63 protein-coding genes, 5 pseudogenes and 1 riboswitch (2 of these 69 only partly in view) are annotated in these 56,677 nt (G+C 37.9%); of the genes and pseudogenes, 56 read left to right on the top strand and 12 right to left on the bottom strand.

Annotation, left to right across the window (positions count from 1 at the left end; translation table 11 throughout):
- The 26 genes and pseudogenes from rpsH to JCM14932_RS04430 form a co-directional block, all read left to right on the top strand.
- Positions 1 to 80, top strand: the 3' end of a protein-coding gene (gene rpsH / locus JCM14932_RS04555) for a 30S ribosomal protein S8 (protein ID WP_025023843.1). The gene continues 319 nt to the left of window position 1, outside the view; the window shows 80 of its 399 coding nt (coding positions 320-399); its start codon lies off the left edge, out of view; its stop codon occupies positions 78 to 80.
- Positions 81 to 111: 31 nt separating this feature from the next.
- Positions 112 to 642: a 50S ribosomal protein L6 gene (gene rplF / locus JCM14932_RS04550; protein ID WP_025023842.1), complete on the top strand. Its 531-nt coding sequence runs from the start codon at positions 112 to 114 to the stop codon at positions 640 to 642.
- 19 nt (positions 643 to 661) lie between these two features.
- Positions 662 to 1,027: a 50S ribosomal protein L18 gene (gene rplR, locus JCM14932_RS04545; RefSeq protein WP_034542556.1), complete on the top strand. Its 366-nt coding sequence runs from the start codon at positions 662 to 664 to the stop codon at positions 1,025 to 1,027.
- Positions 1,028 to 1,045: 18 nt separating this feature from the next.
- On the top strand, positions 1,046 to 1,546 hold the full coding sequence (rpsE, locus tag JCM14932_RS04540; RefSeq protein ID WP_025023840.1) for a 30S ribosomal protein S5: 501 nt from the start codon (positions 1,046 to 1,048) through the stop codon (positions 1,544 to 1,546).
- Positions 1,547 to 1,563: 17 nt separating this feature from the next.
- Positions 1,564 to 1,749 carry a 50S ribosomal protein L30 gene (gene rpmD / locus JCM14932_RS04535; RefSeq protein ID WP_025023839.1) on the top strand — a complete coding sequence of 62 codons (186 nt, stop codon included), beginning with the start codon at positions 1,564 to 1,566 and terminating at the stop codon, positions 1,747 to 1,749.
- A gap of 28 nt (positions 1,750 to 1,777) precedes the next feature.
- Positions 1,778 to 2,218 carry a 50S ribosomal protein L15 gene (gene rplO / locus JCM14932_RS04530; protein WP_025023838.1) on the top strand — a complete coding sequence of 147 codons (441 nt, stop codon included), beginning with the start codon at positions 1,778 to 1,780 and terminating at the stop codon, positions 2,216 to 2,218.
- Positions 2,218 to 3,513 (top strand): preprotein translocase subunit SecY, encoded by a 1,296-nt coding sequence (secY, locus tag JCM14932_RS04525; protein WP_025023837.1) that lies wholly within the window; start codon positions 2,218 to 2,220, stop codon positions 3,511 to 3,513. The genes rplO and secY overlap by 1 nt, the downstream gene beginning before the upstream one ends.
- A gap of 14 nt (positions 3,514 to 3,527) precedes the next feature.
- Positions 3,528 to 4,181 (top strand): adenylate kinase, encoded by a 654-nt coding sequence (locus JCM14932_RS04520; protein WP_025023836.1) that lies wholly within the window; start codon positions 3,528 to 3,530, stop codon positions 4,179 to 4,181.
- Between the two features lie 94 nt (positions 4,182 to 4,275).
- Positions 4,276 to 4,494, top strand: a complete 219-nt coding sequence (gene infA / locus JCM14932_RS04515; protein ID WP_010018544.1) for a translation initiation factor IF-1 — start codon at positions 4,276 to 4,278, stop codon at positions 4,492 to 4,494.
- A gap of 29 nt (positions 4,495 to 4,523) precedes the next feature.
- Positions 4,524 to 4,640, top strand: coding sequence for a 50S ribosomal protein L36 (gene rpmJ, locus JCM14932_RS04510; protein ID WP_010018546.1), 117 nt, complete (start codon positions 4,524 to 4,526; stop codon positions 4,638 to 4,640).
- Between the two features lie 23 nt (positions 4,641 to 4,663).
- On the top strand, positions 4,664 to 5,029 hold the full coding sequence (gene rpsM / locus JCM14932_RS04505; protein WP_025023835.1) for a 30S ribosomal protein S13: 366 nt from the start codon (positions 4,664 to 4,666) through the stop codon (positions 5,027 to 5,029).
- Positions 5,030 to 5,051: 22 nt separating this feature from the next.
- The gene (gene rpsK / locus JCM14932_RS04500; protein ID WP_025023834.1) at positions 5,052 to 5,438 is read left to right on the top strand and encodes a 30S ribosomal protein S11; all 387 of its coding nucleotides are present in this window, start codon (positions 5,052 to 5,054) and stop codon (positions 5,436 to 5,438) included.
- A gap of 63 nt (positions 5,439 to 5,501) precedes the next feature.
- On the top strand, positions 5,502 to 6,440 hold the full coding sequence (locus JCM14932_RS04495; RefSeq protein WP_025023833.1) for a DNA-directed RNA polymerase subunit alpha: 939 nt from the start codon (positions 5,502 to 5,504) through the stop codon (positions 6,438 to 6,440).
- A gap of 30 nt (positions 6,441 to 6,470) precedes the next feature.
- A complete protein-coding gene (rplQ, locus tag JCM14932_RS04490; protein ID WP_025023832.1) occupies positions 6,471 to 6,851 on the top strand; it encodes a 50S ribosomal protein L17 in 381 nt (126 codons plus the stop codon).
- 186 nt (positions 6,852 to 7,037) lie between these two features.
- Positions 7,038 to 7,870, top strand: a pseudogene (locus tag JCM14932_RS14500) (energy-coupling factor transporter ATPase).
- Positions 7,846 to 8,700, top strand: a complete 855-nt coding sequence (locus JCM14932_RS04480) for an energy-coupling factor ABC transporter ATP-binding protein (protein ID WP_025023831.1) — start codon at positions 7,846 to 7,848, stop codon at positions 8,698 to 8,700. Before JCM14932_RS14500 ends, JCM14932_RS04480 begins: the two are co-directional and overlap by 25 nt.
- Positions 8,701 to 9,498 (top strand): energy-coupling factor transporter transmembrane component T family protein, encoded by a 798-nt coding sequence (locus tag JCM14932_RS04475; protein ID WP_025023830.1) that lies wholly within the window; start codon positions 8,701 to 8,703, stop codon positions 9,496 to 9,498.
- A 2-nt stretch (positions 9,499 to 9,500) separates the two neighbouring features.
- Positions 9,501 to 10,247 (top strand): tRNA pseudouridine(38-40) synthase TruA, encoded by a 747-nt coding sequence (gene truA, locus JCM14932_RS04470; RefSeq protein ID WP_025023829.1) that lies wholly within the window; start codon positions 9,501 to 9,503, stop codon positions 10,245 to 10,247.
- Positions 10,248 to 10,373: 126 nt separating this feature from the next.
- Entirely contained in the window at positions 10,374 to 10,817 is a 444-nt protein-coding gene (gene rplM / locus JCM14932_RS04465) for a 50S ribosomal protein L13 (protein ID WP_025023828.1), read from the top strand.
- Between the two features lie 13 nt (positions 10,818 to 10,830).
- The gene (gene rpsI, locus JCM14932_RS04460; protein ID WP_025023827.1) at positions 10,831 to 11,223 is read left to right on the top strand and encodes a 30S ribosomal protein S9; all 393 of its coding nucleotides are present in this window, start codon (positions 10,831 to 10,833) and stop codon (positions 11,221 to 11,223) included.
- Positions 11,224 to 11,333: 110 nt separating this feature from the next.
- A complete protein-coding gene (locus JCM14932_RS04455) occupies positions 11,334 to 11,732 on the top strand; it encodes a hypothetical protein (protein WP_025023826.1) in 399 nt (132 codons plus the stop codon).
- 16 nt (positions 11,733 to 11,748) lie between these two features.
- Positions 11,749 to 12,318 (top strand): SOS response-associated peptidase, encoded by a 570-nt coding sequence (locus JCM14932_RS04450; protein ID WP_025023825.1) that lies wholly within the window; start codon positions 11,749 to 11,751, stop codon positions 12,316 to 12,318.
- 191 nt (positions 12,319 to 12,509) lie between these two features.
- A riboswitch (TPP riboswitch) is annotated at positions 12,510 to 12,607 on the top strand.
- A gap of 67 nt (positions 12,608 to 12,674) precedes the next feature.
- Positions 12,675 to 12,971, top strand: a complete 297-nt coding sequence (locus JCM14932_RS04445) for a thiamine-binding protein (protein ID WP_025023824.1) — start codon at positions 12,675 to 12,677, stop codon at positions 12,969 to 12,971.
- Positions 12,940 to 13,701: an ABC transporter permease gene (locus JCM14932_RS04440; RefSeq protein WP_025023823.1), complete on the top strand. Its 762-nt coding sequence runs from the start codon at positions 12,940 to 12,942 to the stop codon at positions 13,699 to 13,701. The genes JCM14932_RS04445 and JCM14932_RS04440 overlap by 32 nt, the downstream gene beginning before the upstream one ends.
- Before the next feature lie 17 nt (positions 13,702 to 13,718).
- Complete coding sequence (locus JCM14932_RS04435; protein ID WP_025023822.1) at positions 13,719 to 14,720, top strand: ABC transporter substrate-binding protein; 1,002 nt, start codon at positions 13,719 to 13,721, stop codon at positions 14,718 to 14,720.
- A 4-nt stretch (positions 14,721 to 14,724) separates the two neighbouring features.
- A complete protein-coding gene (locus JCM14932_RS04430; RefSeq protein WP_025023821.1) occupies positions 14,725 to 15,465 on the top strand; it encodes an ABC transporter ATP-binding protein in 741 nt (246 codons plus the stop codon).
- Positions 15,466 to 15,493: 28 nt separating this feature from the next.
- Here the strand turns inward: JCM14932_RS04430 and JCM14932_RS04425 are convergent, their stop codons facing one another.
- From JCM14932_RS04425 to JCM14932_RS04415, 3 genes are all read right to left on the bottom strand, one after another.
- A complete protein-coding gene (locus tag JCM14932_RS04425) occupies positions 15,494 to 17,257 on the bottom strand; it encodes an ABC transporter ATP-binding protein (protein ID WP_025023820.1) in 1,764 nt (587 codons plus the stop codon).
- Between the two features lie 27 nt (positions 17,258 to 17,284).
- Positions 17,285 to 17,983: a MarR family winged helix-turn-helix transcriptional regulator gene (locus JCM14932_RS04420; protein ID WP_025023819.1), complete on the bottom strand. Its 699-nt coding sequence runs from the start codon at positions 17,981 to 17,983 to the stop codon at positions 17,285 to 17,287.
- Positions 17,984 to 18,123: 140 nt separating this feature from the next.
- Positions 18,124 to 19,191, bottom strand: a complete 1,068-nt coding sequence (locus JCM14932_RS04415) for a baeRF8 domain-containing protein (RefSeq protein WP_025023818.1) — start codon at positions 19,189 to 19,191, stop codon at positions 18,124 to 18,126.
- 166 nt (positions 19,192 to 19,357) lie between these two features.
- Between JCM14932_RS04415 and JCM14932_RS04410 the strand changes: the two genes are divergently transcribed.
- From JCM14932_RS04410 to JCM14932_RS14495, 8 genes are all read left to right on the top strand, one after another.
- Complete coding sequence (locus JCM14932_RS04410; protein WP_025023817.1) at positions 19,358 to 19,738, top strand: VOC family protein; 381 nt, start codon at positions 19,358 to 19,360, stop codon at positions 19,736 to 19,738.
- Between the two features lie 113 nt (positions 19,739 to 19,851).
- Positions 19,852 to 20,760 carry an ATP-binding cassette domain-containing protein gene (locus JCM14932_RS04405; protein ID WP_025023816.1) on the top strand — a complete coding sequence of 303 codons (909 nt, stop codon included), beginning with the start codon at positions 19,852 to 19,854 and terminating at the stop codon, positions 20,758 to 20,760.
- On the top strand, positions 20,760 to 21,539 hold the full coding sequence (locus JCM14932_RS04400; RefSeq protein ID WP_025023815.1) for an ABC transporter permease: 780 nt from the start codon (positions 20,760 to 20,762) through the stop codon (positions 21,537 to 21,539). Before JCM14932_RS04405 ends, JCM14932_RS04400 begins: the two co-directional genes overlap by 1 nt.
- Positions 21,540 to 21,554: 15 nt before the next feature.
- Positions 21,555 to 22,247, top strand: coding sequence for a response regulator transcription factor (locus tag JCM14932_RS04395; RefSeq protein WP_025023814.1), 693 nt, complete (start codon positions 21,555 to 21,557; stop codon positions 22,245 to 22,247).
- The gene (locus JCM14932_RS04390) at positions 22,234 to 23,148 is read left to right on the top strand and encodes a sensor histidine kinase (RefSeq protein ID WP_025023813.1); all 915 of its coding nucleotides are present in this window, start codon (positions 22,234 to 22,236) and stop codon (positions 23,146 to 23,148) included. Before JCM14932_RS04395 ends, JCM14932_RS04390 begins: the two co-directional genes overlap by 14 nt.
- The gene (locus JCM14932_RS04385; protein WP_025023812.1) at positions 23,145 to 23,933 is read left to right on the top strand and encodes a DUF2238 domain-containing protein; all 789 of its coding nucleotides are present in this window, start codon (positions 23,145 to 23,147) and stop codon (positions 23,931 to 23,933) included. Before JCM14932_RS04390 ends, JCM14932_RS04385 begins: the two co-directional genes overlap by 4 nt.
- 96 nt (positions 23,934 to 24,029) lie before the next feature.
- A complete protein-coding gene (locus tag JCM14932_RS04380) occupies positions 24,030 to 25,559 on the top strand; it encodes a YfcC family protein (RefSeq protein ID WP_025023811.1) in 1,530 nt (509 codons plus the stop codon).
- Between the two features lie 80 nt (positions 25,560 to 25,639).
- Complete coding sequence (locus JCM14932_RS14495) at positions 25,640 to 26,260, top strand: helix-turn-helix domain-containing protein (RefSeq protein ID WP_025023810.1); 621 nt, start codon at positions 25,640 to 25,642, stop codon at positions 26,258 to 26,260.
- Positions 26,261 to 26,299: 39 nt separating this feature from the next.
- Here JCM14932_RS14495 and JCM14932_RS04370 read toward each other — a convergent pair whose 3' ends face one another.
- On the bottom strand, positions 26,300 to 27,703 hold the full coding sequence (locus JCM14932_RS04370; RefSeq protein WP_025023809.1) for an NAD-dependent succinate-semialdehyde dehydrogenase: 1,404 nt from the start codon (positions 27,701 to 27,703) through the stop codon (positions 26,300 to 26,302).
- Between the two features lie 314 nt (positions 27,704 to 28,017).
- Here JCM14932_RS04370 and JCM14932_RS04365 point away from each other — a divergent pair, with 314 nt between their 5' ends.
- The 6 genes and pseudogenes from JCM14932_RS04365 (at position 28,018) to phnW (ending at position 33,371) form a co-directional block, all read left to right on the top strand.
- Entirely contained in the window at positions 28,018 to 29,052 is a 1,035-nt protein-coding gene (locus tag JCM14932_RS04365) for a phosphate/phosphite/phosphonate ABC transporter substrate-binding protein (RefSeq protein ID WP_025023808.1), read from the top strand.
- Between the two features lie 11 nt (positions 29,053 to 29,063).
- The gene (gene phnC / locus JCM14932_RS04360) at positions 29,064 to 29,819 is read left to right on the top strand and encodes a phosphonate ABC transporter ATP-binding protein (protein ID WP_025023807.1); all 756 of its coding nucleotides are present in this window, start codon (positions 29,064 to 29,066) and stop codon (positions 29,817 to 29,819) included.
- The gene (locus tag JCM14932_RS04355; protein ID WP_025023806.1) at positions 29,819 to 30,610 is read left to right on the top strand and encodes a PhnE/PtxC family ABC transporter permease; all 792 of its coding nucleotides are present in this window, start codon (positions 29,819 to 29,821) and stop codon (positions 30,608 to 30,610) included. Before phnC ends, JCM14932_RS04355 begins: the two co-directional genes overlap by 1 nt.
- Entirely contained in the window at positions 30,607 to 31,461 is an 855-nt protein-coding gene (locus JCM14932_RS04350; RefSeq protein ID WP_025023805.1) for a PhnE/PtxC family ABC transporter permease, read from the top strand. Before JCM14932_RS04355 ends, JCM14932_RS04350 begins: the two co-directional genes overlap by 4 nt.
- Positions 31,462 to 31,478: 17 nt before the next feature.
- Complete coding sequence (gene phnX, locus JCM14932_RS04345) at positions 31,479 to 32,276, top strand: phosphonoacetaldehyde hydrolase (RefSeq protein WP_025023804.1); 798 nt, start codon at positions 31,479 to 31,481, stop codon at positions 32,274 to 32,276.
- A pseudogene (phnW, locus tag JCM14932_RS14490) lies at positions 32,269 to 33,371 on the top strand (2-aminoethylphosphonate--pyruvate transaminase). Before phnX ends, phnW begins: the two are co-directional and overlap by 8 nt.
- A gap of 58 nt (positions 33,372 to 33,429) precedes the next feature.
- Here the strand turns inward: phnW and JCM14932_RS04335 are convergent.
- Entirely contained in the window at positions 33,430 to 34,410 is a 981-nt protein-coding gene (locus tag JCM14932_RS04335; RefSeq protein ID WP_025023803.1) for a zinc-binding dehydrogenase, read from the bottom strand.
- A gap of 161 nt (positions 34,411 to 34,571) precedes the next feature.
- Between JCM14932_RS04335 and JCM14932_RS04330 the strand changes: the two genes are divergently transcribed.
- From JCM14932_RS04330 to JCM14932_RS04310, 5 genes are all read left to right on the top strand, one after another.
- Positions 34,572 to 35,162 carry a phosphatase PAP2 family protein gene (locus JCM14932_RS04330; protein ID WP_051528060.1) on the top strand — a complete coding sequence of 197 codons (591 nt, stop codon included), beginning with the start codon at positions 34,572 to 34,574 and terminating at the stop codon, positions 35,160 to 35,162.
- Between the two features lie 54 nt (positions 35,163 to 35,216).
- Entirely contained in the window at positions 35,217 to 35,531 is a 315-nt protein-coding gene (locus JCM14932_RS04325; RefSeq protein ID WP_025023801.1) for a PadR family transcriptional regulator, read from the top strand.
- Between the two features lie 10 nt (positions 35,532 to 35,541).
- Positions 35,542 to 36,150: a hypothetical protein gene (locus tag JCM14932_RS04320; protein ID WP_025023800.1), complete on the top strand. Its 609-nt coding sequence runs from the start codon at positions 35,542 to 35,544 to the stop codon at positions 36,148 to 36,150.
- A gap of 63 nt (positions 36,151 to 36,213) precedes the next feature.
- A complete protein-coding gene (locus tag JCM14932_RS04315) occupies positions 36,214 to 36,459 on the top strand; it encodes a hypothetical protein (RefSeq protein WP_025023799.1) in 246 nt (81 codons plus the stop codon).
- A 151-nt stretch (positions 36,460 to 36,610) separates the two neighbouring features.
- Entirely contained in the window at positions 36,611 to 36,832 is a 222-nt protein-coding gene (locus tag JCM14932_RS04310) for a hypothetical protein (protein ID WP_025023798.1), read from the top strand.
- Here JCM14932_RS04310 and JCM14932_RS04305 read toward each other — a convergent pair.
- The gene (locus JCM14932_RS04305; protein WP_025023797.1) at positions 36,827 to 37,138 is read right to left on the bottom strand and encodes a helix-turn-helix domain-containing protein; all 312 of its coding nucleotides are present in this window, start codon (positions 37,136 to 37,138) and stop codon (positions 36,827 to 36,829) included. The genes JCM14932_RS04310 and JCM14932_RS04305 overlap by 6 nt on opposite strands.
- 353 nt (positions 37,139 to 37,491) lie before the next feature.
- On the opposite strand from JCM14932_RS04305, the gene JCM14932_RS04300 reads away from it, so the two are divergent.
- The gene (locus JCM14932_RS04300) at positions 37,492 to 38,559 is read left to right on the top strand and encodes a CAP domain-containing protein (protein ID WP_025023796.1); all 1,068 of its coding nucleotides are present in this window, start codon (positions 37,492 to 37,494) and stop codon (positions 38,557 to 38,559) included.
- 244 nt (positions 38,560 to 38,803) lie between these two features.
- Positions 38,804 to 39,424, top strand: a complete 621-nt coding sequence (locus tag JCM14932_RS04290; RefSeq protein WP_025023795.1) for a CAP domain-containing protein — start codon at positions 38,804 to 38,806, stop codon at positions 39,422 to 39,424.
- Between the two features lie 42 nt (positions 39,425 to 39,466).
- On the opposite strand, the pseudogene JCM14932_RS14485 reads toward JCM14932_RS04290, so the two are convergent.
- A pseudogene (locus JCM14932_RS14485) lies at positions 39,467 to 40,875 on the bottom strand (amino acid permease).
- Positions 40,876 to 41,103: 228 nt separating this feature from the next.
- On the opposite strand from JCM14932_RS14485, the gene spxB reads away from it, so the two are divergent.
- Together spxB and JCM14932_RS04275 are read left to right on the top strand one after the other, a co-directional pair.
- Positions 41,104 to 42,864: a pyruvate oxidase gene (gene spxB / locus JCM14932_RS04280; protein ID WP_025023794.1), complete on the top strand. Its 1,761-nt coding sequence runs from the start codon at positions 41,104 to 41,106 to the stop codon at positions 42,862 to 42,864.
- Between the two features lie 57 nt (positions 42,865 to 42,921).
- Positions 42,922 to 43,200 (top strand): hypothetical protein, encoded by a 279-nt coding sequence (locus tag JCM14932_RS04275; RefSeq protein WP_025023793.1) that lies wholly within the window; start codon positions 42,922 to 42,924, stop codon positions 43,198 to 43,200.
- A 38-nt stretch (positions 43,201 to 43,238) separates the two neighbouring features.
- Here JCM14932_RS04275 and pstB read toward each other — a convergent pair whose 3' ends face one another.
- The 4 genes and pseudogenes from pstB to JCM14932_RS04255 form a co-directional block, all read right to left on the bottom strand.
- Positions 43,239 to 43,982, bottom strand: coding sequence for a phosphate ABC transporter ATP-binding protein PstB (gene pstB / locus JCM14932_RS04270; protein ID WP_218016036.1), 744 nt, complete (start codon positions 43,980 to 43,982; stop codon positions 43,239 to 43,241).
- 60 nt (positions 43,983 to 44,042) lie between these two features.
- A pseudogene (gene pstA, locus JCM14932_RS14480) lies at positions 44,043 to 44,929 on the bottom strand (phosphate ABC transporter permease PstA).
- Positions 44,919 to 45,848 carry a phosphate ABC transporter permease subunit PstC gene (gene pstC, locus JCM14932_RS04260; RefSeq protein WP_025023791.1) on the bottom strand — a complete coding sequence of 310 codons (930 nt, stop codon included), beginning with the start codon at positions 45,846 to 45,848 and terminating at the stop codon, positions 44,919 to 44,921. Before pstC ends, pstA begins: the two are co-directional and overlap by 11 nt.
- Positions 45,849 to 45,930: 82 nt before the next feature.
- On the bottom strand, positions 45,931 to 46,824 hold the full coding sequence (locus JCM14932_RS04255; protein ID WP_025023790.1) for a phosphate ABC transporter substrate-binding protein: 894 nt from the start codon (positions 46,822 to 46,824) through the stop codon (positions 45,931 to 45,933).
- 295 nt (positions 46,825 to 47,119) lie between these two features.
- Here JCM14932_RS04255 and JCM14932_RS17545 point away from each other — a divergent pair, with 295 nt between their 5' ends.
- Positions 47,120 to 47,854, top strand: coding sequence for a winged helix-turn-helix transcriptional regulator (locus tag JCM14932_RS17545; RefSeq protein WP_025023789.1), 735 nt, complete (start codon positions 47,120 to 47,122; stop codon positions 47,852 to 47,854).
- 36 nt (positions 47,855 to 47,890) lie between these two features.
- Here JCM14932_RS17545 and JCM14932_RS14475 read toward each other — a convergent pair.
- Positions 47,891 to 50,531, bottom strand: a pseudogene (locus JCM14932_RS14475) (HAD-IC family P-type ATPase).
- A gap of 434 nt (positions 50,532 to 50,965) precedes the next feature.
- On the opposite strand from JCM14932_RS14475, the gene nagE reads away from it, so the two are divergent.
- From nagE to JCM14932_RS04215, 6 genes are all read left to right on the top strand, one after another.
- Positions 50,966 to 52,945, top strand: a complete 1,980-nt coding sequence (nagE, locus tag JCM14932_RS04240; protein ID WP_025023788.1) for an N-acetylglucosamine-specific PTS transporter subunit IIBC — start codon at positions 50,966 to 50,968, stop codon at positions 52,943 to 52,945.
- Between the two features lie 400 nt (positions 52,946 to 53,345).
- Positions 53,346 to 54,191, top strand: a complete 846-nt coding sequence (locus tag JCM14932_RS04235; RefSeq protein ID WP_025023787.1) for a MerR family transcriptional regulator — start codon at positions 53,346 to 53,348, stop codon at positions 54,189 to 54,191.
- A gap of 704 nt (positions 54,192 to 54,895) precedes the next feature.
- Complete coding sequence (locus tag JCM14932_RS04230; protein ID WP_025023786.1) at positions 54,896 to 55,189, top strand: BMC domain-containing protein; 294 nt, start codon at positions 54,896 to 54,898, stop codon at positions 55,187 to 55,189.
- 11 nt (positions 55,190 to 55,200) lie between these two features.
- Positions 55,201 to 56,217, top strand: a complete 1,017-nt coding sequence (locus JCM14932_RS04225; RefSeq protein WP_025023785.1) for a DMT family transporter — start codon at positions 55,201 to 55,203, stop codon at positions 56,215 to 56,217.
- Between the two features lies 1 nt (position 56,218).
- Positions 56,219 to 56,503: a hypothetical protein gene (locus JCM14932_RS04220; protein ID WP_025023784.1), complete on the top strand. Its 285-nt coding sequence runs from the start codon at positions 56,219 to 56,221 to the stop codon at positions 56,501 to 56,503.
- A gap of 12 nt (positions 56,504 to 56,515) precedes the next feature.
- On the top strand, positions 56,516 to 56,677 hold the 5' portion of the coding sequence (locus JCM14932_RS04215) for a BMC domain-containing protein (protein ID WP_025023783.1). It continues 138 nt past the right edge of the window; only the first 162 of its 300 coding nucleotides appear in the window; its start codon is at positions 56,516 to 56,518; its stop codon lies off the right edge, out of view.

Below are 56,677 nucleotides of genomic sequence, written 5' to 3'. Positions count from 1 at the left end.
CAACATCAAAAGGTGTTGTTACTGATAAAGAAGCTCGCGCACAACACGTGGGTGGAGAAGTAATTGCTTACATCTGGTAATAATTTTTAAAAGACAAGGAGGTGCACTAATTTGAGTCGTATTGGCTATAAAGTAATTGAAGTCCCAGAAGGAGTTACAATTACACAAAAAGATGAAGACATCACTGTTAAAGGCCCAAAGGGTGAATTAACAAGACACTTTAATTCAAAAATCAAGTTAACTCTTGAAGGTAACGAAGCTAAGTTTGATCGTGAAAGCGACAATGACAAAGCTCTTCATGGTACTATGCGTGCCAACCTTAACAACATGGTTCTTGGTGTAACAGAAGGTTTCGAAAAGAAGCTTGAACTTAGAGGTGTTGGTTACCGTGCACAAGTTAAAGGTAGCACACTAACACTTTCAGTTGGTTACTCACATCCTGTTATTATGGAAGCACCAGAAGGTATTAAGATCGAATCTCCTTCAAATACTGAAATTAATATTTCAGGAATTAGTAAGCAAAAAGTTGGACAATTTGCTGCTGTAATTCGCGATGTACGTCCCCCAGAACCATATAAGGGTAAAGGTATTCGTTATGTTGACGAATATGTACGTCGTAAAGAAGGTAAGACTGGTAAATAGTTCTAAATAATTCTATGAGGTGAATATTGTGATTTCAAAACCAGATAAAAACAAAGCACGTCAAAAGCGCCAAAAACGTGTTCGTGGTAAAATCTCTGGTACTGCTGAGCGCCCACGCTTAAATGTATTCCGTTCGAATAAAAACATTTACGCTCAAGTAATTGATGACGTAAAGGGTGTAACGCTAGCAAGTGCCTCAACTCTTGATAAAGAAGTCAAAGACGGTTCAAAAGTTGAACAAGCTAAAGCTGTTGGTGCATTAGTTGCACAAAGAGCTAATGAAGCTAAAATCAGTAATGTTGTATTTGATCGTGGAGGATACCTATACCATGGTCGTGTACAAAGTCTTGCTGAAGCAGCTCGTGAAAATGGGCTAAAATTCTAGAAGGAGGAAACCAAATTTATGACATATATCGATCCATCTCAATTCGAACTAGAAGATCGCGTTGTCTCAATCAACCGTGTTACTAAGGTTGTTAAAGGTGGACGCCGTCTACGTTTTGCTGCTATCGTAATCGTTGGTGACAAGAATGGTCACGTCGGTTTCGGTACAGGTAAAGCTCAAGAAGTTCCTGAAGCCATTCGTAAAGCTGTTGAAGATGCCAAAAAGAACTTGATTAACGTTCCTATGGTAGGTTCAACAATTCCTCACGAAGTAATCGGTAAATTCGGTGCTGGTAAGATCATGTTGAAGCCAGCTGTTGAAGGTTCTGGTATCGCCGCTGGTGGTGCTGTTCGTGCCGTTCTCGAATTAGCTGGTGTTGGTGATATTACAAGTAAATCACTTGGTAGAAATACACCAATTAACGTAATTCGTGCTACAATCGAAGGACTAAAAGAAATCAAGACTGCTGAAAGTGTTGCAGAAATGCGCGGAATCTCAGCTCAAAACTTGCTTAACTAGAAGAAAGGTGTGTAACAATGGCTAAACTTAAGATTACTCTTATTAGAAGTGCAGCTCACCGCCTTCCTGCTCAACGCACAATTGTTAAAGAACTAGGACTCGGAAGAGTTAATAGTTCTGTTGTTAAGCCGGATGATCCTGCTATTCGTGGTGCTGTAATTAAAATCGCTCACTTAGTAAGTGTCGAAGAAGTTAAAGATTAATAATTTTTAAAGATTAGGAGGTGCAATAATGGAACTAAACGAACTTAAACCAAGTACAGGCTCAAGACAATCAAGAAAACGTCTAGGTCGTGGTACTTCAAGTGGCCAAGGTAAAACTGCTGGTCGTGGACAAAAAGGTCAATTAGCTAGATCAGGTGGTAAAACACGTATTGGTTTTGAAGGTGGACAAATGCCATTGTTCCGTCGTATGCCAAAACGTGGTTTCTACAATATCAACCGCAAGGAATACGCTATTGTAAACCTTAAAGACCTAAGCAAGTTTAATGACGGTGCTGAAGTTAATATCGATACATTAAAAGAAGCCGGAATCGTTAAGAAAGAATATAACGGTGTCAAATTACTTGCAAATGGTGCAGTTAGTGCTAAGTTAACTGTAAAAGTTGCTAAGAGCTCTGACGCTGCTACTAAAGCAATCGAAGCTGCTGGTGGAACTGTAGAGGTGATCTAATGCTTAGAACTATCAGAGATGCTCTAAAGGTGAAGGAAATCCGTAAGAAGATTCTATTTACCTTGATGTTACTTGTGATATACCGTTTAGGATCACAAATTACGGTCCCTGGTGTTAACGCTGCTGCGATGGACAAGGTTGGTTCCTCAGGGTTAGTTCCCCTACTAGATACCGTAACTGGTGGTGGTCTTTCAAACTACTCTATTTTCTCAATGGGTGTTTCGCCATTCATTACCGCTCAAATTGTCGTTCAACTATTACAGATGGATATTGTTCCTAAGTTTGTTGAATGGAGTAAACAAGGTGAAGTTGGTCGTAGAAAACTAAATCAGGTAACGAGATATTTGACGATTGTTTTAGGTTTTGTTCAATCAATCGGTATCACTGCTGGATTTAACCAATTGAGTGGTTTGGGACTAGTCAAGTCACCAAATATGCGAGCATTTATAACAATTGGTGTCATCTTAACCGGTGGTACTATGTTACTTACTTGGATTGGTGAACAGATTACTGATAAAGGTCTAGGAAATGGTGTTTCAGTAATTATCTTCGCTGGTATTATTGCTAGATTCCCTAATGGAATTTACCAAATTTACCGTGATAACATTACAAATGCTAGTTCTGCAGATCTCGCAAAGAACATTGCATTTATGGTCGGATTGGCCATCGCTATTTTGGTAGTTGTACTGTTTGTTACCTATGTACAACAAGCAAATAGAAGAATTCCAATCCAATATACAAGACGTGCAGCCGGAAGTGGTAGCGAAAGTTTCCTACCATTAAAGGTCAACGTTGCTGGTGTTATTCCAGTTATCTTCGCTAGTTCATTTATTGTTACGCCTCAAACAATTTTGATGGCGTTCCAAGCAAATCACAGTGAAGATACATGGTATCAAGTATTAACTAATATATTCAGTATGCAAACGACAACAGGATCTCTACTATATACATTGTTGATTGTGTTATTCACATTCTTCTATGCATTTGTTCAGGTAAATCCTGAGAAGCTTGCTGAAAACTTGCAAAAGCAGGGAGCTTATATCCCTGGTGTATGGCCCGGTAATGAGACTATCAAGTTCATGTCGAGCGTCCTAATGAAGCTTTCAACTGTTGGTTCAGTGTTCCTAGGACTTGTCTCATTGCTTCCATTATTAGCTGCTAACTTGTTCGACTTACCTCAATCCATCGGATTAGGTGGTACAAGTTTGTTGATCATCGTTGGTGTTGCGCTAGAAATGGATCGTCAATTGAGAGGTCTGTTGATGAAACGTGAATACGTTGGGTTTATTAGATAATTGGAGATGTGACAATGAATATTGTATTGATGGGATTACCTGGTGCTGGTAAGGGTACTCAAGCTGAAAAGATTGTTGAAGATTTTAAGGTTGTTCATATTTCTACTGGAGATATGTTCAGACAAGCCATGTCAGATAAAACCGAAGTTGGTCTCAAGGCCAAAGGCTTTATCGACAAAGGTGCGTTAGTTCCTGATGACGTTACTGAAGCTATCGTTGAAGAACGATTAGCTAAAGAAGACGTTCAAAAGAACGGATATATGCTTGATGGATTTCCGAGAACTCTTGAACAGGCAAATGCTTTACAGACAATTGCAAAGAATGTAAACAAACCTATAGATGCTGTCATCTACATAGATGTAAAGCCTGAGGCATTAGTTGATCGTTTATCTGGAAGATATATTTGTTCAACATGTGGAGCTACGTATCATAAGATCTACAATCCTACTAAGGTTGAAGGAACATGTGACGTCTGTGGCGGACATGATTTCTTCCAACGTGAGGATGACAAGCCAGAAACAGTTAAGAACAGATTAAAAGTTAATATTGAAATGAATACACCATTAATTGATTTTTACGACAAGTTAAACTTGTTGCACAAGGTCAATGGTGAACAAGAAATAGATGAAGTTTATAACGAAGTAAAGAAAGTTTTACAAAGTCTGTAAGACTTTTTACTTTTATTTGTTTACATGTCCGCGAGAATATTGTATAATCTTGCGGTATATGCAGATGAATTTCATCCCATGGAGGTTAATATCTTTGGCAAAAGAAGATGTCATTGAAGTAGAAGGTACAATTTCAGAAACATTGCCTAATGCAATGTTTAAGGTAAAGCTTGAAAATGGGGCAACTGTGTTGGCCCATGTCTCAGGTAAAATCCGTATGCACTACATTAGAATTTTACCCGGTGATAAAGTTACCGTGGAATTATCCCCTTATGATTTAACCAAGGGAAGAATTACATATAGATACAGATAATATGATTTTAATGGAATGGAGGTTCCAACATGAAAGTAAGACCATCCGTTAAACCTATGTGCGAACACTGTAAAGTAATTAAGAGACGCGGTCGCGTTATGGTTATTTGCTCTGCAGATCCAAAGCACAAACAAAGACAAGGATAATAAAAATATAGGAGGTGCAATTAATGGCTCGTATAGCAGGTGTAGATTTACCTCGTGATAAGAGAATCGTTATTGCCTTAACATACATTTTTGGTATTGGTAATACAACAGCCCAAGAAGTGCTAAAAGATGCCGGCGTTTCTGAAGACGTACGTACAAGAGACTTGACTCCTGATCAAGAAGAAAAGATTCGTGCAGAAGTTGACAAGGTACGTGTTGAAGGTGACTTACGTCGTTCAGTAAGCATGGACATTAAGAGACTACAAGAAATTGGTTCATACCGTGGTATGAGACATCGTCGTGGTTTGCCAGTTAGAGGTCAAAACACAAAGAACAATGCAAGAACTCGTAAAGGTAAGAAAGTATCTATCGCGGGTAAGAAGAAGTAATTAACAGATAGGAGGTTAATTCATGGCACAAAGTAAAGGTCGTAAGCGCCGTACTAAGAAGCATATTGAATCTGGTGTTGCACATATCCACTCCACATTCAACAACACACTAGTTATGATCACTGATGTTAACGGTAATGCCGTTTCATGGTCATCAGCTGGTGCATTAGGATTCAAGGGAAGCCGTAAATCAACACCATTTGCCGCACAAATGGCTGGTGAAGCAGCTGCTAAAGAATCAATGGAACATGGTATGAAAACAGTCGAAGTAGCTGTTAAGGGTCCTGGTTCAGGTCGTGAAGCTGCAATTCGTTCATTACAAGCTACTGGATTGGAAATCACAGCTATTCGTGACGTTACACCAGTTCCTCATAATGGCTCACGTCCTCCAAAGCGTCGTCGTGTATAGAATGGTTTTATACCCATATGAACTAAGCTACACACATTTCGTTTTGAAAGGGGAACTAACCGAATGATCGAATTTGAAAAGCCAACTATCACTGCAGTTGAAGAAAGCAATGATTACGGTAAATATATTATCGAACCGTTGGAAAGAGGCTATGGTACAACTTTAGGTAACTCTCTACGTAGAGTACTATTGGCATCATTATCCGGCACAGCGGTTTCCGATATTCAAATAGATGGTGTATTGCATGAATTCTCAGCTATTGATGGCGTGATCGAAGATGTTACACAAATTGTGCTTAATGTTAAAGGTCTAAACCTAAAATCTTATGCTGAAGACAGTTTAAAAGCTGAAATCGACGTCGTTGGTCCTGCTACTGTAACAGCCAAAGATATCAAAGCTGACGATGATTTGGAAATCCTCGATCCAGAACAATTTATTTGTACTGTTGCTGAGGGTGGACACTTCCACATGCAAATGACAATTAAAAATGGTCGTGGATATACTCCTGCAGAACAAAATAAAACAGATGAAACACCTATTGGTGTTTTACCAGTTGACTCTATTTTTACACCAGTAGATAAAGTTAACTATCAAGTTGAAAATACTCGTGTGGGTAAGAGAAACGACTTCGACAAATTAACAATTGATATCTGGACAAATGGTTCAATTGGACCACGAGAAGCTATTAGTTTATCTGCTAAGATCCTTACAGAACACTTAACTAGTTTTGTAAATCTTACAGAAGAAGCTAAGAGCGCTGATATGATGATCGAAAAAGAAGAAACACAAAAAGAGAAGAAGCTTGAAATGACAATTGAAGAATTGGACTTATCTGTTCGTTCATACAATTGTTTGAAGCGTGCCGGTATTAATACTGTGCAAGAGCTTACTGAAAAATCTGAAGCTGACATGATGAGAGTTCGTAATCTTGGACGCAAGTCATTAGTTGAGGTTAAAGAAAAGCTCGCTGATCTTGGATTGTCATTAAGGCAAGAAGACTAATAGTCTGAAATTCAAACAGGAGGTATAGACATGGGCTACCGTAAATTAGGACGTACAAGTTCTCAAAGAAAAGCAATGTTACGCGATTTAACTACTGATTTAATCATTAATGAACGTATTGTTACAACTGAAACTCGTGCTAAGGAAATCAGCCGTACTACTGAAAAGATGATTACCCTTGGTAAGCGTGGAGATCTTCATGCTCGCCGTCAAGCTGCTGCATATGTTAGAAACGAAGTTGCTAACATTTCAGAAGAAGACGATGCAGTTGTTGTTCAATCAGCACTTCAAAAGTTGTTCAGTGATATTGCACCTCGTTACAAAGAACGTAATGGTGGATACACACGTATTTTGAAGACTGCTCCTCGCCGTGGCGACGCAGCTCCAATGGTTATTATTGAATTAGTTTAATAATAAGTTTATTAAAAATCAGTCATTCTGATGAATTAGTGAGTGTTAAGATGATGGTTATGCAAATAGCTAAGTCTATCTCTGAGATTTCGGTAAAACGAAACACTAATTTGTCGAATGATTTTTTTTTACCCAAAAACACTTTTTTTCGCTATGATATAACTAGCAGATATCGAGGAGAAACAATTGGAGAATATAATTTCTATAAAAGATGTAACATATACATATCCGGATTCAGAAGCTCCTGCAATCAATAATCTTTCGTTGGATATCCATTCGAATGAATGGCTGTCGATAGTTGGTAAGAATGGTAGTGGTAAATCTACGCTTACTAAACTTATTGATGGTCTTATTGAGTGTGACTCAGGTACGATTGAAATAGCCGGTCAAATTATAGATGAAGATAACATTTGGGAAGCTAGAGAAAAAATCGGTATAGTATTTCAAAATCCAGATCATCAATTTGTTGGGGCAACAGTCGAAGAGATGTGGCTTTCGGTTTGGAAAATCAAGGTGTTCCTCGCGATGAGATGGTCAAAGAAGTCGATCAGGCGCTAAAAATGGTTGATATGCAGGCGTATAAGACACGTGATCCACAATCTCTTTCAGGTGGTCAAAAACAGCGTGTCGCGATTGCTGGAGTCTTGGCTACTAAGCCTCAGATAATTATTATGGATGAGTCTACCAGTATGTTGGACCCCAATGGTCGCAAGACTGTTTTGGATTTGATCAAACGTCTTCGTAAAGAACAATCTATTACGATTATTTCAATTACACATGATATCGAAGAGACACAGTTGTCAGAAAGAATCGTTGTTTTAAATGATGGAAAAGTTGTTAAGGACTCTGATCCTAAGACCATCTATGATCTTGGACCTGAGCTGACCAATTTTGGACTTGAGGAGCCGTTTTCGAGTCAAGTGGCACACTCACTAAGAGATGCCGTAAAATTGCCTGAAGGCTACTTAAATGAAGAGGAGTTAGTTAAAAGCATATGGAAATCATCTTCAAACATGTAACACACGCATATGAAGCAAATAATCCTCTGGCAGCCTTGGGACTAGATGATGTGTCAGTCGATATCAAAGATAAGAAGTTCACAGCTATCATCGGTAAAACTGGTAGTGGAAAGTCCACATTAGTTCGTCATATCAATGCTCTCTTGAAACCAACTGACGGTACTATCATGGTTGGTGATCGGGAGATCAATGCTGAAACTAATAATAAGAATTTGAAGCCGCTTCGCAAAAATGTCGGTATGGTCTTTCAATTTCCGGAGAGTCAGTTATTTGAAGACACTGTGGAAAAAGATATTATGTTTGGACCAATGAATTTTGGGGTCTCGGAAGAGGACGCAAAAACGGCTGCTCATGATATGATTAAACTTGTGGGTTTGGATGAAAAATACTTAAGCAAATCACCATTCGATTTATCTGGTGGACAGATGCGCCGTGTCGCTATCGCCGGAGTTTTGGCAACACACCCGGAAACTATTATTTTGGATGAGCCAACAGCAGGACTTGATCCAGTCGGACGCAAAGAAATAATGGATCTGTTTAAGAATCTGCAATCAGAAGGCCGGACAATTATTCTGATTACACATAATATGGATGATGTCGCCAATTATGCAGACGAAGTAGTAGTTATGCATGATGGCAAAAAAATTGCTGAAGGGACTCCGATGGAAGTTTTCAACAATCAGAAGTTATTAACAGATGATGTGCTGACGCTTCCTCAAAGTGCAGTTTTTGCACAGAAGTTAGCACAGAAGTATTTTAAATTCGATCAATTACCTATAACTATCAGTGACTTATCAACTGAAATAAAACGACAACTTAATGGTGATTAAATGAACAAATTAATTCTTGGGAGATATTTACCGGGGGATTCGCTGATCTATCGACTTGATCCTCGTGGCAAATTTTTGATTACATTTTATTTTATTGGAATTGTATTTTTAGCAAACAATGTTGTGTCATATGGATTCTTATTGTTGTTTGTTCTATTTGCAGTTTATTTGTCAAAAATCAATCTGGGTTTCTTTCTTCGGGGACTACGGCCGATGTTTTGGCTGATACTGTTTACAGTGGTGCTGCAAATGTTTTTTACACCTAGTAAAGATCCACTGTGGAGTTTTGGTATTTTGACCCTTTCTAAAGAGGGTCTGGTAATCTCCGCATATATCTTCATTAGGTTTGTTTTGATCATCTTCATCTCCACCTTACTAACATTAACAACGACACCAATTGAGATTTCCGATTCAATCGAGAGCATTTTAAAGCCGTTAAAGGCGATTAAGTTTCCTGTAACACAAGTTGCTTTGATGTTGTCGATTGCATTACGATTCGTGCCATTGTTGATTGATGAAACGACTAAGATCATGGACGCCCAAAGAGCCCGTGGGGTTGATTTTGGTGAGGGCGGACTGATCAAACGTATCAAGTCCTTTGTGCCTATTTTGATACCGCTGTTCGTCAGTAGTTTTTCGATTGCTTATGATTTGGCGATTGCTATGGAATCACGTGGATATAAGGATGGCGAAGGTCGCAGCAAGTATCGTGTCTTAAGTTGGTCTATGCGGGATACTGTCACCGCCATTGTGATGTTGTTGATCACAGTAATTTTATTATTTATTCGGAGTTATTAAATATGACAAGATACAAACTAACAATCGCCTATGATGGTACTAAGTTTCATGGGTTTCAACGCCAACCAGATATGCGAACGGTTCAAGGTGTAGTTGAAAATGCACTGTCGAAAATGACTAAGGGTACACATGTTGAAGTGTATGGTTCTGGTAGAACTGATGCCGGAGTTCATGCATTTGGTCAAGTTATTCACTTTGATTATCCGGGTGATATGCCAGCCGAAAATATGCTCCGAGCAATCAATTCATTAATGCCATTAGATGTGGTTGTGGAAAACTCCGCGATAGTTGACGAGAATTTTCACGCACGATTTGGTGTAAAGCGAAAAACCTATCAATATCGTGTCGATTTGGGTCATTATACTAATCCTTTTAAAAGGTTTTACACAGGTCATTATCAATATCCAATCGATGTGGATAAGATCAAAGTTGCCTTAAAGGATCTTGAGGGTGAACATGATTTTACAAGTTTTGCTGCATCTGGCGGAGTAATTGAAAATAAAGTTCGCACAATCTACTCAGCTAAGGTAGAATATATAGAATCAGAAAATGAATTGGTTTTTGAATTTACCGGAAATGGTTTCCTATATAATATGGTGCGCATTCTTGTTGCTACGTTACTGGAGATCGGTAATGGCAGACGAGATGTTCATGATTTTTTGAGATTATTTGAAGTAAAAGACCGTCAAGAGGCACGCGGAACGGCACCGGCTAGTGGACTTTATTTGAAACAGGTATTTTATGAATAAAACCTGTGGATAATTATTGACTTATGCACAATACCAAGTATTATTGTTGTTGGTATTGTTTGCCCCACGATGAGCCCCGGAAACTTATTGAGTGTCAAACAGACGTAGAAACTGGAGGAATTTAAAGTGCGTACAACACCATTAGCAAAAGCAAGTGAAGTTGAACGTAAATGGTATGTAATCGATGGTGAAGATGTCGTTTTAGGTAGACTTTCATCAGTTGTAGCTTCAATTCTTAGAGGTAAGAACAAGCCAACTTACACACCTAACGTTGATACAGGTGATAATGTTATTATCATCAATGCAGATAAAGTAAAATTAACAGGTAAAAAAGCAAAGGGAAAGATTTATTATTCTCACTCAGATCATCCAGGTGGTTTGAAGAGCATTAGTGCCGGCGAAAAGAGAGCAACAAAACCTGAATTGTTTGTTGAAGACTCAATCCGTGGTATGTTACCTAAGAACACTCTTGGTCGTCTTGAAATCAAGAAGTTGCATGTTTATGCAGGTCCTGATCACAATCACCAAGCACAAAATCCAGAAGAGTTGGATATCAACAAACTAATTTAAGGAGGAAAACATTTTGGCACAAGTATCATATGCTGGAACAGGCCGTCGTAAAGACTCAACAGCCCGTGTTCTATTAGTTCCCGGAAACGGAAAAATTACTATCAACAAGCGTGATGTCAAAGATTACATTCCTTTTGACAATTTGATTGCTGATATGAAACAACCATTAGATCTTACTGAAACAGGCGCTAACTATGACGTTATTGCTAACGTTAATGGTGGTGGCTTCTCAGGACAAGCTGGAGCAATCAGACATGGTATTGCTAGAGCACTTCTAAATGTCGATCCAGACTTTAGACCTACTCTTAAAGCAGCCGGTCTCTTAACACGTGACCCTCGTATGAAGGAACGTAAGAAACCAGGTCTTAAGAAAGCTCGTAAAGCTTCACAATTCTCAAAACGTTAATATATTCCAGATATTACACTTTGGACACTCACCTGTTGGTGGGTGTTTTTTTTGTACTCAAAATTTCGTATGATAATATAGAACGTAAATATACTTAAAGAGGTCAGCTAATGTTTGATTATGATGAAATACTATCTAAAGCACCAGTCCTTAGTTTTGAGGAAGCAAAAAATGCCCATCAACTTATTTTGTCAACGATTGATGGAGCGGGTAAAGATGCAAAAGAGCTATATAGTGATCTTGTAGATGCTTGTATTTCATACGCAAATATCAGAGCAATCTGGAGTACTTCGACTAATAAAGTTCGAAGTGATATTGATTTAAAAAGAACGGAAAAACACAATGCAGTTATTAGCAGTTTAAATGCACTAGAAAGGTATTTGAATCAAAAAAATATTGATACTAGTTGGCGTAAGATTGTGGGTACAGGAAGTGTAGGACAAGAGCGGAAGCGCCAAGGTGATTTTGCTTGTTATATAGCGTATGTTTGTGGTCTTGCCGCAAGATAGTTAAGGAGTTGTTATTATGTGTGGAAGATTTACTTTTCAACCCAACGATAATGCTGAAATAAAGAGGATTTATCAATTGGCTGTGGATAACGGCTATGAACCGAAGACTGGGGAAGTTTTTCCCACAGATCAAACGGCAATCGTTAAATCTGGTGATAATCAGGTGCAAGTTGTAACAATGAAGTGGGGATTCCCCGGTTTCAAACAAGATCAAAATATAATCAATGCTCGTTCGGAGACGATTATGCAGAAGCCGATGTTTGCGGAATCGTTTAGAAATAGACGTTGTGTATATCCCACAACGGGATTTTTCGAGTGGTCGGAAGACAAGGTCAGACATCGGTTTAATTATGGAACTGATCCTGAAACGCTCTATATAGCGGGGTGTTATAAGGTATTCGATGGTGAACCACATAGTGTTTTGCTGACGACTGCGCCTAATGATTCAATGATCCAAATTCATGATCGGATGCCGTTGATCTTACAAAAGAAACAAATCAAATCATGGATCTATGATCAGAAGTTTGCCATCGACTTTTTGGATTCTCCGATGCCAATGTTAGAAAATGTTCCATTGAATAATTAATATATGTTTATGCGTTAATATAATAACCGGATGAAAACTTTGGTAAAAAATCAATCATAGCAAGAAGTACAAGCCTGTCAGGTATCAATAATGTCGTTATTGATAAATTGACAGGCCTTTTTTCATCCTGTAATCTGTGGGAGTCCTAAAGCAGCAGATATATCACAAGTACATCATTTTAGGAGCAATACAATATTTTGCAGGGGAACGCGTATGCGTTGAGAAGGTATAACCTGACCCTTTGAACCTGTTGGCCAATACCAGCGTAGGGAGCGAGTCATTTAATTGACGAATTCGGCATTTCTCTATTCTGGGGAAGTGTCTTTTTTTATAAATAATTGAAATGGGGAATCAAGATGGAAGCTAGTGTAGCAATTCAAGTTTTACCAAGCGCTAAGGATGAAGAGAGCTTAATCGGTATAGTGGATGAAGTTATTGCTTATATCGCCAGCACAGGTCTGAATTATCAAGTTGGAGCTTTCGAGACTTCGATCGAAGGTGATTACGACGAGTTGATGGAAATTGTTAAGCAATGCCAGATTATCGCAATCAAAGCTGGTGCACCAAGTGTTTCGGCTTATATCAAAGTTGTGTACAAACCAGAAGGGGAAGTTTTGAGTATTGAAAAGAAAACGAAGAAGCACCAACATTAATGCTTACTCAATTCTTTCAGTAGTTTTAGTAATTGTCATTTGGCAGTCAGCGAGTTTTTTCAAACTAGTACCAGATTTTATGCTCCCGTCACCGTTACAAGTGGTGGAAGCATTCATCAGTGATTTTCACTTGCTGATGTTCCATGCCAAAATTACTTTGGTAGAAGCGGTAATGGGTCTAGTTTCAGGTGTCAGTTTAGGAATTGTAGCAGCAATATTCATGGATCATTTTAAGAACGTCAAGGATGCACTGTATCCAGTACTAGTCTTGACTCAAACAGTGCCGACAGTAGCAATTGCACCGTTATTAACGATTTGGTTTGGATTTGGAATTATGCCGAAAGTAGTCTTGATCGTTATCACGATATTTTTTCCAGTATCGGTGGCTATGTTGAACGGATTTTCATCCGTTGATGCGGATGAAATACGGTTATTGCGATCAATGGGTGCAAATCAATTCCAAATTTTTACTCAGATCAAGCTACCAGCGAGTTTGGGAGATTTCTTTTCAGCATTACGAATCGCCGTTACCTATGCAGTTATCGGAGCAGTGATTTCAGAATGGCTGGGTGGCTTCGTCGGATTAGGTGTTTATATGACACGGGTTCGCAAGTCGTATGATTTTGACAAGATGTTTGCAGTGATATTCTTGATTTCAATCATTAGTCTGTTATTGGTTGCGGTGGTTAATGTTATCGAAAAATATAGTATGCCTTGGAAAAGGGATTAAATTACGGGGGGAACGACATGAAGTTAAAGTGGAAAATATTATTAGTTTTAAGTATCTTTACAATATTTGCGGGATGTAGTAATAAGGCAGATTCAAAACAATCTGCTAAGGATCTGAAGAAAGTAACGATCGTACTCGATTGGACACCTAATACAAACCACACTGGATTATACGTGGCTAAGCAAAAGGGTTACTTTAAGAAGCAAGGTTTGGATGTAAAAATTGTCCAACCTTCAGATGGCGATGCTAGTTCAATCGTGGCCAGTGGTAAGGCGGACTTTGGTATTTCAGCCCAAGATACTTTGGCAGCTAATTATGCTTCCAAGAAACCATTACCTATCACGGCTGTAGCGGCTATCATGCAACACAATACCTCAGGCATTATGTCACGCCAGGGTGATGGCATCGAGCGTCCTAAGGGCTTAGAGGGTAAGACGTATGCCACTTGGGATTCACCGATCGAAAAAGCTATGATCAAGAACGTTATGGAACAAGATGGTGGGGATTATAGCAAGTTGAAGATGATCCCTAATAATATTGTGGATGAACCTAAGGCACTTAAAGAGAAGCAAGCTGATGCAATTTGGGTCTTCTATGGTTGGGGCGGCATCTCTGCCAAGCAGCAAAAGGTACCAGTAGACTACTTCTATTTCAAAGATTTGAATTCAACCTTTGATTATTACACGCCAGTTATTATCTCAAACGATTCATTCTTGAAAAAAGATCCAGCTACAGCAAAGAAGTTCCTTAAGGCTACAGCGCAAGGATATGATTATTCAGTTGATCATCCTAAAGCTGCCGCTGATATCTTAGTGAAGCAAGTTCCAGAATTGAATGATAAGTTAGTTCAAGCCAGCCAAGCTTGGATCTCGAAGCAATATAAGGCTGAACAGTCACGTTGGGGTTACATTGATCCACAACGTTGGAATGCCTTCTATGATTGGTTAGGCGAGAACAAGTTAGTTAAGAATAAGATTCCGAATAATACTGGCTTTACTGATAAGTACTTACCGGAGTAACTGCATGCCAAAACTAGTAGTAGAGCATATTTCAAAGAGCTTTGAATATAAGAAAATACTGAATGATTTGAGTTTTTACGTCGATGAGCATGAGATCGTCAGTATCGTAGGTCCTAGTGGAGTTGGTAAGTCGACTCTGTTCAATATTATTGCTGGATTGTTAGACCCTATCCAGGGGGAAGTATACTTGGATGGTGAGTCGATTTTGAACCGTCCTGGTAATGTTTCCTATATGCTGCAAAAAGACTTGTTGCTACCGTATAAAACGGTTGAGCAGAACGTGGCATTGCCACTGTTGCTAAAAGGATGCAAAAAGAAGCAAGCTCTGATCCAAGCAGGTGAGCTATTAAAAGACTTTGGCTTTGAGATGGTGAGAAAATCATATCCGGACGAACTGTCTGGGGGGATGCGCCAACGAATCGCACTGTTGAGAACTTACTTATTTTCTGCCAATTTGATTCTGCTGGACGAACCATTTAGTGCGTTAGACACGTTCACGAAGTCAGAGATACAATCATGGTATTTGAAGATTCACAGAAATCTTGGACTAACGACTTTGTTTATTACTCACGATATTGATGAGGCAATAAAACTTTCAGATCGTGTTTACGTCTTGAAAGGAAGCCAAGTTGATAGTTTTGATAGTATTGAAATTGATAATGAGTCTAAGAAAGTGGATAACTTTTTGTTATCAGCAGCGTTTTTGGATTATAAAAAGCAAATTATTAACAGTTTAGAAAAATAAATAACCTGCCAATTTTGGCAGGTTATTTTTAGTTGACCATTTGTTCATTTACATATTGTGCGTATAGTTCGTGGTTGGCGATTAGTTCGGCATGCGTTCCGTGACCAGTTACTTGACCGTGTTCTATGAAGTAAATCTGATCAGCACCTACGATAGTGGATAGTCGATGGGCTATAACTAAGGTTGTTCGACCAATCATTAATTGTTCCAGTGCACGTTGAACTTTTTCCTCAGATTCAGAATCTAGACTGGCAGTTGCTTCATCTAACATTAGAATTTTAGGATCACGTAAGAAGGCACGGGCGATGGCAATTCGTTGTTTTTGACCACCGGATAACTTAACACCGCGTTCACCTATTTGAGTATTCAATTGTTCAGGGAATTCTTTGACGAATTTGTCAGCGTAGGCTAGTTCCAATCCATGCCACAGTTGTTCATCGGTCAGTGTTTTGTCTAATCCATATTGAAGATTATCGCGGATCGTTCCGGCAAAGACGGCACTGTCCTGTGAGACGTAGCCGATCTGTGATCGCCAATTGGCTACGTTGGTACTTTCAACATTATGATCGCCAATCATTATCTGACCACTAGTAGGAGTGTAAAATCGCTCTAGAAGTGAGAACAGAGTTGATTTACCACCGCCACTTGGTCCAGCAAACGCAATAACTGTATTGGGTTTGGCTTCAAATGAAACATTAGTCAAAATAGGATGATCCGATTCATAGCTGAATGATAGGTTATTAGCCTTGATGGTTTCACCTTCAACATTAAGATCAGCACCATCAATTGGCTCTAGTTCAGTATTAAGAATCTCTTGAAGACGCTCAGTTGATCCCATGGCTTTTTGAACTTGAGAGAAGAAAGTCGCAAAACTAGTCACGGGAGCAATAATATTGAATAGATATAGCAGGAAGGCAACTAAAGCACCACTGGTCATAGTTCCAGCTTGAACCCTAACAGCTCCGTAACCTAGAATACCGACAAAGATTCCTAACATTGCAGTCATCATAATTGGTTGGAGGACGGCCTCAACCTTGGCATCTTTAACACCTAAAGAGAAGATATTATTGATGAAGCCACTACCTGTTGTTTTTTCAAATTCTTCACCATTGCTTGATTTGATCAAACGGACTTCAGATAGTTTCTCGCTAGCATCAGCATTGAAGTCAGCTGTAGCTGCCTGAAGTTGACGACCAAGTTTTGATAAGATTCGGCCGACTGGTAGCAGTATCAAGATAAATATTGGCACAGCGCTGAACATGATTGCGGCCATTTTCCAATCCATTAAAAATAAGATGATCATTGAGCCGACTAGTTGAATTCCACCAGTAATGAAATTGGGGAATTGAGAAGTCACAAGATCTTTGATAACTGAAGTATCATTGACCAGCCGCGAGCTGCTTTCACCTGACTTGTGATCGTCGAAGTAATTGACAGGAAGTTTTAATAGGTGATTCCAGAGTTTCTCGCGCAATGTTTTAACGGCACTTTCTCCAACATATCGTAGAAGGAATCCGCCGATGGTTCCAAATCCAAGTTGAATGGCAAAGGCCAATAGTAAGACTGCCAGCATTTTACCATCGATTCTGGTTAATTGACTGGTATCAACTAGTCCTTTGGTTAACTGAGGTACGACTAGGCTAGCTCCACTAGTAACCAAACTTAACAGTAGTCCTAGTACAAAAATACCTTTTTTGGGGTTAACACTGTTGATCAATTGTAAAAATTCTTTGAGTTTAAGATTACCCTTTGGACGCGGCAAGTCTTGTCTCATAGTTGCTTCACTGTGCATTATTAATATCCTCTAAATTATCAAAAATTAAAATCTAAAATTGTTAGGTCTGCGGTGTCCATGACCACGATGGCCACAATTTCGGCCCATCATACCAGGCATGAATCCCATTCCCATACCGTAACCTTCAGGGATGTCACCATTCTTCATGGCTTTACGCATTTCTTTATGCATTTGATGGCGCATATCCTCAGGCGACATATCTTGCCACTGGTTGCCGAACTTCTCCATCATTGTTTCGTGAACTTTTTGCATTTGTTGCATGCGATCCATTGGGTCAACGAATTTGTCAGCTTGTTGCTTGAAGTCGTCGTCCCAACCGTTAGCAATTTTGGTCAAGTTATCACTGAATGATTGCTTTTCATCTTCATTTAGACCGGAAAAGAATGTTTCACTATAATCTTCATCTTTAAGGGATGCATTTTTGTCGGCCTTTTTACGACCGGCTTCAGTTAGATAAACCAACTTAGTACGTTTGTCGTTATCGTCTTCTTTACGAGTAATGTCACCGTTTGTTTCTAGTTTTTTTAATAGTTCCGCAACTGAACTGGGACGTAAGTCTAACAGTTCTGTTAGGTAACGTTGGCTCAATCCATCTTCTAGACGCAGAATGGCTAGCACTCGTTGTTGGCCGGATAGTCGTTGTTTATTCTGATGCATGAAGTTATTACTAGCCTCACTGATAAAGTGTAATTGTTTCATCAAATCATCTGTTAATGTACTCATATTGAATTCCTCATTTCTATTATTAAAATTGATTCGGTACCGAACCTTTATTTCAAAAACGATTATAGTTCGGTACCGAATGATTGTCAACGAATAAACACAAAAAAACTGTTACTGAATGATTTCAGTAACAGTTTTATTTAATAAACGATGGCACTGATTGTTGGTAAATCAGACTTTTCAGTAGTTTCAATCACACGACAATGAATTTTATTTAATGCCGCCTGAAGCATTAATTTGTTTTGATCGACAGAGTAAGAATCGCCACTGTTAAATGAAATAAGTGATTTTACGCGTTCATTATTTAACGCATGTGCAATGCTGTCAACGTCATTCAAGACCTTGTCCTGACGGTCAGCCTGATTGTATTCTTTCATCAATGACTGAGCCTTGATCAATTTCTGATCGTGGAAAATTTCTTCAATTTTATTGGCCAAATCACGTTGCGAGATATTGATCACTGAACCATGGATCACGTCGTAGATATATGAGGAATTACCGTAACTGTTGAGATAGTTATCAAGGATTTCAGGTAATCCGGCAATAATAAAGTTGAATCCTTGTTCCTTGTGCATCTTGGATAATTCTCTATCTAAGTAGCGGTAGTAGATCAATTGATCCTTTTGTTGTTCTTCTGACTTTGTCCGGTGTCCGTGATACGAACCATTCAGTCCGCCGTATGAACCTGTGTTTAAGTTTGAGTTAGCATCGAAGTCAGAATAATAATCTGAAAAGCTTGTGTGGATTTCTGCAAATTCAATAGCTTTGAGACTGGCAATATCGATCACATTGATTCGATCACGGCTTAAGTTAATGATATATTGTGGCTTGTTGGATAGCTCTTCTTGACTGAATAAGTCTTGAATCAAGAATGTGCTGCCGACATGTGCCTTTGGTTGAACAGCATGATTTAATTCACAAATTTGAAGGTCTTCGTTATTGGCAAAAATCAATAATGATTGATTGGAAGAATTCCACAAATTGCGATCGAGGATCAAGTTTTCGAGTTTGGAAACTACGTTACTCCAATCGCGACGAGAGTAGTTTAACTCGAGGTCTTTTTTTACATCTTTAAGTAAGTTTTTGTATGTTAAAATATTGTTTTCAACTTGAGGATTTTCGGGATGAATTGGAAGAATAATACTGATTTTTGGTTCTACATTTGAAGATAATAGTTGTAGTAATTCTTTCTGAATAGTTATTTTCATGAGTCATCTCCTAATCGTTATCATAATTTTTTAGTAATGATAGAGTATCATCTTGCCTGTATATTTGGCTAGTAATAACTATATTATAAATAAATTTGTAGTCCGTTTTAGTAAAGCTTCTCCGAAAAAATATGTTATTCTCTTTGAAAAATGGGAGGTCTTTCAGATGAAATCTATTACACCATTTATTACTTTGAATGGTAATTCTGAAGCAGCGATGCGCTATTATGCGGAGATCATTCCAAATGCCGAAATTACTCAAATGGACAAGTTTGACGATGATGGGACTAAGACATTTCAAGGAGTATTGAACATTGATGGCATAGACGTTAATTTTTTGGATATGAAACATGACAAAAAGGCACCTGATCTTAATTGGTCGTTTTCTTTGATGGTCGAATGTAGTTCCGAATCGGAGTTTGATGAATTATTCGAGGCATTGTCTAAGGATGGAACGATTGTTATGGGTCCGGAGCCGGTATGTGAATATGAAAGAGCCACTTGGGTAACTGATAAGTTTGGTGTTACTTGGCAACTGGTAATATAAAACATTCGCTAGTAAATAGTGAATGTTTTTTCTTTACACTTTTTTTATACTTTCTGGTCGGTTAATTTACTTTTGCAGATTACTATATAAGTAATGAAATGAGGAAGTAAATTATGACAGAAACTATTTTGAAAGTTAACAGTCTTGTAAAAAAATACGGTCAGCATAAAGTTCTGGATGGAATGTCTCTGGAAATCAAACGAGGGATGATTTACGGATTAATTGGTGTTAACGGAGCGGGTAAATCGACTTTTATGCGCATTATTATGGGATTGACTCATGATGATGGCGGTATGATCGAGCTTTTTGGGAAGAGTGAAGCGAGAGCGGTACAAGCTGCTAGAAGAAAGATTGGTCAATCAATCGAGACTCCGGCTCTTTATCCTGAATTGAATGCACAAGATAACATGAAGGTTCAAGCAGCCAATGCTGGTGTTGGTAATGGTGAGATCAAACATCTGCTGGAGTTAATGAATTTGCAAGCTACCGGAAAAAAGAAAGTAAAAAACTTTTCTTTGGGAATGCGTCAGAGATTGACGATTGCAATGACATTGATAAGTAATCCAGAATTTTTGATTTTGGATGAGCCAACGAATGGCTTGGACCCAGCCGGAATTATTGAAATAAGAGAGATAATCAAGAAATTGGTCCGAGAAAAAGGTTTGACAGTCTTGATTTCAAGCCATATTTTAGATGAACTTTCGCAAGTAGCTACAGACTACGGGATTTTGCACCACGGCAAGATAGTTCAGGAACTATCTAAGGAGGAATTACTCCAAAAGAGTCAACAGTACATCGAGATACGTGTTAATGATCTCGAAAGGGCAGTTACTATTTTGGATGAAATGGGAATAGGAGACTATGAAGTCTCAAATAAGGATGAAATTAGAATTTATTCTGATCTAGAACAAGTGGCACAAATAAATAAACAACTTGTGATGAATAATATTGATGTCTATAAGATCGGTACTGCAAATCAGAAGTTGGAAGATTACTTTATGAATATTACAGGGGGTAAATAATGTCTAATTTATTAATGGCAGATAAAGTTAAGTTATTTCGAAGCAAAAAAATGTGGGTAAGTTTGTTGATAATTACCTTTTTGCCGATTTTTCAATTATTGAATACTATTAGCAAAAATAATTATCAGGGCAAATTAGTCCAAAAAGCAGATATCGTTGTGAATGGTGCTACCGGAGTGCTGATGCCAGTGAAGAGCTTTTTAGTAGTATTAATAATTTTTGGTGCCTTCATAAGTTTGTATATCGGAGAAGAGTTCCAAAATGGAACAATCAGAAATGCATTATCGTTGGGAGTCAGCCGCATCAAGTACTACATGACTAAGTTATTAGTGACGTTCTGTTTAACATTAATTTCAACTGTTATAATTACAGCATTGAGTATTGTTATGTTTGACATGTATTTTGGATTTGGTGATATTGCAGGAATTGATAATTATAGTTTGTATTTTTGGAAATTGTCTTTGACGGTCTCTTTATTGATATTCTCTGTTATCTCAATTTATGTAGCAATTAATTTCATTGTTAGATCGATTAGCTTAGGTATTATTTGGACTTTTCTTTTTACAATTGGAATGGGATTTTTACCAGGCTTTTTTCAACAATTTGATTCGCTAAAAGAAATGACTTGGTGGTTTGCAGAAAGTTTTTTGATCTACAAAGATTTTGCTCTTCCGAATGTAATCGATGAATTTCCCAAGATGATATTTGTTAGTATTATAACGATTATTATTTCTACTATTATTGGTTGTTGGAGTTTTTACAAAGCAGACATTAAATAGATAAAAGGAGTTAAGATGACAAATATATTAATAATTGAAGACGATATGGCAGTCCATTCCCTCATGAAAGAAGCTCTTGAAGTTCATGATTTCAATATTGTTGATGCTTATTCAGGGACTGAAGGTCTGCTTTTATTTGAACAAAACCAAATTGATGTCATCTTACTTGATTTGATGCTGCCGGGTATGTCAGGTGAAGAATTGATCCGCAAAATCAGAAAAACGACGAATGTGCCAGTCATTGCTGTTTCGGCCAAAGTTGATCAAGAATCAAAGCTTGATCTGTTAACGCATGGAGCCGATGACTATATAACTAAGCCGTTTGATCTGAAAGAATTGGTGGCTAGAATTGAAATTCAATTACGACACAATTCCTTGGGAGTTACACATTCGGAAACAATTGACTATCGAACCATCTCGGTAGATTTGGATACCAGAGAGGTACTGGTTTCGGGAAAAAGAATACATTTAACATCGCATGAATTTAGTATTTTGACGTTACTTATCCGTAATCCTCATAAGGTATTCAGTCGTTCAAATTTGTACGAGAGCGTTTGGCAAGAACCTTATTTGGAGAATGATAAGACCGTGAACGTTCATATTAGCAATCTTCGTTCGAAGCTCAATAAATTTGGTGATAATTATATCAGTACCGTTTGGGGAATTGGATTCAAACTGGAAGGAGAATCTTCCAATGATAGTAATTAGTTTTATATCAATTCTGTTGGTTTCAATTTTACTTGTATATATTTTGCTATTAAAAAAACAAATTCATAAATTATCTATTGAAGTAAATAAAATGCCGACTAAGTCCAAATATGGCAGTCGGTTTTTTGTTGATTTCCGGGAAAAAAACTTAATTGGATTAGTTGATGAACTTAATTCAATGATCGATAAGTATGAATCAGAAAATATTCAGATCAAGCGTGCTGAAGAGAATCTACAGTTATCTATTACAGGGTTATCTCATGATTTACGTACACCATTAACGGCGATTGATGGATACGTTCAATTGTTGAGGACGACAACTGATGTGGATAAAAAGTCGCAATACATAAGTATTATTGAACAATCAGTTTCTAAGCTGATTGAGATGACTAATCAGTTTTATGATTTGACTAGGATCGATATCAACCAAAAGGGAATGAATTTGGATAAAATATCTTTAAGTGAAATCGTCCAGGATAACTTTTTGAATTTTTTTGATAGCTTCGAAAAAGATGGTCTGAATATTGAGTTTGCTGAAGATACACCTAATATCACTGTTATGGCGGATAAAGTATTAATAAATCGAGTCATTCAAAATGTCATTCAAAATATTTTACGCTACGCATATGAACGAGTGAACGTTGACTATGAGATTAAAGATAAAATGGGTGTTTTGAGAATAACTAACGATATTAAACCCGGTAGTAGGGTGTCTATTGAAAAAGTTTTTGATAGGTTTTATACGGAAAACCAAACTAGAACTAACACTGAATCCAGTGGATTGGGACTGTACGTCTCCAAACGTTTGATTGAGAATATGAATGGATCAATGAAAGCTGAATTGGATCAACAACAGTTTTCGATTGAAATAATGTTACCAAGAATTGGGGTGGTGGGATGAAGGTAGTCAATTTTCTAGGAAGATCGACGAATGATGCTAGTAAGTTTGTAAAATTTATTTATATTTTGTATCGACTGATCGCTATAGGGATGTTGATCAGTGAAGCGGCCATGGGACGTGGTAATGAGATGTTCATCGTCATTTTAACTCTGGTCCTTTTTGAGATTCCGGCAATTATTGAGAATCAATTCAAGATCATGATTCCAGATATTTTAGAATTTGTAATTATTTCCTTTGTTTTCAGTTCAACAATTTTAGGAGAACTTAGTGATTTTTATGGTTATTTACCTTTTTGGGATACAGGGTTGCACACTCTGAATGGCTTCTTGGCAGCCGGAGTTGGCTTCTCGTCCATATATTTACTGAATGAAGGAATGGGCTCAATTAGATTGACGCCAATTTTTATTGCTTTGACTTCATTTTGCTTTTCGATGACGATTGGTGTGATGTGGGAATTCGGCGAGTTCACAGCTGATCAGTGGCTGAATACTGACATGCAGAAAGATCGAATCGTCCAAAAAGTTAATAGTGTTGAATTGACTAAGCGGCCTAATACAGTTAAACATGTTAGTAATATTGACCGCACAACGATTCATACTTCAGATGATAAAAACATTGTAATCAAAAACGGTTATTTGGACATTGGACTGATCGATACAATGAAGGATTTGTTTGTTAATTTGATTGGTGCAATTTTCTTCAGTATCTTTGGATATTTTTATTCTTCAAGTCGCAGTAAGCGGTATAAATTTATTCGTAATTTTGTTGTTTCTAAAGATAAATAATTCACAATATCTATGTAAAGGCTTGCATGACCTATGATATACTCTTAAATGGGACTAAATCTGTTTAGTCAAATTTTGAAAAAGGGGTATTAAATCATGGCTACTACGAAAAAGAAAAAGCACGCCTTTCCGTCGGCCTATACGGTCATAGTCATTGTTTTAATCGCAGTTCAGGCTTTAACTTTCTTCATACCTTCGGGTAAGTATTCAACACTTGAATACAGTTCCGAGAGTAATGCCTTTGTTATTACCAATCCAAAGGGGAAGACTAAAGAAGAGCCTGCAACTAAGAAGACACTTGATAAGTACAAGATCAACATCAAGCTGTCTAAGTTTAAGGACGGTACGATTTACCGTCCGGCGGCGATTCCTAATTCTTATGAAGGGATCAAAAAACCGAAGCGTGGCGTCTTTGGAACTATCAATCAATTCCTAACTTCGCAAGTTCAAGGTATTGTTGATAGTGTTGATATTATTGTCTTTATTCTTATTTTAGGTGGGGTTATCGGAATCGTTAATGCCACCGGAGCGATGGATGCTGGTATGAAGCGTCTGTCGGAGGTTTTGAATGGTAAGCAGAAGTGGCTGATTATTATCGTTATGTCACTGATTGCTTTGGGAGGTACGACCTTTGGATTGGCCGAAGAAACAATTGCGTTTTACCCGATCCTTATCCCAATATTCTTGCTGGCAGGATATGATACGCTGACCGCAATTGCGACAGTTTATCTGGGAACTGCCATTGGTACGATGAGTTCGACAATTAACCCATTCTCGACCGTTATTGCGTCGAATGCAGCTGGTATTACTTTCACTGATGGTATGCCGCTGAGAGTTTTGATGTGGGTCGCTGCAGTTGGCCTTTCAATTGTTTATACGATCAGATATGGTGAAAAAGTTCGTAAGGATCCAGCCAACTCATTAGTTGCGGATCAAATGGAAGCTGATCGTGAGCAATTCTTAGATGAAGAGATGACCGAAGAAAAGGTCTTCACACTTCGTCAAAAACTTTCATTGATTATTTTTGCTTTAGGGTTTGTTGTAATGATCTGGGGAGTTCAACAACTTGGTTGGTACTTCACAGAAATCGCTGTGGTCTTCTTAGCTGTAACTTATGTCCTAGTGTTTGTCGCAGGACTAGGTGAGAAGAAGTTCGTTCAGAGCTTCGTTTCTGGTGCAGCAGACCTATTGGGTGTTGCCTTGACCGTTGGTTTGGCACGTTCAGTTGGTATTGTAATGGAGAATAGTTACGTAAGTGATACGATCATGAACTACTTCAGTAACCAAATCAGTGGCATGAACAATATTCTCTTCATCTGTGTATTGTTCTTCGTCTATATCATTCTAGGATTCTTCATTCAATCATCATCAGGACTTGCTGTGCTATCAATGCCTATCATGGCACCACTAGCCGACGTTGTTGGTATCGACCGTGCTTTGATCATTGATGCTTATAACTGGGGACAAGGCTTGATCGGATTGATTGCTCCAACAGGTTTGATCTTAGTATCGTTATCAATGGTAAACATTGGTTTTGATAAGTGGATCAAGTTTGTCATGAAGCTATTATTGATGATAGTTCTTTTGATCTTGGTATTCTTAAGTGTCGGAGTTTTAATTTCTTAAGTAAAAAAACAAACCTTTCACGTATTTTAGTTTATAGAGTAAATTCTTATAAACTTTAATGACAAGAAAGGTTTTTTATTATGTTTGATAATATTATGGAAATTCAATTAGAAAAAATTGGTGTACAGATCGAAAAAATATTAGCTGAAAAAAATCTCCTACTTTCAGAATTAGCTGATAAAACAGGTTTGATGTCAAACGACTTGCGAGAATATATTGCTTGTCGACGCATCCCTACTAATCTGACAGTCAAAGCAATTGCTGAATTTGTTGGTAAGCCGGTAGGTTGGATCTATTTTGGTGAAGTGCATGAATATATTCACGATTATTTGGTATTGCGCGGCTACGAGGCTATGTTGAACGACTATCCAGATATTCCGCGACAGATTGAATACGACTTTTTCAATGGTGAATTCAAGAATCCTGGTTGGGAAAACGAATATGGATATCCGGAAGAAGTGTTTATTGATGATTGCTTCTTTGACATTGAGCATGAATGTATGAATGATCATGTAAGATTATCAGCAGTTAGATTTCTAGAGCATCATGATATTATTTTTAATAACGCTAAGGACAGAGAGGTCAGCATAGATAGTGTTGTTAATCTGGTATCTGAAGTTAGAGAATATACTGGTGATTTTGGTTATGAAGATCAAGATGACATTGATTTTATTATCGAAGACTATTTTAAGAGGATATAACAAAAGCCATTCCAATTGGAGTGGCTTTTTTTGGATGAATTAGAATAATCCACCAGCTAAATTGTTTAAATCAGGTTTATCAACGGCAACGATAAGTTTTTCGTTGACGAATGCTTCTAGTCCGAGACTGCTCATTTCGCGACCGAATCCAGATTTTTTAACGCCGCCAAATGGTAGTTCTGGAAGTGTGAACATGAAGGTGTTAACAAAAACCATACCGGTTTCGATTTGTTTAGCAACTTCAGCACCATGTTCTTTGCTACCAGAGAAGACGATACCACCTAGGCCGTAGTTAGAGTCATTGGCGATGTCGATAGCTTCTTCATCACTAGCTGCTTTGTAGACTTGTGCAACTGGCCCAAACATTTCCTTAGAGTAGGCCGGATTCTTACTATCTATATCGGTTAGGATCGTTGGCATGAAGAATTGTCCGGGGAGATCGATCGGCTTGTTGCCGAATTGAACTTTGGCACCAGCTTTGACAGCCTCGTTTACTTGCTCAGTCAGCTTATCTTTGGCCCTAGCTGAAGACATTGGAGCCAATGTAGTAGTGGGATCCATTGGATCACCAGGCTTGAATTCAGCAAACTTCTTGGTTAGGCGGTCGACGAACTCGTTGTATAGATTATCAGCAACAATGAATCGTTTTGAAGATGTGCATACTTGACCAGCGTTGTAGATTCTAGCTTTAGCAGCTACACTCATAACTTGATCGATATCGGCATCACTAGTAACGATGAAGGCGTCGGTTCCACCAAGCTCCATAGTTGATTTCTTCAAGTTTTCACCGGCTACTTTATTAACTGATTGTCCACCACGTTCTGATCCCGTTAAGGCGACACCTTGAATCCGATCATCGGCGATGATATCTGAAACTTGATCGTATGATAGGAACAAATTGGTCAAACTACCTTCAGGTGCGCCGGCATCATTGACGACCTTTTCAAAGGCGACAGCTGATCCCGGAGTATTAGAAGCGTGTTTTAAAATCATCGGATTACCGACCATAAAGTTAGGTGCAAAGACACGCATGATCTGGTAGTAAGGGAAGTTCCATGGTTCCACCATCATAATTGTACCGGTAGATTGTTTTTCGACCCAAGCATCTCCAGCACCGGATTTGATTGGTGTTGGTTTAAGTAAGTTTTCTGCGTTGTCAGCAAAATAGTCGGCAATCAGAGCACAAAGCTCAACTTCACCCTTGGCTTCACCGATTAATTTCCCCATATCTAAGACCATCGTCTTGGCAAGGTCATCCTCATTTTTTCTCATCAGGTCAGCAATTTTGTGTAAGATTGCTGCTCGCTCAGAGATAGGTTGCTTTTTGAATTGATGGTAGAGCTTATCATCGATTTCAAGTGTCTTGTTTATATCTTCTTTAGTTGCGTTGTCGTATTCTTTTACGACTTCATTATTAAATGGATTGATTGTTTTGTAGGCCATAAATAAATTCCTCCAATTTTTGATTACGCTTTCAGGATACACGTTGAAGTGGGGTTCAAGTCAACCATTTGCATTGAGATATAGTTCACTATCTTTGAAAATTTATAAATAAATTGATTGTTAAATTTATTGAAATAATTGATATATTCATGATGGATAAAGCTTACATAAAAGCAATCTTTACATTGTAAATTTTCAGTAAAGAATTTCCTTACATAACTATACAATCTTTACATTAAATATATAGAACGTATACATTCCTTTGTTAAGCTAGATTTGTTCAAAAAAAGAAAGAGAAAGTTGGGTATTCCTTAATGAAAAAAGGGCGATTTATAACAGTTTGTTTAGGGTTAATGTTATTGCTTGTCGGTGTTCTAACTGGTTGTTCCAGTCAAAACTCTGCCAGTGCAAAGAAAGATTCAGGTAAGATCTCGGTAGTATTCTATCCAAACGAATCTGCTAAGAACTTCACTGCTTCACGTGATGAAATGAAGAAACAAATTCACGAAGCAACAGGTAAAGAAGTAGATATTCAAACTACAACAGATTACAACGTTGCAATCGAAGCAATTGCTTCAGGTAAAGCTCAATTAGCATTCATGGGGGCTGATGGCTATATTCAAGCTCATGCACAAAACAAAAAAGTTCTTCCATTCTTACTACAATCTGGTGAAGATGGAACAACTAAGGGTGCAAGTTACCGTTCATACTTAATGGTTCCAAAAGAAAAAGCTGCTTCATACATGAAAGACGGCAAATACAATATTGATAAGATCAAGGGTGAAAAGATTTCATTCGTTTCAGCTAGTTCAACATCAGGTTTCGCAGTTCCAACTGATGAGATCCAAAAGCACTTCAAGTTAGCAGATAAGGACAAGCTATCAGAAGGTGGCAAGTTCTTCGATAAAGTTCTTTATGGTAGTTCGCATCCTGGTTCAGCAATCAACTTGCTAAAGGGTGACGCAGATGTTGCTGCATTTGATGATATTGATTTAGCACCATTCCTAGAAGTTTCAGATGGTAGTTACGATAAGGTTGGTTCAACATTCAAAGTTAAAGACGATGCCGATGCACCATTCGCAGACTTCAAGGGTAAAGAAATGATCAACATTTCAGTTCTTCCAGTTCAAAATGGACCATTCGTAGTTAATACAGAATCACTAAGCGAAAAAGATCAAAAAGCTATCCAAAAACGTTTCACATCAAAAGATGTAACAGATAATCCAAAACTATTTGCTAAAGAAGGAACAAAGAATCCTACTCTATGGCAAAAGAAGAGTGCTAAAACAACACTTCTTCCAGTTAACGATGATTGGTACAAACCAACTCACGAATTAGTTGGTAAATAAGGGGACAAACTATGCTAGAGGTAAAACATTTAGAGAAGAGCTATCAAAAGGATAAACCGGCGTTGACTGATATCAATTTTTCCGTCGAGCCAGGAACATTTGTTGCAATTATCGGCCCTTCTGGTGCTGGTAAGACCACGATTCTACGCAGTTTGAATCAATTGATCAAGGATGATGGCGGTCAAATTTTACTTGACGGTGGTGATCTCCGGACAGCTAATAAGACACAATTACGTGGTTATCGCAGACAGATTGGAATGGTTTTCCAAAATTACAATCTTGTTGAACGTTTAACTGTAATTGAAAATGTTTTACATGGACGTCTAGGATACAAGTCGACTCTTGCAGGGATGTTTGGTCGCTACACTGAAGCAGAAAAACAAGAAGCAATGACTTTGTTAGAAAAAGTTGGGCTTGAGGAATTTGCTTTGAGACGTTGTTCAGAATTAAGTGGTGGTCAAAAGCAACGTGTTGGTATCGCTAGATCACTGATTCAACATCCAAAAGTTATTCTTTGTGATGAACCGATTGCTTCACTTGATCCAGCATCTTCACAGACAGTTATGCAGCTTCTAAAGGATTTGACGACGGAGTTCAATATTATCTGTATTGCTAACTTGCATCAAATCGGTTTAGCCAAGGATTATGCCGATCGAATTATTGGTATTCGTCACGGAAAAATGGTTTTTGATGAAGATTCAGATATGTTATCTGAAGAAATATTGGAGACATTGTATGATCAAAACGTTACTGAGGAGCTTAATTAATGCAAACACCTGTAAACTATTTAGCTCGAAAACATTGGAAACAGACAGGAACTATCGTACTTATTGGAAGTATTTATTTATTAAGTAGTTGGATCTTGAAATTTGATGGAGTTGGTGGAATTGCCGCTATTCCTAAGGCCTTCTCCTGGCTAGGAGTTAATTTCAAACCTACTGCTAATTCGGTTCATTTCCTACCAAGTATTTGGCAGAAGTTGATCGGTACAGTAATGCTTGCAATTGCTTCAACTGTTGTTGCATCGTTGATCGCTATTTTAGTGGCAATATTAGGTTCAAAAGTAACCGGTGGTAGTAGTTTGGTGCAAACCATAGTTCGTGGTATTGCCTCATTCTTTAGAAATATCCCACTGGTTGCATGGGCAATGATTTTATTATTCTCATTCAAGCAAAGTGATTTCACTGGTTTCTTAGCCTTGCTATTGATGTCAGTTGGTTATCTGATTCGTGCTTTTATGGAAATAATTGAAGACGAGGCCAGTGAAACAATGCTGGCTTTAAAAGCAACTGGTGCGAGTTATTTCCAAGTTATTTTTCAAGCAGTTCTACCACAAATAATGCCCAGTTTAATTAGCTGGATTTTATATATGATCGAGAACAATGTTCGTGACGCAACCTTGGTTGGTATTTTAACTGGTACCGGTATCGGATTTGTTTTTGATATATATTACAAAAGTTTTCGATTTGACGCTGCAGGTATGACGGTTCTATCTATTATTATCGTTGTAATTGCATTGGAAGTATTATCGAATCAAATCAGAAAGGTTATCTTATGATTTCGAATAGCGATGATAGATTGGTTATGCAACCCAAGTCACCACAACCGCGAAAAATAAAATTACGTAATCCTAGTTTGTCTAGATACATGATTATTGGTGTGATTACATCTTTACTACTGATTACGGGTTATACATTGACACACTTGAACTCTGCTAATGTCAGAGTTGGCGAAGCTTTTAGAGGTCTAATGATGACTTTGAATCAAATGTTTCTACAACCTAGCGCGGGTAGTGATGGAATGGTTGTTCTTTTACAAGCATTGGGTATCAGTTTATTGCTATCAATTATGACAACAGTGATTGGTGCAGTTGTTGGTTTTGTTTTAGCCGTAATGGCTTCAAAGAATTTAACAAATGCATGGTTAGGTAGCAGTATTAGAATTTTTATGGCGGTCATTCGTGCCATTCCAACGATCATCTGGGTATTAATTTTCTCGATTGTCTGTGGTCTGGGTACTAATGCAGCCGTTCTAGGTTTGAGTTTTCATAGTATTGCTTATTTAACAAAAGCATACTCAGAGAGTATTGAAGAAATCGACCAATCAACTATTGAGGCATTAAAAGTCACAGGTAGTAAGTTTTGGGTTATTGTATTTCAAGCAATTTGGCCAACGATTATTGCATCGTTAGTGTCATGGACGTTCATTCGTTTGGAAATCAACTTTGCTAATGCAGTTGCTGTGGGTGCAGCTGCTGGTGCTGGTGGTATTGGTTATCAACTATTTGTTGCCAGTGGGATGAGTTTCGATTTCCATGAAGTAGGGATGATTGTTTACTTGATAATTGCAGTGACAATTCTATTAGAATTCATTGCCGTTAAACTAAGAAAAGCTTACATCGCTAAGTAGGTTGAGAGGATAATTTTATGATTAAGACAGTAATTTTTGATTGGGCAGGAACAACTGTGGACTACGGCAGTTTGGCTCCAGTTATTGCTTTTAAGAAGGCATTTGATCGTGCCGGTATCAATGTTCTGGATTCAGAGATAAGAATTGATATGGGAATAGCTAAGTGGGATCACATTGGTAAGATCCTAGCTATGCCTAGAATCAGTGAACAATGGAAAGAAGTATACAATCGCCTTCCTAGTGAAGACGACAGAGAGAATGTATACGGCTTATTCCAAGAATCATTGATCAATCATCTTAAGATCTCTACGGAATTGAAACCAGGAGTTTTAGATGCATTTCAATATCTAACAGCACATCATATTCGTGTTGCTACTACAACTGGATATACATTGGAAATGATGAATATTGTCCGTGATAGTGCTGCTAAATTAGGGTATTTACCTGAATTAGTAGTTACATCTGAAGATGTGGCAGGTCAAGGCCGTCCTTCACCTGCTATGATCAAGACAATTCTTTCGCAATTTAGTATTAATGAATTGCAAAGTGTCATGAAAATTGGTGATACAGTGGTCGACATTCAAGAAGGAAAGAATGCCGGAGTTATTACTGTAGGAATCATTGAAGGTAGTAGTTTGATGGGATTATCAGAAGCAGAATATGACCGACTTACAGAAGATGAAAAGATTCTTAAACGTCGAGAAGTTCGTACAACCTTTGAAAACGAAGGTGCTGATTTAATTATTAATAATATGTCTGAATTGCCAGATGTGATTGAAACACTCAATGCATCTGAGGAGGTAACTAATGGATAATAAGTATTTATTACTAACACCGGGGCCACTAACTACAAGTTCTACCGTTAAAAAAGCGATGGAATTTGATTATTGTACATGGGATGATGATTACAAAAAAATTACTCAATCTATCCGCCAATCGCTTTTAGCATTGGCAGATGTTAATCCTTCTAAATATACTGCAGTGCCAATCCAGGGTAGTGGTACATATGGTGTAGAATCAGTTATTAGTTCAGTTATTCCTGACTCAGGAACATTGTTAATCGCTATGAACGGTGCTTATGGTAAGCGAATTGGTCAAATGGCTGATGTGTACGGCATCAATCATATTGATTTAGTCGTAGATGAACAAAGTCCAGTGCTCTTATCCGATGTTAAATCGACAATCGAAAATCATCCTGAAATCACACACTTTGCGATGATTCATTGTGAAACGACAACTGGTATTTTGAATCCTATCGAAGACATCGTTCCTTGGGTTCATGAAAAAGGTATTGTTACTATTGTGGATGCCATGAGTAGTTTTGGGGGTATTCCAATTGATGTCAGTGGTATCAATATTGATTTCTTGATCAGCAGCACCAACAAATGTATTCAAGGCGTTCCTGGATTTGCCTTTGTAATTGCTAAGAAGTCAATTCTAGAAACAACTGCAGGTATTGCCAGAACATTGTCACTTGATCTATATGACCAATACAATGAAATGGAAAAGAATAACGGTAAGTGGCGTTTTACTTCGCAACGCACGTTGTTCACGCCTTTGCTCAAGCACTAGAAGAATTGAAACTTGAAGGTGGTTTGCAAAGACGCTATAAGAGATACCAATCTAATCAAAAACAATTGGCTTCTGGTATGGAACATCTTGGTTTCAAGTTATTGATCGATGAAAAATGGCAATCACCAATTATCACATCTTTCATTTATCCAACTGATGATTTTGATTTCCAAGAATTTTACAATGAATTAAAAGAAGCTGGTTTCGTAATTTATCCTGGTAAAATTTCTCAAGTACCAACTTTCCGTATTGGTAATATCGGTGAAGTTTATCGTGATGATATTGCAAGATTGTTAAAAGCAATTGAACAAATTCAAAACAGAGAAAAAGCCTTGTAGTCTAAACTACAAAGCTTCATATGAAAGGCAAGGTCTTGATTTTAAGACTTTGCCTTTTTTATATTGTTGCAACAATTTTACCGACAGTCTTATGCTCACTAAGCTCATTTAAACCTGCAGGAATGTCTTCGAAATTTATCACTTTAGTAATTACCGGATCAAGTTGTTTGTTAAAGATAAGTTTGACCAAGGATTCTGCCATGGTAGCAAGATCATCCAATTGGTAAGAATATCCGGATTGATGTACGCCACCAAGATTTAATGACATTATGCTCTGTCCATTGGATGAAAGATCATAATTAGCAATGTTTGGAGTATTCAAGATACAGATCAAGCCACCATTGTATGCCAGGCGAGGTAGGTCAGCTTCAGGATTACCAATGTCATTAATGATTAAATCTACACCATTACCATCTGTTATTTCATTGATACGGTTATCGATATTTTCATGTCGATAGTCAATTATATGGTCGGCACCTAAAGTTTTTACGATGTTCTTCTTATATTCCGAGACTGTGGTTATGACCGTTAATCCAGCAATTTTCGCTAATTGAATAGCGATAGTTCCAACGCCACCAGCACCCGCATGAATTAGAATTGTTTTTTTGCCAGCTAAGCTCATTTTTCTAAAAATTGCTTGATATGCAGTCAGTCCACTGCATAGAACTGCTGTAGCTTCTTCGTATTTAACGTTGTTAGGAATTCTGGCAACGACATTGTATTTTGATTTGGCGAATTCAGCAAAGACGCCGTTTTTTGATAAGTCACTGTGGAAAAATACCCGTTCACCAATTTGAAACTTTTTCGGATTATTCGATCCAACTGTAACTACTTCACCAGCTGCATCTAATCCAATGATGTGCGGATAATTCCATGCAGTGTTATGTCCTTTAACAAGTTTGTAGTCGACGGGATTTAGTCCCAAAGCATGGACCCTTATCATGACTTCATCATTATTAATTACAGGTTTATCCATATCAATTAGTTTGATATTGCTGATTTCTTTAGCGGTTGATGACGGAACGACTAGTGCCTTCATTAATAAAATCTCCTTTACTTATTAGAGTAATTATAGCAATGAAACTGTGAAATAATAATATTCACAGTTTTTTATTTGTAAAAGTACCTTGTATTATTGAGTACATTACTTTATATTATAGTTTAATCAAATACTCAATAATATTAAGTAGAGGTTTTAAAATGGATGCTTTTTTATTCAGGTCAGTCAATGATCTAGCAACTAAGTCTGACCTATTGGATACCATTGGAGTTTTTACCGCCAAATATACAGTTTATATTTTGGCAGTGGTTATGATTTGTCTGTGGTTTGTTAAACAAAATGATTTTCAATTCAGGCAAATGTTGTCAGTCAGTGTAATATCCTGTCTCATTTCGGAGTTAGTGGGCAAATTGATTGCTGGGAGAATTTACTATCATCGCCAACCTTTTGCAGTCTGGTCGAATGTTCATCAGTTGATATCTAAGAACCTTGGTAATAGTTTTCCTAGTGACCACACAATTGTGTTTTTTAGTATTATGATTATATTTTTTATTTATACTAAGTCAAAAGTACGCTATTTATTTCCAGTCTTAGCATTGATAGTTGGCCTATCTAGAATATTCGTCGGTGTTCATTATCCAGTGGATGTTTTTGTTGGTGCATCAATTGGAACGATTATTAGTATTATTAGTTATATTTATCTATTCGATTCAATAATGTTAAATAGGTTTCTAAAAGTAATTTATAAATTTGAAAATAAGATTTTTAAATGGAGCTTTATTAGTAATTAGTGCCAGTGTTCTGTAAAATAGAAGTAATAATGGAACTTAAGAGGATTTGGCCTAATGAATAAAGAAATGTTGAAAGGGACGATAGATTTACTGATCTTATCGGTTCTCAAGGAAGAAGATAATTATGGTTATCAGATTTCTAAGAATATAACTGATAAATCTGATGAGACGTTTGAAATTCAAGAAGCAACTTTGTATTTGGCTTTGAAGCGATTAGAAAAGCAGGGATGTATTGAAGCATATTGGGGAGAAAAGACCCACGGCGGTAAACGAAAATACTATCATATTATGGATCAAGGCATCAAGCAATTAGACGGTATGAAGCGAGACTTTCAATCATTGTCTGAAGTTGTTCAAAGGTTTATGTGAGGTGAATGCGATGAATTATTTTTCGATTAAACAAATTAGTTATAAAACAATTTTGGTGATATCAATGATTCTATTCTTCATCTGTTACTATTTGGATAGTGTTATTGATCCTCGACAAACGGAATCTATTTTTGTTGTCGGTTATATGTTTGCGATTATGTTGGCAGCATTTTGGTCGATAATCAATTATATTGATCATTTAAGAATCAATCCGTTGTACAAAACTTACGAGTCCATTGATCAATTTGTTCATGATCTGGATATTTCTGATGATGAAAAAATGGAAATCAAGACTATGATGGTGGATTATGTTACCGATCAGAAGTCATTAGGTAAGAGTGAAGATACAGCAATTAGAGAGATTATTAGTCAATTCAAGAACGAAGAATTGCATAAGCCTAGTGGTAGTGATGTTTTTTTTGTTCATGTACATAAATATCTATTGGGATTAGGTAGCATACTTTTAATCGCCGGTATTTTTGTTTATTTAGTCAATGAGTTTTCTTCCAAAAGTGTCTTGCTGGCAGTATTAGAAATAACCCTGATCTGTTATGCGGCTGGCTTTTATCTATCTTTTATCATGTATAATATTTTGAACAAAGTATTAATCAAGAAATAATGCTTTTTTTCATACTTCCTTCAATTACTAATGCTATAATCTAGCATCATAAGGAGGAATGAAATGTTCACATTAATGGCAACTAGTACATCTAGTTCAGCACCACTCTTAATTGCAATCGGGGTGGCAATTCTGGTAATGATTTGGTTATTGATCAAAACGGGAGCAGCGTTGTTGCGCCATCCATTTATCGGAATTTTGTTGATAATTTTTGGTGTTTTAGGCCTTTGGAACTTTTTCATCGTTGGAATTGGAATTATTGTCGGTGGAATAGCGTTCTTAATATTAACTCAGTTTTTCAATAACTAATAAAAAACAAATAGGACTTCTTAACTGGCAGATTGCCAAGCTAAGAAGTCCTATTTTTATTAAATTTATTTCTAAAAACGTTTTCAAAAATTAAACTGTACGTTATTCTAAAAGATGTATAGGGATTATTTTTAATCAAGGGGGATTAAAAATGAATAATACAAAACTATTAGATAACTTAAAAACTTTACAGGATTTAAAATTTGAAATCTATAATCGTAGTACTAAAGCTATCGATTACCGTAATTTCAATGTTTTAACACTAAATCTTCCCAATAAGACAATAGATATAGCGGATTTTTACAAAAAGCATTACCGAGAGTACTCAATTGAAGAAATTGCTGGATTGATCGTAGCTAAATATGAATTATAGATTGATAACTTTCAAGAGTACTTCAGAAACTCTCTTTCGCTCGTCTTCTGGTAAGTTGGAAAGATATTTAATCAAGTCCAGCGTATAGATATCAGAAAGGTTTGAGTCGGTAAAAAAGTCGGATAATTGCATATTCAAAGCATTCGCAATATCATTCAACTTTTTTATCCTGACGTTATCAACCTCGCCTCTCTCAATACGTGAGATAAAGCTTTCAGAAACACCAGATTTTTCAGCTAACTGTTCAATAGTTAAGTTCAAAGATCTACGACGTTCGCGAATAAGCTTACTTATTTTACCAAGCATTTATGTACCTCCAGTCAAAAATGATTCTCTTTAACGATAGATTAATTAGATTGTTCATTGAAGAGCAAGGTATGACTAATTAGTTTATCAAAAAAGGCATATTAGCACAATCAAAAGCGTTTACAAGCTGTATACTCTAGCTTTTCACTTGTGAAAAATGCTTTTTATCCTAATATATCGCTCCTGTTTATTTCGAATGAACAAAATAGTCCCATACGACTTGTTGATAAATAAAGGGGGAATTTTTAGATTCATAAAAAATATCACATGAGTAATGAAGCCTTCATTAGAATCTTCGTTATGATTATACATTTTAATTCTTAAAGAAAACTAAAAAAGGGGAAAAATATTTTATGAAACTTATTAAAAGGACTGCCATTGTGGGGATGGCTGCTGCAACATTATTATCAACAAGAATTTTAACTTCACCTCAAACTGTCAAAGCAAGTGACTATCCGGTGGTAAGGACTTCAAAAGTTACTTACATTTATACTAAACAAGGCGATTTGGTAAAGAATCGTGCACTTCAGGCTAACACCGATTGGAGAATGGGTAAACAAATTTTAATTAATGATGAATATTATGATCAAGTAGCTACAAATGAGTATGTCAAAGATTCTGAGGTCTATGATCCTAGTATCCAACAACAAAATATACAATTTCATTTGGCCGGTAGAGTGGTCGGTGGTAATGCTGATTTATTTGATACATCTATTAATCGAATCAGTAGTCGTAAATTGGCCGAGGGTAGTGAATGGGCGGTATCAAAAGCGGTTATTAATCAAAACGGTGTAATTTTTTACAAGATCTCCAAAACCGAATGGGTGCCATCCAATCATATGTGGTTGAATAATTTGGCGACAATTACGTATGATGCTGGATTTGGATTGACTGCGAATGATAATAATAACAACAGTAATACTAATACTGGAACAAATACAAATACAAATAACAATAATACAAGCACGAATACAAATACAAGCAAACCAACGAGAGTCGAACTACCCAAAGATGCCGTTAGATCTGCAATTTTGAAGTCAGTTAATGATGAACGTGCTAGCTTGGGAGTTGCACCATTACAAGAAACTCCTGGTTTAACACAGACTGCTGTTACTCGTGCAAATGAAATCGTTCAAAGCTTCAGTCACACGAGACCAAATGGTTCTGATTGTTTCAGTGCCTTTGATGAGAATGGCTTGAGTTATCATGCAGCTGCAGAGAATATTGATGAGGAGATTGGTGGCAATGGTTCGACCCCTGAACAGTTGGCCACAGCCGTTATGAAGTCATTCAAGGATGAGCCAGGTCACGCACATTATAATAGTGTTGTAAGTTCAACATATAACTACATTGGAATTAGTTCTAATTATGATGCTACAACCGATAGATATTATATTGCGCAAGACTTTATTGGTATGTAAGTTAAAATTAATTAATATGTTAGTGCATGTGTATATAGTTGTATAATTGTGTTGTTACATGTGTGCTTATATTAATTAATGGGGGAATTACTTTATGAATTTATTCAAAAAGTCTTTAATTGCTGGTATGTCGGCAGCAATGTTACTTTCAGTCGGAACTTTTTCGTCTAATACAGCCGATGCTGCATAAAAAAGTGTTGTCAGAACTAACAAAATTACGAGAATATACAACAAGCAAGGGGCATTGGTTACCAACCGTGCTTTGACAGCTAATAGTGATTGGCTAATGGGCAAAGTTATTACACTAGATGGCTTGAATTATGATCAAGTTGCTACAAATGAGTATGTCAAAGATAATGAGGTTACAAAACTTGCTCAGGCTGATACTACACCCAATGTTAGTTGGGATGATCAGGCAAGTTGGAGTGATCAATATAGAAATAGTCAGTCTGCAATTCAAACTGGACTTTTGAATGCAATCAATACTGAACGTGCGGCTCGTGGAACTGCACCTTTAAAGATGAATTCCGGATTAAACAATGTTGCCATTGAAATGTCCGCTGAATGGATGAATGAGGCTAATGGACATGGAAAAATGACTGATAATCCTTGGCCAATGTTCAAAGCTAACGGAGTAAATTATGGTTACGGAAAAGTTGGAGAGTCATTTAGTTCGTATATAGGCTTTGGTGATAATTCAGAAAAAATTGTAAGTGAAACCATGAAAGAATTAAAATCATCTAATATTACACAAAATTATGATAATTTGATGAATCCAGCTTTTACTGACATTGGTATCGGTATTTCATGTGGAACTGAGAATCCCTGTGCTTTTACAGCATTTGATCTTGCACAACTAAAATAAATTTAAACCCAAAAAACGAACTGCAATTTGCAGCTCGTTTTTTTAATTTCTCAATTTTGAATGCTTGTAAGAATAGTTAAAGTAAATAACCAATCCAATTGCGAACCAGATGACGAATCTCAACCATGTTTCCCAATTGAGTCCAGCGACTAGTAGTAAACAAAAGGCAATTGCGATGATCGGTGTAAATGGAACTCCAGGGGCACGGAATCCACGGTGGATCTCAGGGTGTTTGTGTCTCATCCATAACACTCCAGCTGATACGAGGATGAAGGCTGTTAGAGTACCAATGTTAACTAGTTCAGAAAGAATATTTAGATTAATGAATCCTGCAGTAACAGCGGTAATGATTCCGAAGAACCATGTTCCTTGTATGGTGTCTGGCGTTGTAAGTCAACTTCTCCAAAAAACTTCGGGAATAATCCGTCACGTGACATTGAGTAAGTGATACGTGATTGTCCATACAATTGAACGAGGATAACAGTTGTCATACCAAGGATAGCACCGATACTGACGATAATGCTTAACCAAGTTTGGCCGGTTGCTTTCAAGACAGCTAGAATCGGAGCATCCAAGAATTTGGCGAAGACAGTGTATTTAACAACGCCTGTCATGATCAGAGTCATAGCAATATAGAGAACTGTTGAAATACCAAGTGATAACATGATACCTCGTGGCAACGTCTTGCTGGGATTGATAGTTTCCTCAGCACTTGAAGAGACAGAATCAAAGCCAATGAATGAGAAGAAGACGATCGATGCAGCAGGAATGACTCCGGCAGCCGTTCCATTGTGGAAGGAATATAGTCCGTAAGGTGTGAATGGTTTCCAGTTTTGAGGTTTTACAAACCAAATAGTGCAGACGATGAATAAAATAATAACGGCTAATTTGATAATAACCATTGTGTCATTGACACGTTTAGTCGTATTGATACCTTTTGCCAAAATATAGGTAATCAAGAGAATAATCAAAAATGCTGGTAGGTTGAAGTAAGTTGTTACCCCAGGAGTTGTACCAGCCGCCGCCGTCAAGACTTTAGGGATGTGAATACCGAAGTTATTCATCAAGTTGACGAAATAACCGGACCATCCAGCTGAAACGGTTGCGGCACCGAGAGCATACTCAAGAATTAAGTCCCAACCAATGATAAAGGCAATAATTTCACCGAAGGAAATATATGAGTATGTGTAGGCTGAACCAGCCACAGGCGCCATAGAAGCAAATTCGGCGTAACATAATCCGGCGAACCCGCAACAGATGGCTGCGATTAAGAATGAAACTGCGAGTGAAGGTCCGGTCGTCAAAGCTCCTTTACCAGTTAGAACGAAGATACCTGTTCCAATAATTGCCCCAATGCCAAGAAAGGTCAAATCCCAAGTATGCAAGGTTCTTTTTAAAGGAGAAGTTCGGTTTAATAGATCATTAGTATCTTTTTTTTGAAATACTTGCATAAGTAACACCACCGTTCGTTATTTTTGACAAGTCTAATACTTGTTTAAACATATTTCCAGAAAAATGAATTTCTAAAATTGTAAATTTATTTTAATAAATCTGACAATTATTTTGATTTAAATAAATAACTACGAGAAAGAATCTTTGACAAATTTTCTGATTATTGGCAAGATTATCGTGAATTCGTTTTCAGAATAAAAATGTTTAAATAGAAGGAAGTTTTTATTATGTCAAAAATGATAGCAGGTCAAGCACTAGTTAAAGTTCTTGAAGAGTGGGGTGTCGATCACGTCTACGGTATTCCCGGCGGTTCGATCAACCATACAGTTGAGGGACTATATCTCGAAAAAGATAAGATCAAGTATATTCAAGTGCGTCATGAGGAGGTTGGTGCCATTGCTGCATCAGCTGACGCCAAATTTACTGGTAAGATCGGTGTAGCATTCGGTTCAGCTGGTCCTGGAGCAACACATTTGTTCAATGGATTGTATGATGCCAAGATGGATCACGTACCCGTTCTAGCATTAGTTGGACAAGTTCCCCAAACAACTATGAATACTAACTACTTCCAAGAGATGGACGAAACTCCAATGTTTGCTGATGTGGCGGTTTACAATCGTACTGTTACAACTGCTGAACAAATTCCTTATGTTATCAACCAAGCAATTCGTGAAGCATACCGCCAAAAGGGTGTTGCCGTAGTTACTTTGCCTGAGGATCTTACTGCAGCAGAGATTGATTACGAATCACCTAAGACTCCAAAAGTCGTTGAGAATGATTACTCACAAACAATCAATCCTGAAGATGTAACTAACACTTTGAATATGTTGAAAGAAGCTAAGCATCCACTAGTTTATGCTGGTCGTGGATTGCTTGGTGCCCGTGAGACATTGACTAAGTTCTCAGAACAGTTCAACTTGCCAATCATGAATACTGTTCCTGCAACCGGCGTTATCAGTACCGACCATCCTAATTTTATCGGTACCTTTGGGCGCCTTGGTAGCAAGTCTGGATTTGAGGCACTACAACATGCTGATCTGATACTCTTCCTAGGTTCAGAGTTCCCATTCGCAGGATTCTGGCCAAAGAACTTGAAGATCATCGAAGTAAACAATAATCCATATGATATTGGTAAGACAGTTGATGTCGACTATGCAGTTATTTCTGATGCTGAAAGTTATTTGAAGGCCTTAATTGGTACTGGTGAGACATTGCCAGCAGGTGACTGGTTGAAGTCTAATCAAACTAACAAAGCTAACTGGGACAGATGGATTGCTGATCGTGCTAAGGACGACAGTGACGGTTTGAATCCAGAAACGATCACAGCTAAGATTGCTGAAATGGCTGGTCCTAATGATACTTATGGTGTTGATACTGGTAATGTTACAGAATTCGGTGTTCGTGGATTACCAATGAATAAGAATCAACGTTTTGCCTTGTCAGGATTATTTGCCACAATGGGGTTCGGCCTTCCCGCTGGAATTGCTGGTGCCTTGAGTGTTCCTGATGGACAAGCATGGACATTGTCTGGTGATGGTGGATTTTCAATGGTTGCACCAGATATCATTACTGAAGCACGCTATGGCTTGCCAGTTGTTAACGTTGTTTTGTCCAATGAAAGATTAGGATTCATTTATTACGAGCAAGTTGCTACAAAGCAACACTTGTACGGAGTTGACCTCACGGGTGCAGATTGGGCCAAAGTCGCTGAAGGACTTGGCGGAATTGGTTTCACTATTACTAATATCAAAGAAGCTAATGATGTTTTCGATCAAATCAAGAAGTTACAAGCTGCTGGAAATAAGAAACCCATCGTTATCAACGCTGTGATCAAGCAAGAAGATCCAATTGCCACAGCCTTCATGCCACTCGATGAGAAGTTGTATGGAAAAGATGCTGTTGATGAATATTCTAAGAAGTATGATATTGATCCTAAGGATCAACCTTCACTTGGAGAATTACTTCGTGCTAAGGGAGATAATCTCTAAGATGTAGTACATGAGGCCGTGTTATGGCATAATAAAGTCACTAGGAGTGGTTAAATTATGAAGGTCTCAGATCAAACAGAATTATTCGAATTAGTCTATTCTCGTCAAAATAATATTTATGTAATCGGCGAAGCCTATGAGATTTGTCGCTCAGTTCTGTATTCCACCAAAGATGTTGATGTAGAAGTGAAGCCTAATCCATTAGCTAAGTTTACAAGAATGTTTAGAAGTTCCAGTACTAAGCAACTTGATAACTTGCGTCGTATAATTGCCAATAAGTATCATATTAAAGAAACTAAAAATGAAGATGAATATAGATTAGTTTTAAGACACTAAAAAAGTCGTGTGATTTTTTAATCACGCGACTTTTTTTGTTATCCGAAGTCACCGGAGATGTAATCATCGGTGGCTTTTATTTTGGGCTTGGTGAAAATCTTTCGAGTTTCGTTATATTCAATAATATGTCCCATATGGAAGAAAGCAGTGTAGTCACTGATACGGGATGCTTGTTGCATATTATGAGTCACGATGATAACGGTCAAGTTCTTACTTAGCAATTGAACTGTATCTTCGATTTTAGAAGTTGAGATAGGATCAAGCGCACTCGCTGGTTCATCTAGTAATAGAACATCTGGCTTCATGGCAATTGATCTAGCGATGCACAAACGTTGTTGTTGACCACCAGATAGAGCTAAGGCACTAGTATCCAATTCGTCTTTTACTTCTTCCCAAAGCGCTGCATCTTGTAGACTCATCTCAAGTCGTTCTTCCAATTCGTTTTTGTCATGGATACCATTCTCTTTGAGTGCGAAGAGAATATTCTCACGAATTGATTTGGCGAATGGATTAGGACGCTGGAACACCATACCGATGTGTTTGCGTACTTCATAAACGTTAGTCTTAGGATCATTGATATCGACATTACGATACATGATTTTGCCATCAACCGTCGCAATTTTATCGTTCATACGATTGAGACATCTAAGATAGGTAGATTTACCTGATCCTGATGCACCAATAAGAGAAATTATTTTGAAGCGGGGGAACTTTAAGCTAGTATCAAAAATGGCTTGATTTTTACCATATGAAACTTGAATATTATCAGTTTCAATTGCCATTTCTGACTTTAAGTCGATGATATATTTGTCATTAAAATCATATGTTTTCAAAGTAATACCTCACTTTGCTGCGGTCATTTTTTTGTAGATGTGGTTACCAATGAATCTGGCACCTAGATTGAAGATCAAGATGACGATGATCAATACAGCAGATGAACCGCTAGAAATCGCATGGGCATCAGGAGTAACAGCCTCGGTGTTAACCTTCCAAATGTGGACTGCTAATGTTTCGGCGGGGCGCATTGGATTGAGGAAACTGTTGGCATTGAAGATGTTCCAATTTGTATATGAAACTGAAGGAGCACTTTGACCGGCTGTATAGATCAAGGCAGCAGCTTCACCGAAGACACGTCCGGAACTGAGAATCACACCGGTTAAGATACCAGGTAATCCCTCAGGAACGATAATCTTAGTGATAGTTTTCCAGTCAGAAAGTCCTAAAGAGATCCCAGCTTCTTTTTGTAGATCAGGAACACTATTGAGTGATTCTTCAATATTTCTAGTAAGCAATGGTAAATTGAAGAATGTTAAGGCGATGGCACCTGATAGAATCGAGAATCCCATGTTTAGTTGATTAACCAATAGTAAGTAACCGAATAATCCGACAACAACGGAAGGTAATGAACTCAATACTTCGATTGATGTACGAATGACATCAGTTATCCAATTGTCCTTGGCGTACTCAGCTAAGTAAATGCCGGCCCCATAGCAATTGGAAATGAAATTATCAGTGTTAATACTAATAGATAGAGCGAATTGAATAGTTGATCTCGGATACCACCTCCAGCACTGAATGATTGTGCTTGGGATGTTAAGAAGTGCCAAGTTATGTCGGGTACTCCGTTGTATAAAATATATCCGATCAAAAATACTAGAATAGCGACCACAGTTGCAACAACTGCATAGATAATTCCTGTGGCTATTTTATCTGTACGTTTAGGATGCATTTTTGATATTACCTCTCTTTCCGATGAATCTTACTAACATGTTAAAGAAGAGTGACATTAGTAAGAGGATCAAGGCTAATGACCATAACGCATCATTTGGGAGAGTCCCCATAACGGTATTACCAATATCGGTAGTTAGTTTACTAGTCAAGGTTGATGCTGGAGAAACTAGGTTCTTAGGCATCAGGATGGCATTACCGATAACCATCTGCACGGCCAATGCTTCACCGAAGGCACGAGCCATACCGAAGATGATAGCTGTTAAGATACCGGGAGTCGCTGATCGCAAAATAACTTTGTAAATGGTTTGCCATCTAGTCGCTCCAAGCGCTAGTGAAGCCTGACGATAATGCATGGGAACAGCCTTGAGACTATCGACGGTTAAAGATGTAATGGTAGGTAATACCATTACAAATAATACTAACGTACCAGATAGAATACCAAATCCTGTACCACCGAAGATATGTCTGATGAATGGAACAATCAGTGAAAGTCCGATGAATCCATAAACAACTGAAGGGATTCCGACTAACAATTCGATAACTGGTTGCAGTAATTTGGCACCACGTTTAGCAGATATCTCTGTCATGAAGATAGCAACACCGATAGCGAATGGTGTTGCTACTAAGGCAGCCAAAAGGGTAACACTGAATGAAGTAACGATCATTGGAAGTGCACCGACCATTGGTCTTCCCTTGCTGTCCATGCTGGTTGGTTCCCAGTTAGAAGTAGTTAAGAATTGCCACACGTTGACGTGATCCTTAGTGAATGTGGCTATTCCTTTTGAAGCGATAAAATATAAAATACAAGTCACCAATGCGATGATCAGACCAATACAGATATAACAGATGGTTCTACCTAGATGGTCCTCTCGGGTGGCCTTTGAATTTTGCTGTAATTTACGTTGAATTTCATCCATAACATTTAGAGCCTCCTATAAATTGAGACATGAAAAAGGGACTTTGACCGTCAGCGATGCTACAAGTCAAAGCCCCTCAGAATTATTTGTTTGAAACAGTACCTTTGGCATCTTTTTGAACTTTCATGTCATGAATACTGATGTATCCCATCTTACCAACAAGGCCTTTTTGAACTGCACTTGAGTCCATGTATTTCAAGAATTTAGCTGTGGCATCTTTAGCTTCACCCTTTGTATACATATGTTCATATGACCAGATAGGCCAATCATTTGTTTCAACATTTGTATCTGTAGGTTTAACATCGTTGATTGATACAGCTTGTACTTTGTCGTTGATGTATGAGAATGCTAGATAACTGATAGCACCCGGTGTACTTTCAACAATTTTTTGAACAGTACCATTTGAATCTTGTTCTTGTGATTTAACAGCTTTGTCGCCACCGAGAACGGCGTCTTCGAATGTTGCACGAGTACCACTACCTTCGGCACGGTTAACAACTGTTATTTCTTGATCCTTACCACCAACATCTTTCCAGTTAGTGATTTTGCCTGTGAAGATCTTCTTCAATTGATCCATTGTTAGGTTTTTAACGCCTGTTTCTTTGTTAACAACTGGAGCCATACCAACTACAGCCACCTTGTGATCGACAAGCTTCTTAGCATCGATACCGTCTTTTGATTCTGCAAAGATATCAGAGTTACCAAGGGCAACTGATCCGTCTTGTACTTGGCTAAGACCTGTACCAGAACCTCCACCTTGAACGGTGATGCTGATTTTACTATTGTCTTTTTGGAAATTGCTTGCAGCTTTTTCTACTAAAGGTTGTAGTGCCGTTGATCCGACCGCAGTGATTTTACCTGAAGCGCTGGAATCTGATGAACTAGAACTACTCTTGCTATTGTTGCTGCATCCAGTTAAAACGGCAATGAAAGCACCGAATAAAAGGATCGCAGAAATGATATTTTTCTTTTTCATAACTAACCCCTTACTAACAATATTTAGTACATGATGCAAATATAACTCGATGATGTATAAAACTTGTTTGTTGTTTGTAAAGATTGTGTAAATATTGTATTTATATTTTTATAATGGATGTATAAACAAATTTGTTTGAAATTGCCTGAACGGACGATTATTCTATTTGTATTGGTCTATATCAAAATAGAATGTGCATTTTATGCAAAATAGATTACGGCCATCTGATTATAAGTTATAATCATGTTACATAAAGGGAAGACGCAATATTTATGAGCGGAAAGAGGTTGGATCTATGCGACCATTGGTATTATTAAGTAAAAATCTGCCATTATTCATTGAAATGAATAGCTATTGTAACAGTCAGGGCTGGTTCATTCACAATATGACAACACCTGAGAAGACTGTTGAAATGGTAAATGATGACGATGTATCTGGCCTGATCTGGGACTTAGCGACAACCGATTTAAAGACATCATTGAACACTCTAAAAGAAATACGTGACAAGATCGATGGTCCCATCGTTGTCTTATCTCCAACAAGAAAAAAAGACGAGTGTAAATTATTTTACGATATTAATGTTGACGCCTATTTAGTAGAACCATTATCATATCCAGAACTGATTTCGAAGTTCAAACAATTGTTTTGGGTCTATGACAAGTTTGCCGTTAATCAAGCTAAGAAAAAAATTGCCAAAGATGTTAAGCACACTGTCCAGTGTCATGATCTATCGATAGATTTGAAACACTTTAGGGTATCTCATGAAGGAATGGATCTGGGGCTTACGCCTAAGGAATTCAGCCTTTTGTGGTATCTGATGCAACATCGTGGGCAAGTTCTAAGCCGAGAACAATTATTATCTGGTGTTTGGGGCTACGATGCAGCAGGGTCAAGTCGTACGATCGATATTCATATTAGTCACTTACGGGACAAGCTAGAAGAGAATCCTTCTTCACCAACATGGATCAAGACGGTTCGCGGCTTTGGTTATATTTTGGATAATGACTATCCATTAGTTGCGACACAATAAAAAGACGCTCCAGCCAAATGGCTGGGGCGTCTTTTATTATGCAGCTTTCTTGTTCATTAATAATCGGATTATTTTGTCGAATTCAGCGACTGCAAGAACGATGATTCCACCGATCACAGCAAGTCCCCATTCAGGTAATCCTATTGAACCGGTATGGAAAATATCTTGCATGAATGTACATAAGTCAAGATAAGTTGCAATATGATCATTAATCCAACGAAGACGAAGGCATACATGTTGGAGAATAATTCTTTTGACAGAGCAAGCTTTGGTGTACGGATGTTGAATAGGTAGAATATTTTACCAACAACTAACACGTTGACCATAGTTGTACTTGCGATTGTTTGACTAACGCCGTTACCGACTAACCAGGCGTCAACAACTAAACTGACACCAGCGATAAGTATAGCGACATAGGCCATTTGGAATACGTCATGTCGACTCATAAACTTAGCACCAGTCTTACGTGGTGGTCGATTCATGATTCCGTCTTCAGCTGGTTCAAAAATCAAAGCAAATTGGATCGTAATGGCTGAAACCATGTTGATCCAGAGTAACTGAGTCGGGTGTAGTGGAATTTCATTTTTAGTCAAGATGGCATAGGCCACAATCAGACCTTCGGAGACGAAATAGGTAGTAAGTAGAGAATACTCTTCTTGATATTGTCGAAGATTCGACGGCCTTCTTTAATGGCAGTTGATATAGTAGCGAAGTTATCATCAGTTAAGACCATATCAGCTGAATCCTTGGCAACGTCAGTACCTTTAATACCCATGGCAACACCAATATCAGAACGTTTCAAGGCCGGGGCGTCATTAACACCGTCACCAGTCATGGCAGTGACTTTATTGTTTTTTTGTAAAGCTTCGATAATTTCAATCTTATTACTTGGAGTAGTTCTTGCGAAGACTTGATTCTTGTCAGCGGCTTGAATACGTTCCTCGTCATTCAACTCATCCCATTCAGGACCTGTAATGGCGTGGATCGTTTCTGCAAGTCCAAGTTTCTCACCAATAGTTTTGGCAGTTATGGCGTTATCACCGGTAATCATTTTTACTTCAACACCAGCTGCACGCATAACCTTTAGGGCTTCGATAACTTCTTCACGAGGCGGATCGATGATGGCAACTAATCCTAAGAAGTTAAGTCCATCAGTAATGATCTCATGAGTTATCTCGTTTAAGGTATTAGGTTGTTTTTCATAACCAACGGCGATAACACGTTTACCTTCTTCAGAGAATCGTTTGACTAAGTTAAACCATTTGTCATAGTCAAAGTTGGAGTCATTTTTTTGAGCCATTTCTAGTAACTTATCTGGTGAACCTTTAACGAACAATAGTCGATTGTCATCTTTGTCTTTGACTAATTTGGCCATGTAACGGAAGTCAGAGTCAAAGGGGAGGATATCTAATTCTTCATATTTATCGGCTGTACCATAAGGTACAACTTTGTGATAAAGCGTGAGGAAGGCACCGTCAGTAGGTTCACCGTTGATGACCCAATGACCATTTTCTTCAGCTAAGTCGGTATCGTTGGCTTCATAACCAGCTTCCAATAGTAACTGAAGTTTTTCGTCGATCACGACGGGTTGACCATTATGGGTGATTTGTCCCTCTGGTCGATAACCGATTCCACTAACCTGATATTCTTCATTGCCGATCATAATATCCGTTACGGTCATTTCATTTTTTGTCAGTGTACCAGTCTTATCAGTTGCAACAACGTCAACTGAACCTAATGTTTCAACGGCTGGCAAAGTTTTGACGATGGTGTTTTGATTCTTAGCCATATCACTAACACCTTTGGCAAGAATAACCGATGTAGTAGCAGGTAATCCTTCAGGAATGGCACCAACCATCATGGCAACAACAGCTAATGCAAGGACTGATAGTGAATAAGTGTCGAAGACTAATCCAATTAAGAAGATCACGACTGAGGCGGCAACGATGAAGTAAGAAGTGTTCGTTCCTAATTTGTCGATGACTGTCATTAATGGAGTCTTTCGTTGTTTAACAGAACTTACAGAAGTAGAGATCTTACCGATTTCTGTCTCTGCAGCTGTGGCAACAACTAATCCGGTACCACTACCGTTAGTAACGGCAGTTGAAGCGAAGGCCATATTGTCCTGGTCAGCTAGAGCAACTGTTTCTTCATCGATTCCTTCAGCAATTTTTTCGACTGAGTTGGCTTCACCAGTCAAAGCTGATTCTTGAATCCTTAGGTTGTCAGAATCAACGATTCTGAGGTCGGCAGGGACATTGTCACCAGCTTCTAAGAAGACCAGATCGCCGACAACTAATTCTTCAGCTGGCACATCTTTTCGTTGGCCCTCTCGATAGACAGTTGCATCAGTCGAGAGCATTTGTTTGATTTTTTCTAGCGCATCAGAAGCATTAGTCTCTTGATAGTATCCAATTAACGCGTTGATGATAACTACTAATCCGATAATGATCGAATCTGAATAATGTCCCATCAGCAAGGTGATCAGCGTTGAGGCAATCAAAACGTAGATAACCATACTCTTGAATTGGCGCAGGAATACTTTCCACTTTGGTGTCTTTTGTGATTCAAGTTTGTTAGGACCATCAGCGGCTAATCGTTTGGCAGCCTCTGTGTCAGATAGTCCTTGTTTGAAATCCTCAAAGTTATTTTGTTCCTTTAGTTCATCTAATCCCATTTGAAAAAATTTCTTTTTCAATTATTGTTTCTCCTCAATATTAATGTAATTTATTTGTTTTTTTGAAAATAGGGTTAAAAAAAGCGCGTTGCTCAACAGCAGTGCGCCCTAAATAAACGTGATTAACTTTTAGTACCGGAGATAATTGCGATATTCGTTTTCAGTCCAGTTCCACTCCTTAAAAATATTATATATATAAATTAACAGGTATTTGCAATTATGTCAATCTTAATAATCATATTAGAATTTTGTTATATTGAAGCATAAAATTATCATTAATGGGGTATACCAATTATTAATATATAAATCATGAAAATATAGCTAATCATTTCATAGGTATATACCACAATGATTTTTTCTTGAAATATTGCAGGTATACCATTAATATAGGATTCGTTGATTTATTTTGCTATTTTTGGAGGGAAAACACAAAAATGAAAACATATTTACAAAGAATGGGACGTTCACTTCAACTTCCCGTTGCCGTTCTACCAGCAGCAGCCCTTCTTGTAGGTATTGGACACTGGATGCCAGCTAATTGGGCTCTAGCGCAATTCTTACAAGCAGGTGGTACTGCTATTCTGGGGCAACTTGCACTGTTGTTTGCAGTTGGGTTAGCACTGGGGATAGCTAAGGAAAAAGACGGAGCATCAGCATTAGCTGGTGTGGTAGCTTACATTGTACCGGTTGGAGTATTGGCTCCTGCTAACGTCGCACTGTTAAAAGGCATCAGCGTTAAAAATGTTGATCCAGCTTTTAATGCCATCTCAGGTAATGTCTTCATCGGTATCATTGCCGGATTAACTGCAGCGGCGTTATATGATCGATTCCACGAAACAAAATTACCAATGGCATTATTATTCTTTAGTGGTAAGAGATTGGTACCTATCATGGCTTCATTAGTTATGTTATTGTTCACCGTTATTTTACTATTTGTTTGGCCAACGTTATATAACGCTCTAATTTCATTTGGTAAGTTCTTCGTTCAACTCGGACCATGGGGTGCTGGATTGTTCGGATTCTTCAATCGCTTGTTGATCCCAACAGGATTACATCAAGCATTGAACCAAGTCTTTGAATTCAATATTGCCGGTATCAATGATATTGGTAATTTCTGGGCAAATAAAGGAACAAGAGGTATCACAGGTATGTATCTAGCAGGATATTTCCCCGTTATGATGTTTGGATTACCAGCTGGTGCCTTAGCTATTTATCAGAATGCTTTGCCAGAACGTAAAAAGGCCACCGCCGGGTTGATGATGGCTGGAGCTTTTGCATCATTCTTTACCGGTGTTACCGAACCGCTAGAATTTTCATTTATGTTCGTTGCTTGGCCACTATATGTGATCCATGCCGTTTTCACAGGTTTATCAATGGCATTTGCTGCTTTCATGCATTGGACAGCTGGATTTACATTCAGTGCCGGATTAGTCGATTATGTCCTGAGTTTGCACATGCCAATTGCCAATCATCCCTTGATGCTATTGGCTCAAGGTGTAGTCATGGCATTCATTTATTACTTCGGATTTAACTTTGCTATCAAGAAGTTTAATCTGATGACGCCAGGTCGTGAACCATTAGAAACAACTAATGATGATTCAGTTGCAGTCGAAACATTCGACGATGATGATAAGTATATGATTGCTGCCAAAAAGGTTTATGCCGGTATTGGCGGTCATGATAATATCAAAGTCATTGATAACTGTACGACACGCTTACGTCTTCAATTATTTGATACTGATAAAGTTGACCAAGCCACAGTTAAGTCATCCGGTGCCGCAGGTATCAATATCTTGGATAAGAACAACATTCAAATCGTTATTGGAACTGAAGTGCAATTTGTTGCGGGTGCTTTGAACAAATTATACAAAGAAAATGCAGCTGTAACCGCTGCTACATCAACTAAAAAAGAAGAGCCAACGGCTCCCGTCGCTGATAATATCAAGTCAGGTGAGACGGATATCTTCTATAGTATAGGCAATGGTGAGTTAGAAGATATTGAGAACGTATCTGATCCGACCTTTGCTCAAAAGATGCTTGGTGATGGTTATGCAGTCATTCCAACCGATGGAAAAATTGTTGCACCAGTTGATGGGGAGATATCGACGGTTTTCCCAACTAAGCATGCTATTGGTATTACTACCCCTAATGGATTAGAAGTTTTGGTTCATATGGGAATTGATACGGTTCAACTAAAAGGTGAGCCATTTAATGTCTTAGTCACTGAAGGACAAAAAGTTGTCCACGGTGATGCGTTAGCCGATATGAATCTCGCTAAGGTTGAAGAAGCTGGTAAAAAGACAGACGTCATGGTCATTATCACTAATATGCCTGTTGTTGGTTATATGAAGTATCAGACACTTGACCGAAAGATTGATTCTGATGATGAAGTTGTTAAAGTTACGATCAAATAAAATGTGTATAAGATAAAGGAGTTGTGACGTAACTATATAAGTCACTAAACTTGCAGCTTAAACGCGCGGCAAAACACAACTTCTTCCGTTTAACTACAAAGCAGCGTATTTACGTAAGTAAATACGCTGCTTTTTTAGGTTATACTCAGAAGCTAAACGTGTTTTGCCACGCTCTCTTTTTTGTTTACTATACAAAACGTAAAATAATTTTTAGGAAAATATCCTTTTATTAAAAACATTATGATGTTTACGTGTCAGTTTTTGAAAGCGCTTGACAACTCCACAAAATGTAATCATAATTTGAATTGGTTAAACAGGTAGATCAATATTACTACGGATGAAACAACTATTGCATTCGCAATGGTTGTTATTTAGTTAGTTGGGAGGCAGCAAAGTGGATATGGCTAAAACAGATATGGATAAACTCCATACTATCGGCGAGACTGCCAAAATTTGTGGCGTTTCGCGCAAGACATTACGCTTTTATGAAGAGTTGGGCTTACTGATTCCAGACTATGTAAGTCCAGACAATGGATATCGCTATTATAGTGACGATACCTTAAACACGGTCCCAATTTTGAAATATTACAAGCAAATGGGCTTTCATCTACAGGAAATGAATGGTGTTGGGGATACTTGTGACTGCTTCTTTCATGAACGGAACTTCCTTACTAAGTTAGACGAGTTAAAGAAAGAGGAAAGAGAATTACAAAATCGCTATCAATCAATCTATGATTGGGTCGGTATGTTGCATGAGGGTAACATGGCGGTGGAGAATGGGCTTTCTAGTATTACTTTGAAGTATGTGGAACAGGAACAATATTATTCTTTGGAACAAGATTTTAAGTACGATTATAAAGATTCAATTATCAATCTACCTTGGATTAATCACTTGGAGGAGAACGGTTCAGCTATAACTGGTCCCGTTATATTGTCATTTGATAATTATCAGGACAAGGCTGCCGGAACGATTTCAAGAGCATCAATTATGCAGAAGCCGGTCAGGAACGATCCGCATCGAATTCCTACGATCGATTTCGGCGGACAAATGTATTTATGCACTTATAATGTGGGCGCTCCAGATACATCGGCGTCTAAGTATCATGATTTAGAAGTCTGGGCCGATGATCATGGCTATCAATTAGGTTCAGAATGTTATGAACGATATCTGGTTGATTATTGGGCAACGAAGGACGAAAACAGTTTTGTTTGTGAGATCATGATACCAGCAGAAAAAATATCTTAAGAATAAGTTTTGAGCTATTGAATTTGAATAGTTCAAAACTTATTTTTTTGTCCAAAAGTTCGAATATAGTGAAAAAATCACAAGTAAAAATCATTTGAAAAAACTAGCTGATTTATCTTGTTAAATCGGCTATTTAGTGTATTAACCTCAAAAACTAATTTTTGAGGTTTTTTTGTTACCTATTTTGAATTACTAACAAAAACAGAATGAAATAATTATTCCATCTATATATAGTTAATTATACCCGTACCCATAGGACAGGGTTTACTAAATGAGGTATATTTTTAAACAAATAGCAGGTGAAATACTGGTATATCAGCATCGTATAAAATATTCCACTTCAAAAAACATTTGGGAATATTTTTTTAAAAAGTTATAAAAAAATCTAAAAATGTGTTTTTTATTCCAAAATAGATCGTTCAAAATAATTTATTTTTTTTATTTCGAATTTATTATTGTTGGTACTTAACTACCCAATTTATTAGCAAATGAGCCAGAGAATCCTGTTTAAACGGCATTTGTACCGAAATCACAAGTTATTTTTTACTCAATATTTTAAAAGTAATAACGTGCCAAATAAGTCTTGATGTGAAAAAATGCACAATAGCAAAATTCGATGTTGACCCTACCATAAGGGGAGGTTCTATATTTAAATCGTTAAGTTATGTAAGCGCTTAATTACATACAAACTAGGAGGAACGATTATGAAGTTCGATGCATTAGGTATGGTAGAAACAAAAGGCTTGGTAGGATCAATTGAAGCGGCTGATGCCATGGTAAAGGCTGCGAATGTCTCATTGATAGGAAAAGAACTTGTTGGTGGCGGAATCGTTACTGTAATGGTAAGAGGCGATGTTGGAGCCGTTAAGGCAGCCACAGACGCAGGAGCAGCAGCAGCAGAACGTGTTGGAGAAGTATTATCAGTTCACGTAATTCCTCGTCCACACAGTGAAGTTGAATCAATTCTTCCAAATGCACCTGTAGATGTAACTGAATAAGGAGGATTCCTATGAATAGTGGAAAGAGCATTATGAATACTTCCGTAGTATCTGCGGATACACAAATGAAAGCCGCTGGTAAAAAATTCCAGGTAACTGGAATTTCCAACGGTTTAGTTTCTGGATTGACATATGGTATTTATTCAACCTTGGTAGTTGTGGCCAGTGGTTATAACCCACTAGTAAGTGCCGCAGGAATTCTAGCAGCACCATTTGTTGCTTCAGGATTGAACGACTTGTTTGCGGGAATTTGGTTATTATTCTATAACGCAAAGCAAGGTCGATTAAGAGAACTTGGACGTACATTGAAAACTAAACCAGGAAAGATGTTAGTTATTGGTTTCCTATTAGGCGGACCAATTGCTAACGGTGCTTATCTAGTCGGATTAGCATTAGCGGGTGCTTATGCAATTCCGATCTCGGCAACATGTAGTTTGTTCGGAGCGTTATTTGCTTGGATCTTCTTGAAACAGCGACCAACAAAGCGTGTTGTTTTGGGAATGGTAATGTGTGTTGCTGGAGCAATCGTTATTAACTTCGTTAAACCCGAAGGTGCACCAAACTTTACTTTAGGAATTATTTGCGCATTGATCGCCGCTGTTGCTTGGGGACTTGAAGGAGTCTTCTCAAGTTTTGGTGGTGCAATGATCGATACTGACGTAGCAGTTAACCTACGTGAATTAATCTCAGGTTTATTCGCATTACTTATTGTTGTTCCACTTATCGGTGGCGGTATCAAATTACTTGGCGGAACACTTTCAGCTCCATCACCAATGCTTTGGTTAGCAATTGCCGGAATGAGTGCAGCAATTTCATTCGTTAGTTGGTATAAGGCTAATTCAATGGTTGGATGTGCGGTTGGTATGTCACTTAACGTTACATACGCATTCTGGGGCGTTTTATTCTCAGTAATGTTCTTAGGACAAGCATTAACACCAACAATCGTCATTGGATCAATCGTTATCGTGCTTGGTGCCATCGTCGTTACAATGAATCCTTTGGATCTATTTAGAAAAGGAGATGCATAAGATGTTATTACCTAGCAGAATGGCAGTTTTAAATCATATGTTTGATAAAGACGAAGTCGACGTTAAGTCAGTTATGGCAGCATTAAAAGACGATTACGGAAATGAAAAACAATTTAACGAAAAAATGTATCTCGATCATTTAATGGCTCTTGAAGCTAATGGATTGGCAGAAATGTCAAGTTACGACTTAAATGAGAACGGTGATCTGGTCATGAAATACAGAATTACTGATGACGGTAAAAGTACCGTTGAAAAATACGTTGATAAACGTTATCGGGTTGCGTAAGGAGGCAGAGATGTGAGATTTAGAGGCGAAGAAGCAGTAGGCTTCATAGAAACCATTGGCTTAGTTCCAGCTTTGAAAGCTGCGGACGTAATGCTAAAAGCCGCGGACGTAGAGTTGATCTCTTACGAAAACATCGGTTCCACATTAGTAACAATCATGATCAAGGGTGACGTT

It is taken from the genome of Companilactobacillus nodensis DSM 19682 = JCM 14932 = NBRC 107160, from assembly GCF_000615905.1.
In the GTDB taxonomy this organism is placed as follows: domain Bacteria; phylum Bacillota; class Bacilli; order Lactobacillales; family Lactobacillaceae; genus Companilactobacillus; species Companilactobacillus nodensis.
The sequence above is the reverse complement of the archived record's forward strand: the minus strand, read 5'-3'. Positions and strand labels throughout refer to the sequence as shown.

Excerpts from the sequence above, each read along its gene's own strand:
- pstB (WP_218016036.1), bottom strand. The coding sequence starts at position 43,982 with ATGGCAATTGAAACTGATAATATTCAAGTTTCATATGGTAAAAATCAA.
- JCM14932_RS04390 (WP_025023813.1), top strand. The coding sequence starts at position 22,234 with ATGATAGTAATTAGTTTTATATCAATTCTGTTGGTTTCAATTTTACTT.
- rplO (WP_025023838.1), top strand. The coding sequence starts at position 1,778 with ATGGAACTAAACGAACTTAAACCAAGTACAGGCTCAAGACAATCAAGA.
- JCM14932_RS04325 (WP_025023801.1), top strand. The coding sequence starts at position 35,217 with ATGAATAAAGAAATGTTGAAAGGGACGATAGATTTACTGATCTTATCG.
- JCM14932_RS04275 (WP_025023793.1), top strand. The coding sequence starts at position 42,922 with ATGAAGGTCTCAGATCAAACAGAATTATTCGAATTAGTCTATTCTCGT.
- rpmD (WP_025023839.1), top strand. The coding sequence starts at position 1,564 with ATGGCTAAACTTAAGATTACTCTTATTAGAAGTGCAGCTCACCGCCTT.
- JCM14932_RS04225 (WP_025023785.1), top strand. The coding sequence starts at position 55,201 with ATGAATAGTGGAAAGAGCATTATGAATACTTCCGTAGTATCTGCGGAT.
- secY (WP_025023837.1), top strand. The coding sequence starts at position 2,218 with ATGCTTAGAACTATCAGAGATGCTCTAAAGGTGAAGGAAATCCGTAAG.
- JCM14932_RS04450 (WP_025023825.1), top strand. The coding sequence starts at position 11,749 with ATGTGTGGAAGATTTACTTTTCAACCCAACGATAATGCTGAAATAAAG.
- JCM14932_RS04335 (WP_025023803.1), bottom strand. The coding sequence starts at position 34,410 with ATGAAGGCACTAGTCGTTCCGTCATCAACCGCTAAAGAAATCAGCAAT.
- JCM14932_RS04370 (WP_025023809.1), bottom strand. The coding sequence starts at position 27,703 with ATGGCCTACAAAACAATCAATCCATTTAATAATGAAGTCGTAAAAGAA.
- JCM14932_RS04415 (WP_025023818.1), bottom strand. The coding sequence starts at position 19,191 with ATGAAAATAACTATTCAGAAAGAATTACTACAACTATTATCTTCAAAT.
- JCM14932_RS04365 (WP_025023808.1), top strand. The coding sequence starts at position 28,018 with ATGAAAAAAGGGCGATTTATAACAGTTTGTTTAGGGTTAATGTTATTG.
- JCM14932_RS04425 (WP_025023820.1), bottom strand. The coding sequence starts at position 17,257 with ATGCACAGTGAAGCAACTATGAGACAAGACTTGCCGCGTCCAAAGGGT.
- JCM14932_RS04355 (WP_025023806.1), top strand. The coding sequence starts at position 29,819 with ATGCAAACACCTGTAAACTATTTAGCTCGAAAACATTGGAAACAGACA.
- JCM14932_RS04400 (WP_025023815.1), top strand. The coding sequence starts at position 20,760 with ATGTCTAATTTATTAATGGCAGATAAAGTTAAGTTATTTCGAAGCAAA.
- JCM14932_RS14495 (WP_025023810.1), top strand. The coding sequence starts at position 25,640 with ATGTTTGATAATATTATGGAAATTCAATTAGAAAAAATTGGTGTACAG.
- JCM14932_RS04380 (WP_025023811.1), top strand. The coding sequence starts at position 24,030 with ATGGCTACTACGAAAAAGAAAAAGCACGCCTTTCCGTCGGCCTATACG.
- JCM14932_RS04230 (WP_025023786.1), top strand. The coding sequence starts at position 54,896 with ATGAAGTTCGATGCATTAGGTATGGTAGAAACAAAAGGCTTGGTAGGA.
- JCM14932_RS04330 (WP_051528060.1), top strand. The coding sequence starts at position 34,572 with ATGGATGCTTTTTTATTCAGGTCAGTCAATGATCTAGCAACTAAGTCT.
- JCM14932_RS04320 (WP_025023800.1), top strand. The coding sequence starts at position 35,542 with ATGAATTATTTTTCGATTAAACAAATTAGTTATAAAACAATTTTGGTG.
- JCM14932_RS04410 (WP_025023817.1), top strand. The coding sequence starts at position 19,358 with ATGAAATCTATTACACCATTTATTACTTTGAATGGTAATTCTGAAGCA.
- JCM14932_RS04420 (WP_025023819.1), bottom strand. The coding sequence starts at position 17,983 with ATGAGTACATTAACAGATGATTTGATGAAACAATTACACTTTATCAGT.
- JCM14932_RS04405 (WP_025023816.1), top strand. The coding sequence starts at position 19,852 with ATGACAGAAACTATTTTGAAAGTTAACAGTCTTGTAAAAAAATACGGT.
- JCM14932_RS04395 (WP_025023814.1), top strand. The coding sequence starts at position 21,555 with ATGACAAATATATTAATAATTGAAGACGATATGGCAGTCCATTCCCTC.
- JCM14932_RS04455 (WP_025023826.1), top strand. The coding sequence starts at position 11,334 with ATGTTTGATTATGATGAAATACTATCTAAAGCACCAGTCCTTAGTTTT.
- JCM14932_RS04300 (WP_025023796.1), top strand. The coding sequence starts at position 37,492 with ATGAAACTTATTAAAAGGACTGCCATTGTGGGGATGGCTGCTGCAACA.
- rpsM (WP_025023835.1), top strand. The coding sequence starts at position 4,664 with ATGGCTCGTATAGCAGGTGTAGATTTACCTCGTGATAAGAGAATCGTT.
- rpsE (WP_025023840.1), top strand. The coding sequence starts at position 1,046 with ATGACATATATCGATCCATCTCAATTCGAACTAGAAGATCGCGTTGTC.
- JCM14932_RS04350 (WP_025023805.1), top strand. The coding sequence starts at position 30,607 with ATGATTTCGAATAGCGATGATAGATTGGTTATGCAACCCAAGTCACCA.
- JCM14932_RS04305 (WP_025023797.1), bottom strand. The coding sequence starts at position 37,138 with ATGCTTGGTAAAATAAGTAAGCTTATTCGCGAACGTCGTAGATCTTTG.
- rpsK (WP_025023834.1), top strand. The coding sequence starts at position 5,052 with ATGGCACAAAGTAAAGGTCGTAAGCGCCGTACTAAGAAGCATATTGAA.
- JCM14932_RS04475 (WP_025023830.1), top strand. The coding sequence starts at position 8,701 with ATGAACAAATTAATTCTTGGGAGATATTTACCGGGGGATTCGCTGATC.
- JCM14932_RS04445 (WP_025023824.1), top strand. The coding sequence starts at position 12,675 with ATGGAAGCTAGTGTAGCAATTCAAGTTTTACCAAGCGCTAAGGATGAA.
- JCM14932_RS04480 (WP_025023831.1), top strand. The coding sequence starts at position 7,846 with ATGGAAATCATCTTCAAACATGTAACACACGCATATGAAGCAAATAAT.
- JCM14932_RS04385 (WP_025023812.1), top strand. The coding sequence starts at position 23,145 with ATGAAGGTAGTCAATTTTCTAGGAAGATCGACGAATGATGCTAGTAAG.
- JCM14932_RS04495 (WP_025023833.1), top strand. The coding sequence starts at position 5,502 with ATGATCGAATTTGAAAAGCCAACTATCACTGCAGTTGAAGAAAGCAAT.
- rpmJ (WP_010018546.1), top strand. The coding sequence starts at position 4,524 with ATGAAAGTAAGACCATCCGTTAAACCTATGTGCGAACACTGTAAAGTA.
- JCM14932_RS04520 (WP_025023836.1), top strand. The coding sequence starts at position 3,528 with ATGAATATTGTATTGATGGGATTACCTGGTGCTGGTAAGGGTACTCAA.
- phnC (WP_025023807.1), top strand. The coding sequence starts at position 29,064 with ATGCTAGAGGTAAAACATTTAGAGAAGAGCTATCAAAAGGATAAACCG.
- JCM14932_RS17545 (WP_025023789.1), top strand. The coding sequence starts at position 47,120 with ATGCGACCATTGGTATTATTAAGTAAAAATCTGCCATTATTCATTGAA.
- pstC (WP_025023791.1), bottom strand. The coding sequence starts at position 45,848 with ATGGATGAAATTCAACGTAAATTACAGCAAAATTCAAAGGCCACCCGA.
- phnX (WP_025023804.1), top strand. The coding sequence starts at position 31,479 with ATGATTAAGACAGTAATTTTTGATTGGGCAGGAACAACTGTGGACTAC.
- JCM14932_RS04435 (WP_025023822.1), top strand. The coding sequence starts at position 13,719 with ATGAAGTTAAAGTGGAAAATATTATTAGTTTTAAGTATCTTTACAATA.
- JCM14932_RS04220 (WP_025023784.1), top strand. The coding sequence starts at position 56,219 with ATGTTATTACCTAGCAGAATGGCAGTTTTAAATCATATGTTTGATAAA.
- truA (WP_025023829.1), top strand. The coding sequence starts at position 9,501 with ATGACAAGATACAAACTAACAATCGCCTATGATGGTACTAAGTTTCAT.
- JCM14932_RS04315 (WP_025023799.1), top strand. The coding sequence starts at position 36,214 with ATGTTCACATTAATGGCAACTAGTACATCTAGTTCAGCACCACTCTTA.
- spxB (WP_025023794.1), top strand. The coding sequence starts at position 41,104 with ATGTCAAAAATGATAGCAGGTCAAGCACTAGTTAAAGTTCTTGAAGAG.
- JCM14932_RS04430 (WP_025023821.1), top strand. The coding sequence starts at position 14,725 with ATGCCAAAACTAGTAGTAGAGCATATTTCAAAGAGCTTTGAATATAAG.
- nagE (WP_025023788.1), top strand. The coding sequence starts at position 50,966 with ATGAAAACATATTTACAAAGAATGGGACGTTCACTTCAACTTCCCGTT.
- rplQ (WP_025023832.1), top strand. The coding sequence starts at position 6,471 with ATGGGCTACCGTAAATTAGGACGTACAAGTTCTCAAAGAAAAGCAATG.
- JCM14932_RS04235 (WP_025023787.1), top strand. The coding sequence starts at position 53,346 with ATGGCTAAAACAGATATGGATAAACTCCATACTATCGGCGAGACTGCC.
- JCM14932_RS04310 (WP_025023798.1), top strand. The coding sequence starts at position 36,611 with ATGAATAATACAAAACTATTAGATAACTTAAAAACTTTACAGGATTTA.
- JCM14932_RS04255 (WP_025023790.1), bottom strand. The coding sequence starts at position 46,824 with ATGAAAAAGAAAAATATCATTTCTGCGATCCTTTTATTCGGTGCTTTC.